At 66.9% G+C, this 57,671-nt stretch carries 49 protein-coding genes and 1 tRNA gene (2 of these 50 only partly in view); 24 read left to right on the top strand and 26 right to left on the bottom strand.

Going from position 1 to position 57,671, the window contains the following annotated elements; translation table 11 throughout:
* The 16 genes from AVHM3334_RS10795 to rpsB form a co-directional block, all read right to left on the bottom strand.
* Window positions 1-355 carry the 5' portion of a TrmH family RNA methyltransferase gene (locus AVHM3334_RS10795; RefSeq protein ID WP_284412151.1) on the bottom strand. Its footprint begins 437 nt before the window's first position, so the window shows 355 of its 792 coding nt (coding positions 1-355); its start codon is at window positions 353-355; the stop codon falls past the left edge of the window.
* Complete coding sequence (gene rnhB, locus AVHM3334_RS10790) at window positions 352-1,074, bottom strand: ribonuclease HII (RefSeq protein WP_284412149.1); 723 nt, start codon at window positions 1,072-1,074, stop codon at window positions 352-354. Before rnhB ends, AVHM3334_RS10795 begins: the two co-directional genes overlap by 4 nt.
* Complete coding sequence (gene lpxB, locus AVHM3334_RS10785) at window positions 1,046-2,215, bottom strand: lipid-A-disaccharide synthase (RefSeq protein ID WP_284412147.1); 1,170 nt, start codon at window positions 2,213-2,215, stop codon at window positions 1,046-1,048. The genes rnhB and lpxB overlap by 29 nt, the downstream gene beginning before the upstream one ends.
* 5 nt (window positions 2,216-2,220) lie before the next feature.
* Window positions 2,221-3,012 carry an acyl-ACP--UDP-N-acetylglucosamine O-acyltransferase gene (gene lpxA, locus AVHM3334_RS10780; protein ID WP_284412145.1) on the bottom strand — a complete coding sequence of 264 codons (792 nt, stop codon included), beginning with the start codon at window positions 3,010-3,012 and terminating at the stop codon, window positions 2,221-2,223.
* A 21-nt stretch (window positions 3,013-3,033) separates the two neighbouring features.
* Window positions 3,034-3,474, bottom strand: coding sequence for a 3-hydroxyacyl-ACP dehydratase FabZ (fabZ, locus tag AVHM3334_RS10775; protein WP_092744676.1), 441 nt, complete (start codon window positions 3,472-3,474; stop codon window positions 3,034-3,036).
* A 13-nt stretch (window positions 3,475-3,487) separates the two neighbouring features.
* On the bottom strand, window positions 3,488-4,468 hold the full coding sequence (lpxD, locus tag AVHM3334_RS10770) for a UDP-3-O-(3-hydroxymyristoyl)glucosamine N-acyltransferase (RefSeq protein ID WP_284412143.1): 981 nt from the start codon (window positions 4,466-4,468) through the stop codon (window positions 3,488-3,490).
* Window positions 4,469-4,495: 27 nt separating this feature from the next.
* Window positions 4,496-5,023, bottom strand: a complete 528-nt coding sequence (locus AVHM3334_RS10765; RefSeq protein WP_284412141.1) for an OmpH/Skp family outer membrane protein — start codon at window positions 5,021-5,023, stop codon at window positions 4,496-4,498.
* A complete protein-coding gene (bamA, locus tag AVHM3334_RS10760) occupies window positions 5,023-7,320 on the bottom strand; it encodes an outer membrane protein assembly factor BamA (protein ID WP_284412139.1) in 2,298 nt (765 codons plus the stop codon). The genes AVHM3334_RS10765 and bamA overlap by 1 nt, the downstream gene beginning before the upstream one ends.
* 42 nt (window positions 7,321-7,362) lie before the next feature.
* Complete coding sequence (gene rseP / locus AVHM3334_RS10755) at window positions 7,363-8,727, bottom strand: RIP metalloprotease RseP (protein ID WP_284412137.1); 1,365 nt, start codon at window positions 8,725-8,727, stop codon at window positions 7,363-7,365.
* A gap of 28 nt (window positions 8,728-8,755) precedes the next feature.
* Window positions 8,756-9,934: a 1-deoxy-D-xylulose-5-phosphate reductoisomerase gene (gene ispC, locus AVHM3334_RS10750; RefSeq protein ID WP_284412135.1), complete on the bottom strand. Its 1,179-nt coding sequence runs from the start codon at window positions 9,932-9,934 to the stop codon at window positions 8,756-8,758.
* Between the two features lie 4 nt (window positions 9,935-9,938).
* Window positions 9,939-10,787 (bottom strand): phosphatidate cytidylyltransferase, encoded by an 849-nt coding sequence (locus tag AVHM3334_RS10745; RefSeq protein WP_284412134.1) that lies wholly within the window; start codon window positions 10,785-10,787, stop codon window positions 9,939-9,941.
* 11 nt (window positions 10,788-10,798) lie between these two features.
* On the bottom strand, window positions 10,799-11,530 hold the full coding sequence (gene uppS / locus AVHM3334_RS10740) for a polyprenyl diphosphate synthase (protein ID WP_284412132.1): 732 nt from the start codon (window positions 11,528-11,530) through the stop codon (window positions 10,799-10,801).
* Between the two features lie 31 nt (window positions 11,531-11,561).
* A complete protein-coding gene (gene frr, locus AVHM3334_RS10735; protein ID WP_284412130.1) occupies window positions 11,562-12,122 on the bottom strand; it encodes a ribosome recycling factor in 561 nt (186 codons plus the stop codon).
* 48 nt (window positions 12,123-12,170) lie between these two features.
* A complete protein-coding gene (gene pyrH / locus AVHM3334_RS10730; protein WP_284412128.1) occupies window positions 12,171-12,893 on the bottom strand; it encodes a UMP kinase in 723 nt (240 codons plus the stop codon).
* A gap of 58 nt (window positions 12,894-12,951) precedes the next feature.
* Entirely contained in the window at window positions 12,952-13,872 is a 921-nt protein-coding gene (gene tsf, locus AVHM3334_RS10725) for a translation elongation factor Ts (RefSeq protein WP_284412126.1), read from the bottom strand.
* 108 nt (window positions 13,873-13,980) lie between these two features.
* Window positions 13,981-14,733: a 30S ribosomal protein S2 gene (gene rpsB, locus AVHM3334_RS10720; protein WP_284412124.1), complete on the bottom strand. Its 753-nt coding sequence runs from the start codon at window positions 14,731-14,733 to the stop codon at window positions 13,981-13,983.
* A 300-nt stretch (window positions 14,734-15,033) separates the two neighbouring features.
* On the opposite strand from rpsB, the gene AVHM3334_RS10715 reads away from it, so the two are divergent.
* From AVHM3334_RS10715 to AVHM3334_RS10705, 3 genes are all read left to right on the top strand, one after another.
* Window positions 15,034-16,281 (top strand): FAD-dependent oxidoreductase, encoded by a 1,248-nt coding sequence (locus AVHM3334_RS10715; protein ID WP_284412122.1) that lies wholly within the window; start codon window positions 15,034-15,036, stop codon window positions 16,279-16,281.
* An 18-nt stretch (window positions 16,282-16,299) separates the two neighbouring features.
* The gene (locus tag AVHM3334_RS10710) at window positions 16,300-17,853 is read left to right on the top strand and encodes an NAD(P)H-hydrate dehydratase (RefSeq protein ID WP_284412120.1); all 1,554 of its coding nucleotides are present in this window, start codon (window positions 16,300-16,302) and stop codon (window positions 17,851-17,853) included.
* A gap of 163 nt (window positions 17,854-18,016) precedes the next feature.
* The gene (locus AVHM3334_RS10705; RefSeq protein ID WP_284412118.1) at window positions 18,017-18,199 is read left to right on the top strand and encodes a hypothetical protein; all 183 of its coding nucleotides are present in this window, start codon (window positions 18,017-18,019) and stop codon (window positions 18,197-18,199) included.
* Between the two features lie 81 nt (window positions 18,200-18,280).
* Here the strand turns inward: AVHM3334_RS10705 and AVHM3334_RS10700 are convergent, their stop codons facing one another.
* The 5 genes from AVHM3334_RS10700 to AVHM3334_RS10680 all read right to left on the bottom strand — a co-directional run bounded on the left by AVHM3334_RS10700 (window position 18,281) and on the right by AVHM3334_RS10680 (window position 22,322).
* Entirely contained in the window at window positions 18,281-18,964 is a 684-nt protein-coding gene (locus tag AVHM3334_RS10700; RefSeq protein WP_284412117.1) for a hypothetical protein, read from the bottom strand.
* Between the two features lie 8 nt (window positions 18,965-18,972).
* Entirely contained in the window at window positions 18,973-19,983 is a 1,011-nt protein-coding gene (locus AVHM3334_RS10695) for an MlaD family protein (protein ID WP_284412115.1), read from the bottom strand.
* Window positions 19,984-20,028: 45 nt separating this feature from the next.
* Window positions 20,029-20,859 (bottom strand): DUF2314 domain-containing protein, encoded by an 831-nt coding sequence (locus AVHM3334_RS10690; RefSeq protein WP_284412113.1) that lies wholly within the window; start codon window positions 20,857-20,859, stop codon window positions 20,029-20,031.
* Window positions 20,860-20,942: 83 nt separating this feature from the next.
* Window positions 20,943-21,752, bottom strand: coding sequence for an MlaE family ABC transporter permease (locus tag AVHM3334_RS10685; protein WP_284412111.1), 810 nt, complete (start codon window positions 21,750-21,752; stop codon window positions 20,943-20,945).
* A gap of 108 nt (window positions 21,753-21,860) precedes the next feature.
* Window positions 21,861-22,322: a Cd(II)/Pb(II)-responsive transcriptional regulator gene (locus tag AVHM3334_RS10680; protein WP_284412109.1), complete on the bottom strand. Its 462-nt coding sequence runs from the start codon at window positions 22,320-22,322 to the stop codon at window positions 21,861-21,863.
* A 79-nt stretch (window positions 22,323-22,401) separates the two neighbouring features.
* On the opposite strand from AVHM3334_RS10680, the gene AVHM3334_RS10675 reads away from it, so the two are divergent.
* From AVHM3334_RS10675 to AVHM3334_RS10630, 10 genes are all read left to right on the top strand, one after another.
* A complete protein-coding gene (locus AVHM3334_RS10675) occupies window positions 22,402-24,570 on the top strand; it encodes a heavy metal translocating P-type ATPase (protein ID WP_502869890.1) in 2,169 nt (722 codons plus the stop codon).
* 335 nt (window positions 24,571-24,905) lie between these two features.
* Window positions 24,906-25,532 (top strand): YitT family protein, encoded by a 627-nt coding sequence (locus AVHM3334_RS10670; protein WP_284412107.1) that lies wholly within the window; start codon window positions 24,906-24,908, stop codon window positions 25,530-25,532.
* A 74-nt stretch (window positions 25,533-25,606) separates the two neighbouring features.
* Window positions 25,607-26,134 (top strand): hypothetical protein, encoded by a 528-nt coding sequence (locus AVHM3334_RS10665; protein ID WP_284412105.1) that lies wholly within the window; start codon window positions 25,607-25,609, stop codon window positions 26,132-26,134.
* Between the two features lie 95 nt (window positions 26,135-26,229).
* Entirely contained in the window at window positions 26,230-26,601 is a 372-nt protein-coding gene (locus tag AVHM3334_RS10660) for a hypothetical protein (RefSeq protein WP_284412103.1), read from the top strand.
* Window positions 26,598-28,052 carry a TolC family protein gene (locus AVHM3334_RS10655; RefSeq protein WP_284412101.1) on the top strand — a complete coding sequence of 485 codons (1,455 nt, stop codon included), beginning with the start codon at window positions 26,598-26,600 and terminating at the stop codon, window positions 28,050-28,052. The genes AVHM3334_RS10660 and AVHM3334_RS10655 overlap by 4 nt, the downstream gene beginning before the upstream one ends.
* A gap of 1 nt (window position 28,053) precedes the next feature.
* Complete coding sequence (locus tag AVHM3334_RS10650; protein WP_284412100.1) at window positions 28,054-29,469, top strand: multicopper oxidase domain-containing protein; 1,416 nt, start codon at window positions 28,054-28,056, stop codon at window positions 29,467-29,469.
* A gap of 266 nt (window positions 29,470-29,735) precedes the next feature.
* Window positions 29,736-30,284 carry a DUF411 domain-containing protein gene (locus AVHM3334_RS10645; protein ID WP_284412098.1) on the top strand — a complete coding sequence of 183 codons (549 nt, stop codon included), beginning with the start codon at window positions 29,736-29,738 and terminating at the stop codon, window positions 30,282-30,284.
* The gene (locus AVHM3334_RS10640) at window positions 30,281-30,775 is read left to right on the top strand and encodes a copper-binding protein (RefSeq protein WP_284412096.1); all 495 of its coding nucleotides are present in this window, start codon (window positions 30,281-30,283) and stop codon (window positions 30,773-30,775) included. The genes AVHM3334_RS10645 and AVHM3334_RS10640 overlap by 4 nt, the downstream gene beginning before the upstream one ends.
* Window positions 30,776-30,809: 34 nt before the next feature.
* A complete protein-coding gene (locus AVHM3334_RS10635) occupies window positions 30,810-31,820 on the top strand; it encodes a P1 family peptidase (RefSeq protein ID WP_284412095.1) in 1,011 nt (336 codons plus the stop codon).
* Window positions 31,817-33,301, top strand: a complete 1,485-nt coding sequence (locus AVHM3334_RS10630) for a TAXI family TRAP transporter solute-binding subunit (RefSeq protein ID WP_284412093.1) — start codon at window positions 31,817-31,819, stop codon at window positions 33,299-33,301. Before AVHM3334_RS10635 ends, AVHM3334_RS10630 begins: the two co-directional genes overlap by 4 nt.
* Window positions 33,302-33,346: 45 nt before the next feature.
* On the opposite strand, the gene AVHM3334_RS10625 is transcribed toward AVHM3334_RS10630, so the two are convergent.
* A complete protein-coding gene (locus AVHM3334_RS10625) occupies window positions 33,347-35,806 on the bottom strand; it encodes a DUF1631 family protein (RefSeq protein ID WP_284412091.1) in 2,460 nt (819 codons plus the stop codon).
* Window positions 35,807-35,857: 51 nt separating this feature from the next.
* Entirely contained in the window at window positions 35,858-37,519 is a 1,662-nt protein-coding gene (gene ettA / locus AVHM3334_RS10620; protein ID WP_284412089.1) for an energy-dependent translational throttle protein EttA, read from the bottom strand.
* 493 nt (window positions 37,520-38,012) lie between these two features.
* Between ettA and AVHM3334_RS10615 the strand changes: the two genes are divergently transcribed.
* From AVHM3334_RS10615 to AVHM3334_RS10605, 3 genes are all read left to right on the top strand, one after another.
* Window positions 38,013-39,875 carry a DEAD/DEAH box helicase gene (locus AVHM3334_RS10615; RefSeq protein WP_284412088.1) on the top strand — a complete coding sequence of 621 codons (1,863 nt, stop codon included), beginning with the start codon at window positions 38,013-38,015 and terminating at the stop codon, window positions 39,873-39,875.
* Between the two features lie 65 nt (window positions 39,876-39,940).
* Window positions 39,941-40,975 carry an endonuclease/exonuclease/phosphatase family protein gene (locus AVHM3334_RS10610; RefSeq protein WP_284412086.1) on the top strand — a complete coding sequence of 345 codons (1,035 nt, stop codon included), beginning with the start codon at window positions 39,941-39,943 and terminating at the stop codon, window positions 40,973-40,975.
* A gap of 167 nt (window positions 40,976-41,142) precedes the next feature.
* The gene (locus AVHM3334_RS10605) at window positions 41,143-43,035 is read left to right on the top strand and encodes a M14 family metallopeptidase (protein ID WP_284412084.1); all 1,893 of its coding nucleotides are present in this window, start codon (window positions 41,143-41,145) and stop codon (window positions 43,033-43,035) included.
* 252 nt (window positions 43,036-43,287) lie between these two features.
* Here AVHM3334_RS10605 and AVHM3334_RS10600 read toward each other — a convergent pair whose 3' ends face one another.
* Complete coding sequence (locus AVHM3334_RS10600; protein ID WP_284412082.1) at window positions 43,288-45,033, bottom strand: cation:proton antiporter domain-containing protein; 1,746 nt, start codon at window positions 45,031-45,033, stop codon at window positions 43,288-43,290.
* A 227-nt stretch (window positions 45,034-45,260) separates the two neighbouring features.
* On the opposite strand from AVHM3334_RS10600, the gene AVHM3334_RS10595 reads away from it, so the two are divergent.
* A tRNA-Arg gene (locus AVHM3334_RS10595) sits at window positions 45,261-45,337 on the top strand.
* A gap of 152 nt (window positions 45,338-45,489) precedes the next feature.
* Here the strand turns inward: AVHM3334_RS10595 and AVHM3334_RS10590 are convergent.
* A complete protein-coding gene (locus AVHM3334_RS10590) occupies window positions 45,490-45,696 on the bottom strand; it encodes a hypothetical protein (protein WP_284412080.1) in 207 nt (68 codons plus the stop codon).
* A 209-nt stretch (window positions 45,697-45,905) separates the two neighbouring features.
* Entirely contained in the window at window positions 45,906-49,289 is a 3,384-nt protein-coding gene (locus AVHM3334_RS10585; RefSeq protein WP_284412078.1) for a PAS domain S-box protein, read from the bottom strand.
* Between the two features lie 400 nt (window positions 49,290-49,689).
* On the opposite strand from AVHM3334_RS10585, the gene AVHM3334_RS10580 reads away from it, so the two are divergent.
* The 7 genes from AVHM3334_RS10580 to AVHM3334_RS10550 all read left to right on the top strand — a co-directional run.
* Complete coding sequence (locus AVHM3334_RS10580) at window positions 49,690-50,796, top strand: S-(hydroxymethyl)glutathione dehydrogenase/class III alcohol dehydrogenase (RefSeq protein ID WP_284412076.1); 1,107 nt, start codon at window positions 49,690-49,692, stop codon at window positions 50,794-50,796.
* Between the two features lie 31 nt (window positions 50,797-50,827).
* Window positions 50,828-51,754, top strand: coding sequence for an alpha/beta fold hydrolase (locus AVHM3334_RS10575; RefSeq protein WP_284412074.1), 927 nt, complete (start codon window positions 50,828-50,830; stop codon window positions 51,752-51,754).
* Window positions 51,751-52,632, top strand: coding sequence for an S-formylglutathione hydrolase (gene fghA, locus AVHM3334_RS10570; RefSeq protein WP_284412072.1), 882 nt, complete (start codon window positions 51,751-51,753; stop codon window positions 52,630-52,632). The genes AVHM3334_RS10575 and fghA overlap by 4 nt, the downstream gene beginning before the upstream one ends.
* A gap of 76 nt (window positions 52,633-52,708) precedes the next feature.
* Complete coding sequence (locus AVHM3334_RS10565; RefSeq protein ID WP_284412070.1) at window positions 52,709-54,433, top strand: phosphoethanolamine transferase; 1,725 nt, start codon at window positions 52,709-52,711, stop codon at window positions 54,431-54,433.
* A gap of 47 nt (window positions 54,434-54,480) precedes the next feature.
* Window positions 54,481-55,389 carry a LysR family transcriptional regulator gene (locus AVHM3334_RS10560; protein WP_284412068.1) on the top strand — a complete coding sequence of 303 codons (909 nt, stop codon included), beginning with the start codon at window positions 54,481-54,483 and terminating at the stop codon, window positions 55,387-55,389.
* A 201-nt stretch (window positions 55,390-55,590) separates the two neighbouring features.
* Complete coding sequence (locus AVHM3334_RS10555; protein ID WP_284412154.1) at window positions 55,591-56,421, top strand: putative hydro-lyase; 831 nt, start codon at window positions 55,591-55,593, stop codon at window positions 56,419-56,421.
* Between the two features lie 43 nt (window positions 56,422-56,464).
* A protein-coding gene (locus AVHM3334_RS10550) for an MFS transporter (RefSeq protein WP_284412067.1) crosses the window boundary here: on the top strand, window positions 56,465-57,671 show its 5' portion. 41 nt of this gene lie beyond the right edge of the window; only the first 1,207 of its 1,248 coding nucleotides appear in the window; it begins with the start codon at window positions 56,465-56,467; its stop codon lies beyond the right edge, outside the window.

Genomic DNA, 57,671 nt, shown 5'->3' with positions numbered 1-57,671 from the left:
CCACGGTGGTTTCGCCCGGCACGAGCACCGCGGAACCCGGCGGCATGTCCAGCACGAAGCCCATGCGGGCAGGCGACTCCAGACCGCTCACGTCCAACCACAAGGCATCTGCGATCACTATGTTTTTGATAGCAGCATGCCGGTATTCTTCTTGCGCCTGAGGCCAAAAAGACTCTGTAAATACCGCAACGGCTGGCCGAACGCCGCGGGCCAGCGCAGCGCGACAAAGGTGATCGCCTTCGAGCCAGACGCGGCCTTGCTTGCGGTAGGCCACGCTGTCCTGCGCCAAACGCCGAAGGTCCTTGACGAACGCGTTGTCGCGCGATTGCACGAAGGTGGTGTTGTCTGAACTCATGCAGACTGCCACTCGCCTTGCACCAGGGCCCGAGGCACAACGGCTTCGGCCGCCGGGACCGCGGTGGTGATTTGCACTGCGTGCGTTGCCAAGCCCTGCTCGCGGACAAGGGCTGCCGCCACTGGCGAAAACGACCGCCGGTGGTGCGGACACGCACCATGCTGCTGCAGCGCCGCCATGTGCTCGGCCGTGCCATACCCCTTGTGGCCGGCAAAGCCATATTGCGGGTACTCCAGATGCAACTGAGCGCACCAACGGTCGCGCGTCACCTTGGCGAGGATCGATGCAGCCGAGATGGCCTGCACCAATGCATCGCCCTTCACGATGGCATCGGCCGGCATTTCCAGCACGGGCAGGCGATTGCCATCCACCAGCACACGAGCCGGCTTCAGACGCAAACCTTGCACCGCGCGCTGCATGGCCAGCATCGTGGCCTGCAGGATATTGACGGTATCGATCTCCTCGACACTGGCTTCGGCGATGGCGCAGCACAGCGCCTTGGCGCGGATTTCGTCATAGAGCGCTTCGCGGCGCGCGGTCGTCAAGGTCTTGGAGTCGGCCAATCCAGCGATCGGGTTCAGGTCGTCGAGGATGACGGCCGCAGCCACCACGGGCCCGGCCAGCGGGCCCCGCCCGGCTTCGTCCACACCGGCCACGAGGCCCGGGGGATGCCACGGCAAGGTCACCTGTTCAGGTGGCAAGGATTTTTTGGATCGCATCGGCAGCCAGTCGGGGGGTATCGCGGCGCAAGGTTTCATGCAGCGCGGTGAAGCGTTGCTCGAGCGCTGCGAGCGTTGCAGGAGAACGTGTGCGGGCGTCCAGCCACTGCGCCACGGCGGCGGCAAGCGCTTCGGGCGTCGCAGCGTCCTGGATCAGTTCGGGCACGACGAACTCGCCGCAGAGAATGTTGGGCAGCCCTACCCAGGGCTGGAGTTGCTTGCGCCGCATGAGACGCCAGCTGATGGGATGCATGTGGTAGCCGATGACCATCGGGCGCTTGAACAACGCTGCCTCCAGCGTTGCCGTGCCACTGGCGATCAGCGTGCAGTCACAGGCCGCCAGCACCGTGTGCGACTGGCCATCGACGATCTGCACGGCATCGGCAATGCCGCATTCGCGCGCGATCTGCTCAATGCGCGTACGCAGCGCCGGCACAGCCGGAATCACCAGCCGCAGAGCAGGCCGCGCCTGCCGCAGCAGTGCGGCCGCGCGCAGGAAAGGCGTGGCGATGTACTCGACCTCCGCCGAACGGCTGCCGGGCAGGATCGCCAACACTTCATCGCCGTCGGCCAGGCCCAACCGCGCGCGCGCGGCTTGCCGATCGGGCTGCATCGGGATCACGTTGGCCAGTGGATGGCCGACGTATGTGGAGGCAATGCCGTGGCGCGCCAGGAGCTCGGGCTCGAACGGAAAAATGCACAGCACGTGGTCGGCGCTGCGCCGGATCTTTTCGATGCGATCGGCACGCCACGCCCAGATGGATGGGCAGACGAAATGCACGGTCTTGATGCCTGCTGCGCGGAGGTCCGCTTCGAGCCCCAAGTTGAAATCAGGCGCATCGACGCCGATGAACACTTGTGGAGGATCTGCCAGCAGGCGAGCGCGCAACTGTTTGCGGATCTGCACGATGCCCCAAAGTTTTCGCAGCAACTCGACGCTGTAGCCATGCACCGCCAGGCGCTCGCTCGGCCACCACGCCGTGAAGCCGGGCCGCTGCATCTGCACGCCGCCGATGCCGTGCCCGGCAATGCCGGGCCACTGCGCCTGAAGGCCATCGAGCAGCAACCCGGCCAGCAGGTCACCGGAGGTTTCGCCCGCCACCATCGCGACGCGGGGTGCGGAATCGGAAGTAGACGCCATCACGGTCATCGCGCGATACCGCGCGAAGAGTGGGTGATGAAATCCAGCAGCAGTGCGATGTCTGGCGCCGCCTCGCCATGAATGGCCGGCAGCTCGGCGATGGCCTGCCGAGCGGCCTCCAGCGTGAGGCCTTGACGATAGAGCAGCCGGTGCGCCTGCTTGATCGCGGCGAGCCTGTCGGGAGAAAAGCCCCGGCGGCGCAGGCCTTCGAGATTCAGTCCGCGCACGGACAACGGGTTGCCGTCCACCATCATGAACGGCGGCACGTCCTGAGAAATATGGCTGGCGAATCCGGCCATGACATGCGCACCCACCTTGGTGAACTGGTGCACGCCGGTCAAGCCACCGATGATGGCGTAATCGCCCACGTGCACATGGCCTGCCAGCGTGGCATTGTTGGCCAGTACCGTCTGGTGGCCGACCACGCAGTCATGTGCGATGTGCACATACGCCATGATCCAGTTGTCGTTACCGATCGACGTCACGCCACGGTCCTGCGCCGTACCCGTGTTGAAGGTACAGAACTCGCGGATGGTGTTTCGGTCGCCGATGCGAAGCTCGGTGGGCTCGCCCGCGTATTTCTTGTCCTGTGGCGCAGCGCCCAGGGATGCGAACTGGAAGATCCGGTTGTCTTCGCCGATGGTGGTGCGTCCTTCGATGACGCAATGCGCCCCCACCGACGTGCGCGCACCGATCGAAACATGCGGCCCGATGACTGCATAAGGGCCGATGGACGCAGACGAATCGATCCGTGCTGCCGGATCGACGATGGCTGTGGAGTGGATGCTGCTGGTCACGTGCGCCCTGCCCTCGCGGCGTCAGCCCACGGTGCGCATGGTGCACATGATTTCAGCCTCGCAGGCCACGCTGTCGCCGACGCGTGCCAGGCCCTTGAACTTGTAGATGCCGCCCTTGATGCGGTCCAGATCCACTTCCAGAATGAGCTGATCGCCCGGCTCCACGGGGCGCTTGAAACGCGCGCCATCGATGCCGACGAAATAGAACACCTTGTCGTCGCCAGGTGCCTCGCCCATCATGTCGAACGACAGCAGACCAGCGGCCTGGGCCAGCGCCTCCAGCATGAGCACGCCCGGCATCACCGGCCGGCTCGGGAAATGCCCCGTGAAGAAAGGCTCGTTGATGGTGACGTTCTTGAGCGCCTGGATGCGCTTGCCCCTTTCGAGTTCGACCACGCGGTCCACCAGCAGAAACGGATAGCGGTGCGGCAAGAGCTTGAGAATTTGGTGGATGTCCATCATTGGAAGATGCGGTCTAACCGTCTATTCGAGTTTGTTCGAGGGCCTTGATCCGTTCGCGCAGGCTGTGAAGCTGCTTGAGCGTGGCCGCGTTTTTTTCCCACTTCGCATTTTCATCGATGGGAAACATGCCGGTGTATTGACCCGGCCGGGTCAGCGATCGCGTGACCACGGTCGCCGCAGAAACGTGAACATGGTCGGCAAGTTCCAGATGTCCCAGCACGATGCCCCCCCCGCCTACCGTGCAATGGGCTCCGATGGTCGCGCTGCCTGCAACGCCTACGCAACCCGCCATCGCGGAGTGGCGGCCGATGCGGACGTTGTGGCCGATCTGAATGAGATTGTCGAGTTTCACGCCATCTTCGATGACGGTGTCTTCCAAGGCGCCGCGGTCGATGCAGGTATTGGCGCCGATCTCGACATCGTTGCCGATGCGCACGGCACCCAACTGCTCGATCTTCACCCACTCGCCGTTTTGCGGCGCGAAGCCGAAGCCGTCGGCCCCGATCACCACGCCGGCGTGCACGATGCAGCGGTCGCCGATGCGACAGTGCTCACCCACGGTGACCCGTGACTTGAGCACGGTACCCGCCCCCACCTGCGCGCCCCGCTCGACCACGCACAGCGGGCCGATGAAGGCCGTTGGATGAATGGTGGCATCGGGATCGACCACCGCGCTGGGATGCACGCCTTGCGGCACTGCACCGGAATGCGATCGCTTCCACAGTTGCGTGGCCCGGGCGAAGTACACGTAGGGCTCGTCCGCGACGATGCATGCGCCGCGGGCCAAGCCGGCTTCGCGCATCGAAGGCGCCACAATGACACAGGCCGCCCGGGAGGCGGCCAGTTGCTGCTGGTAGCGCGGATGGCTTAAAAAAGCCAGGTCACCCGGACCTGCAGACTCGAGGGGTGCAATGCGGAGAATCTCCGCATTCCTTTCGCCCCCCTCCAGCATGCCGCCCAGCGCATCGACGATCTGTCCCAAAGACAGGCTCACGCCACGCGCCCCATCAGCCAGCGGCCATTACTTGGCAGGCGTGGCAGCAGCGGCATTCAGTGCCTTGATCACCTTGTCGGTGATGTCGTGCTTGGGATTGATGTAGACGGCTTCTTGCAAGATCACGTCGTACTTTTCAGCCTCGGCCACTTGCTTGACGACCTTGTTGGCGCGCTCGAGCACCTGACCCAGCTCTTCGTTCTTGCGGGCACCCAGGTCTTCCTGGAACTCGCGGCGCTTGCGCTGGAAGTCACGGTCCTGGTCGACCAGTTGCCGTTGGCGAGTCGTACGCTGGCTTTCTGCCATGGTGGGCGCTTCACGCTCGAACTTCTCGGTCGCGGACTTGAGGCTGTTGCCCTGTTCGACGAGTTCTTTCTCGCGGCGGGAGAACTCCTGCTCCAGCTTGGCCTGCGCTGCCTTGGCGGTGCTGGCCTCGCGGAAGATGCGGTCGGTGTTGACGAAGCCGGCCTTGAACTCCTGCGCCTGTGCGGGCACAGCTGCACCGAGCGTGCCAAGCAAGAGAACGAGGGGAATATGGCGGGAGAGAGATTTCATTAGAAAGACGTTCCAATCTGGAATTGCAGTTTCTGGATTCTATCGCCGGCGAACTTGCGCACCGGTTGCGCAAAAGCGAGGCGAAGCGGACCGAGCGGAGAAATCCAGCTCAAACCCAGGCCCGCAGAGACACGCATGTCGCTGAGGGTGACCTTTTCATCTTCGCCATACACATTGCCCGCGTCCACGAAAGTGAACACGCGCAGCGTGCGGTCGTTGCCCGCACCTGGGAACGGTGCGATCAACTCGGCATTGAGCGTGACCTTCTTCGGTCCACCCAGAGATGCACCCGTCACGTCGCGCGGACCCAGCGTGCCCTGGTCGAAACCACGCACGGAACCCAGGCCGCCCGAGTAGTAATTCTTGAACACCGGGAATGGCCGACCGTTCATGCCCTTGCCCCAGCCTAACTCGCTGTTGAAGGCCATGGTGAACTTCTTGTTCAGCGGCACGTACTGCTGGAATTGGTAACTGCCCCGGACATAGCGCGCATCGCCAGCCACCGACCATTCGGTATTCAGGCGCTGATAGCGGCCCGAATTGGGCGCCAGGGCGCTGTCGCGGTCATCGCGCGACCAACCGATCGTGAGCGGGATCGCCGTGCTGCTGGACCCATAGGTCGTGGCATAGGACAGATACGCCGCGGGAATGTTGGTACCCAGCTTGATGCGGGTCTGTTCCAGGCCACCACCGAAGAACACGGTGTCGGTTTCGCTGAAGGGAATACCGAACCGCACGCTGGTGCCGGCAGTGATCAACTCGTAGTTGCCGCCCTGGTCTTCGTACGGCTTGTCGGTGCGGTAGTACAGATCGAGCGTGCGCGAAATACCGTCCCGCGTGAAGTACGGGTTCGTCGTGCTGAAGACCAGCGTCCGGCGATACTTGCTGGTGTTGACATCCACCCCGAGGTAGTTGCCCGAGCCGAAGACGTTTTCCTGCTTGATGCTGAAGGACAGCGAGACCTTTTCCGCACTCGAAAAACCCGCGCCCAGCTGCAGCGAACCCGTGGGCTTTTCTGCCACGTTCACCACCAGATCCACCTGATCGGCAGAACCCGGCACTTCCTGCGTTTCCACGTTGACTTCGGTGAAGAAGCCCAGGCGGTCCACGCGGTCGCGGGACAACTTGATCTTGTCGCCGTCGTACCAGGACGCCTCGTACTGGCGGAATTCGCGGCGGATGACTTCATCGCGCGTGCGATTGTTGCCGCTCACGTTGATGCGTCGCACATAGGCCCGCCGGGCGGGTTCGGCACGCAGCACCAAAGCCACGCGGTTGTTCTCGCGGTCCACCTCGGGGACAGCTTCTACACGCGCAAAGGCAAAGCCGAAGTTACCGAAATAATCGGTGAATGCCTTGGTGGTTTCAGCGACCTTGTCGGCGTTGTATGGCTCGCCGGGCTGGATGGTGATCAGCGACTTGAACTCGTCGTCGCGGTCGAGGTAGTTGCCTTCGATCTTGACGCCCGACACCACATAACGCTGGCCTTCGGTCACGTTGACGGTGATCGTGATGTCCTGCTTGTCCGGAGAAATGGCCACTTGCGTGGAGTCGATGCGGAACTCGAGGTAGCCACGCGCCAGGTAGTACGAGCGCAGGGTTTCCAGGTCGGCATTCAGCTTGGTGCGCGAGTACCGGTCCGACTTGGTGTACCAGCTGAGCCAGCCGCCCGTGTCCTGATCGAACAGCCCTTTCAGGGTCGATTCGCTGAAGGCCTTGTTGCCCACCAAGTGGATTTCCTTGATGCGCGCCGGTTCGCCTTCGGTCACCGTGAACGTGAGGTTCACGCGGTTGCGCTCGATAGGGGTGACCGTGGTCACGACCTCGGCGCCGTAGAGGCTCTTGTTGATGTACTGGCGCTTGAGTTCTTGCTCCGCGCGATCGGCCAGTGCCTTGTCGAAAGGCCGGCCTTCGGTCAAGCCGACGTCACGCATGGCCTTCTTGAGCGTGTCTTTGTCGAATTCGCGGGCACCGGCGAAATCCACGTCGGCAATGGTGGGGCGCTCTTCCACGACCACCACCAGCACGTTGCCGCTGGCTTCCAGCCGAACGTCCTTGAACAGGCCGAGCGCAAACAGTGCGCGGATCGCAGCGGCACCCTTTTCGTCGTTGTAATCGTCACCCACACGCAGCGGCATCGATGCGAAGATGGTGCCTGGCTCGACACGCTGCAATCCTTCCACCCGGATATCCTGCACCTTGAACGGCTCCAAGGCCCATGCCGCATTGGCAGCAAAAACCATGGCGGCCACGGCACAGGCCTTGCGCACGCCCAAGCGATTGAATTGTTTTTTCATGAGTGAACTGGTACTGCACGGTGAACGCGTGCAGCAAAAAGGTTAGCCAAAAAGCCGGGTGATATCGTTGAAAAGGGCGATGGACATCATCAGGAGGAGCACCGCCACGCCGCCGCGCTGCAATCGCTCCATCCAGGCATCGGACACGCCCTTGCCGGTCACGCCTTCCCAAAGATAATACATCAGGTGCCCACCGTCCAAAACCGGCAGGGGGAGCAGGTTCAGGACTCCCAAGCTCACGCTGATGAGGGCCAGGAACACCAGATATTGTGTCAATCCCATGCTGGCGGACCGCCCCGCGTAATCAGCGATGGTGAGGGGGCCGCTGAGATTCTTCAGCGACGCTTCACCGATGACCATGCGCCCCATCATGCGGAGGGTCAGCGCCGAAACTTCCCAGGTGCGAACGACGCCATTCCAAAGGCCTTCGACCGGGCCATGGCGCACCGTCACGAACTCTGGTTGCGCCCCCACGAACGCACCGACCCGACCGACGGGTCCGGTGGGTTCACTGTGCAGTTCGGGTAACACGTCGATGGTCAAAGTCTGCCCACCGCGCTCGATGCGCCAGGGCTGGGAGATGGCAGTACCACCGCGGACCGAGGCACGGATGAGTTCCCGAAGCTGCTGGCCATCCACCACATTGGTTGCGCCGAGTTTGACGACCAGGTCTCCCTGGCGAAGTCCCGCACGTTGCGCAGGGCCGCCGTTGACGACCTCGCCCAATACAGGCCGCGTCCACGGGCCGATGATGCCGATCTTGCGGAAAAGCTGAGCGTCGGCCTCTTTGGCATCGAACTGCGCCAGCTCCAGCACCATCTGACGCTGCGGTGCGCCAGGCGACGGCTCCACCTGCAGGCGTACATCGGTGCCATCAAGGGCGCCCCGTGTGATCAGCCAGCGGAGGTCTTCAAACGAACGGACAGGCTCCGACTCTTCGGTCCCCAGCGCAGCCTCGAGCACCAATTCGCCCCCCTGCAGACCCGATTTTTGAGCGACAGAACCCGGGACAGGGCTGGCGAGAATCGCCTTGGGCTCTTCCACCCCAATCCAGTTCACCACCGCATACAGCAGCACCGCGAGCAGCAGATTGGCGGCCGGGCCCGCAGCAACGATGGCCGCGCGCGATCGCAAGGGCTTTGCGTTGAACGACAAATGGCGCTCGTGGGCTTCTACAGGCGCTTCGCGTTCGTCCAGCATCCGCACATAGCCACCCAGGGGAAAAGCGCCGATGACGAATTCCGTGGGAGAACCTTTGGGCTGCCAACGCAACAGCGGCTTGCCGAAGCCGACCGAGAAACGAAGAACCTTGACGCCGCAAGCGACCGCCACGCGATAGTGGCCGTATTCATGCACGGCGATGAGCACGCCGAGCGCGACGATGAAGGCGATGACGGTCAGCAACATGGTGTCTTTCTGCCCAGAAAAGGACGGCTCAGGCCGCCAGCCGCTGCGCACTGCGCAGTGCAACGGATCGCGCTTCGGCATCCAGAGCCAGCAAGGCTCCCAGCGATTCGGGGTTGGAGGGAGTGACCGCCTCCAGAGTTGCAAGATTCAGTCGGTGAATCTGATCGAAGCGGATGCGGCGCTCGAGAAACGAAGCCACAGCGACCTCGTTGGCAGCATTCAGAACGGCCGTGGTGCCGCTCTGTGCGCGCAATGCCTGCCAGGAAAGATGCAGGCCCGGAAAGCGGGTTGCATCCGCCTCTTCGAAGGTGAGCGCAGAAAGGGTCGAAAAATCCAGCCGCGGCGTACCGCTCTCGATGCGCTCGGGCCATGCAAGACCACAGGCAATCGGAACCCGCATATCAGGCGTCCCCAGTTGGGCGAGCACCGAGGCATCCACGAACTGGACCATCGAATGGATGATCTGCTGCGGATGGATCACCACCTTGATCTGCTCCGGCGCCAGATCGAAGAGCCATCGCGCCTCGATAACCTCCAGCGCCTTGTTCATCATCGTGGCGGAATCGACGGAAATCTTGCGACCCATCGAAAAATTCGGGTGGGCGCAGGCTTGCTCGGGCGTGACATCGCGCAAGGTCGCTGGCTCCCGGGTGCGAAACGGCCCTCCGGAGGCGGTCAGCAAAATATGGTCCACGCGTCGCGACCATGTCTGCGGGTCTTCCGGCAGGCACTGAAAGATCGCCGAATGCTCGCTGTCGATCGGAAGCAGCGTCGCTCCCCCATCGCGAACGGCGGACATGAAAACCTCTCCTCCGACCACCAGTGCTTCTTTGTTGGCCAGCAACAGGCGTTTGCCCGCACGGGCGGCAGCCAGGCACGGACCAAGACCCGCAGCGCCGACGATGGCGGCCATCACCACGTCCACTTCTTCATGGGAAGCAATGGTTTCGAGTGCATCAGGAGCATCCAACACCCTCGTCGCCAAGCCATGGGCAGTCAGCCGCTCTTGCAGCAGCCGCGCATGCGGTTCACTGGCCATGACAGCGAAGCGAGGCTGAAAACGAACACATTGCGCCAGCATGGACTCGACTTGCGTCGCGGCGCTCAAGGCGAATACGTCATACCGCTGGGGATGGCGGGCCACCACATCCAGGGTGTTGGTGCCAATGGAGCCAGTAGATCCAAGGACCGTGATGCGTTGTTTCATGCGGCTATGCGAAGTGGGTCAACATCATGGCCAGCGGCAGCGTGGGCAACAGCGCGTCCACGCGATCCAGCACTCCGCCATGGCCAGGGAGCAAACCACTGCTGTCCTTGGCACCGATGCTGCGCTTGACGAGAGATTCGGTCAGATCGCCCACCACGCTCATGGCCGCCATGAACACGGCACCCAAGAGCAATAGCCACCAGCCCCGCACAAACAGATGGTTATAGAAACTGGGTACCGCTCCACTCGCCGAGGCATCCGCCACAACCCAGCCGATCGCCAGAAGGACCACGCCGGCCATGCCGCCCCATACACCCTCCCAGCTCTTGCCAGGACTGATCGAAGGGGCCAGCTTGTTGCGCGTGAACCGCAGGCCGAATGTGCGCCCGGCAAAGTAGGCAAAGATGTCCGCCACCCAGACAAGCACCAGAATCGACATCAGGAAGTTGATACCGGCCATGCGGGCTTGCACCGCGGCAAGCCATGCCAGCCACAGTACGAGCACGCCACCGACGAGGCGGATGGCCTTGGGGACTTGGGGCCAGCCCTGCACGCCGGCACGCAACATCCAGGCGCCGCCAAGTACCCATGCCGCACCGCCCACCGTCCACAGCCATGGCAGCGGTTGCTGCAACCAACCCAGGGCCCAGCTTGCAGCGCACAGTGCCACACAGGCCGCCCCGATCGATACAGCCGCGCCCGAACCCAAACCTTGGAGCCGCCCCCATTCCCAGGCACCCGCGGCCATCAGGATGAGAATGACCGCAGCGAAGGGCCACGGAGATGGATAGAAAAGCGCCGGCAACAGGATGGCCAGTAGAACGATGGCAGTGATGATGCGCTGTCGAAGCATGGGAAAGCCTTTCAGGCCTGCGCCGGGGCAGGCGACAACGCCGATATCTGCTCGGAGGTCTTGCCGAAACGGCGCTCGCGAGCGCTGAACGCGGCAATCGCTTCATCCAGGGCCTTGCCATCGAAATCAGGCCAGAGCCGGTCGCTGAAGTAGAACTCGGAATAAGCGGATTGCCACAGCAGGAAATTGCTGATGCGCATTTCCCCACCGGGGCGTATCACCAAGTCTGGATCGGGCACATGGGCCAGACCCATCGCAGCATGCAGACTGGCTTCGGTAATGGGTTCACCCCGCGCGGCAACCGCTGCCGCGGCCTGGGCGATGTCCCAGCGCCCGCCGTAGTTGAAACAGACGTTGAGCACCAGCCGGGTATTTTCGGCAGTGTCCGATTCGGCTTGATCGAGGCCGGCCCGCACCTTGTCTGACAGCCCTGTCTTCTCGCCGACGAAATGCAGGCGCACCCCGTCCTTTTTCAGTTGGGGGACCTCACGGGACAAGGCCTTGGCGAGCAAGTCCATCAGACCGGAAACCTCATCGGCAGGCCGGTTCCAGTTTTCCGAAGAGAACGCGAACACCGTGAGGACCGCCACGCCTCTTTCGACACAGGCTTGCGCGCACCGTTTCAGCGAGTCAACGCCCTGCTTGTGCCCAGCCAGCCGAGGCAGAAACCGGCGCGTGGCCCAGCGGCCATTGCCGTCCATGACGATGGCAATGTGATGCGGAACAGCCGAATAGGCGGGCATGCAAGGCAGACGATCGATTCCCGAAGGGAAGTCAGACCGCCATGATTTCCTGTTCCTTGCCCGCCACCAGTGCATCGACCTCGGCAATGTGCTTGTCGGTGACTTTCTGGATCTCGGTTTCCGAGCGCTTTTGGTCGTCTTCGGAGGCCAACTTGTCTTTGACCAGCTTCTTGACCGCTTCGTTGGCGTCACGGCGAAGATTGCGCACCGCAATCTTGGCGCTTTCGCCTTCATTGCGAGCGAGCTTGGTCATTTCCTTGCGCCGCTCCTCGCTCATGGGAGGCATGGGCACACGAATCAAGTCGCCCATAGACGCAGGATTCAGGCCCAGATCGCTCTCACGAATGGCTTTCTCGATCTTGGCGCCCATGCCTTTTTCCCAAGGCTGAACGCTGATGGTGCGTGAATCGATCAATGCCACGTTCGCCACTTGCGAGAGGGGCACGAACGATCCGTAGTATTCGACCTGCACCGCGTCCAGCAGCGAAGGGTTGGCGCGGCCGGTACGGATCTTGGACAGATTGTTTTTGAAAGCCACGATGGATTGGTCCATCTTGCTTTCCGCATTCTTCTTGATATCGGCAATGGTCATGTTTTTCTCCTCAGCATGAAGCCGGTGCGCCATGGGCGCACCAAGCCGTCAAGCGTACACCAGCGTGCCTTCGTCTTCACCCATCACCACGCGCTTGAGCGCGCCGTGCTTGATGATGGAAAACACGCGGATCGGCAACTTCTGATCACGGCACAAGGCAAAGGCGGTCGCATCCAGAATTCCCAGATTGCGAGTCATTGCCTCATCGAACGTGAGTTTGGTGTAACGGGTGGCCGTCGGGTCTTTCTTCGGATCGGCCGTGTAAACGCCGTCTACCTTGGTCGCCTTCAACACCACTTCGGCACCGATTTCGGCACCCCGCAAGGCAGCAGCGGTGTCTGTCGTGAAGAAAGGATTGCCGGTGCCGGCGGCAAACACCACCACCTTGCCTTCTTCCAGATACTGCAGGGCCTTGGGACGCACGTAGGGTTCGACCACCTGTTCGATGGCGATGGCCGACATGACGCGGGCCGTCAGCCCTTGCTTGTCCATGGCGTCAGCCAGCGCCAGCGCATTCATCACCGTGGCCAGCATGCCCATGTAATCGGCGGTGGCGCGGTCCATGCCGACCGAGCCTCCCGCCACACCGCGAAAGATGTTTCCGCCACCGATCACCACCGCCACTTCCACGCCCATGCGAGTGACCTCAGCGATCTCCTCCACCATCCGGACGATGGTGGCGCGATTGATGCCGAAGGAGTCGTCCCCCATGAGCGACTCGCCAGACAACTTGAGCAGAATGCGCTTGTAGGCTGGGACAGCGATGGACATGGGGGTTTCTCCGTGGGGCAATGCGAGGGCGCGAGGGGCGGCGGCGATGGATTTCAGATCAAGCGGCAGACTTGGCTGCAGCCACCTGGGCAGCGACTTCAGCGGCGAAGTCGTCCACCTTCTTTTCGATGCCTTCGCCGACGACGTAGAGCGTGAAGCCCTTCACCGTCGTACCGGCAGTCTTCAGCATCTGCTCGACCGTCTGCTTGTCGTTCTTCACGAAAGCCTGGTTGAACAAGGACACTTCCTTCAGGTACTTCTGCACGCCGCCTTCGATCCGCTTGGCCACGATTTCGTCGGACTGCACCGGCTTGCCTTCGGCTTCGGCCTTGGACTTGTCTTCAGCCGCCTTGGCAGCAGCCACCGAGCGCTCTTTTTCGATCAGTTCGGCGGGCACTTCAGCGCTGGTCAAAGCGACGGGCTTCATGGCAGCGATGTGCATGGCCACGTCCTTGGCAGCCGTTTCGTCGCCTTCGAACTCGACCACCACGCCGATGCGCGTGCCGTGCAGGTAAGACGCCAGCTTGTTGCCGGAGAAATGCTTGAAGCGGCGGAACGACATGTTCTCGCCGATCTTGCCGATCAGGCCCTTGCGGACTTCTTCCAGGGTGGGGCCGAAGCCGTCCTGGCTGTAAGGCAGCGCGCCCAGGGCTTCGACATTGGCGGGGTTGTGCTTTGCCACCAGTTCAGCCGCGGCCTTGGCCAGGGCGAGGAAGCTGTCGTTCTTGCTGACGAAATCGGTTTCGCTGTTGACTTCGATCAGCCCGCCGGTCGTACCGTCGATGTAGCTGGCGACGACGCCTTCAGCAGTGATGCGGGCGGCAGCCTTGCCAGCCTTCGTTCCCAGCTTTACGCGCAGCAGCTCTTCCGCCTTCGCCAGATCGCCTTGCGCTTCCGTCAATGCCTTCTTGCATTCCATCATGGGAGCATCGGTCTTAGCGCGCAGTTCAGCGACCATACTTGCGGTAATTGCAGCCATTGTTTTTCTCCAGTCTCAGTTCAGTTCGTTACAGAATTCGGGCTAAAAAAAAGGGGGCTAACCAGGAGCCCCGCTTTCATTCGCGACAACGTCGCGCGGCCGGGGCCCTCAGGCAGCGGTTTCTTCCACTTCCACGAACTCGTCGGAGCCTTCGTTCGCCACAGCCTTGACCACTTCGTTCACCGCATTGGCGCGGCCTTCGATGATGGCGTCTGCGATACCACGGGCATACAGCGCCACGGCCTTGGCCGAGTCGTCGTTACCGGGGATCACGTAGTCGATGCCTTCAGGAGAGTGATTGGAGTCCACCACGCCGATCAGCGGAATGCCCAGCTTCTTGGCTTCGGCGACAGCGATCTTGTGGAAGCCGACGTCGATGATGAAGATGGCGTCCGGCAGAGCGTTCATATCCTGAATGCCGCCGATGTCCTTCTCCAGCTTTTCCATTTCGCGGGTGAACGTGAGTTGCTCTTTCTTGCTCATGGCATCGAGGCCGCCTTCGAGCTGAGCCTTCATATCCTTCAAGCGCTTGATGGAGGTCTTGACCGTCTTGAAGTTGGTCAGCATGCCGCCCAGCCAGCGCTGATCCACGTAAGGCACGCCAGCGCGCTGCGCTTCGGTGGAGAGGATTTCACGGGCCTGGCGCTTCGTGCCCACCATCAGGATGGTGCCGCGGTTGGCGGTGAGTTGCTTGACGAACTTTTGAGCGTCCTGGAAGAGCGGCAGCGACTTTTCCAGGTTGATGATGTGAATCTTGTTGCGATGGCCGAAGATGTACGGGGCCATCTTGGGGTGCCAGAAGCGGGTTTGGTGACCGAAGTGGGCGCCGGCTTCCAGCATTTCGCGCATGGTGATAGACATGAGAATTTCTCCGAAGGTTGGGTCTAAAATCCAGCCCCAATAACTGCCGGCTTGCAAGAAGAAGGCAGCACCTTGAAAGGGCTGGTTTGCGATTTGTCTTGCCGATTTGTCGGCCACGCACTGCGCAGCCACCAGCAAAACCCAAGGATTCTAGCATGGTAGTTTGGCCGCTCCGAGCCCTCATGGCGCGCGAGTCCTGCAGAACCCGGCCCCAACCGCCCTTCCCTTCGGGAACCAGCAAAAAACTAGCAAACAGCGCAATATCGATCAGCGCTGCCGCCTCAAAGACCTCATAAATCCATGCACATCGCCATCGTGGGCGCCGGTATCGTCGGCGTCACCACTGCTTACGAACTGGCCTGCGACGGCCATGAGGCTTCGGTTTTCGAGCAGCGCAGTGCTGCAGCAGAAGAGTCCAGTTTCGCCAACGCGGGGCTGGTGTCGCCGGCGCTGCTGATTCCGCTGGCTGCGCCCGGAATCGGCGGGCCGCAGAGCACGCGGATTTTTGGTCGCCATGCAGCCATACGGCTGGCCAGCGGTATTACCGCCGCTGAACTGGGGTGGCTTTGGCGCTGGCGAAAGGCGGGGCGGACCCCAGCCATGGGACTGGCGCTTGCCGCCCTGGAGCAATTGGGCCGTTACAGCCAGGCGCGCATGCGGCTGGTGTCCGAGCAATTGCAGATGGACGCGGAGACCAGCCGGGGCGCCCTGGTGTTGCTGCGCACGGTGGACGATCTGGCGCACGTGCAACCGGCCCTCAAAGTTTTGCGCGATGCGGGCATGCCGATCCATGACGTGGACGCGGACACCGCGCGGCAGATCGAGCCTGGCCTGTCTCCTGACGTGCCTCTGATCGGGGCGCTGCATGCGCCCGATGGCGAATCCGGCAATTGCCGCCTGTTCGCCCAGATGCTGCGGTATGCCGCGCAAGAACGCGGTGCGCAGTTTCACTTCAACACCAAGGTCATCGGCGTGGATGCAGCCCCGTCGGGCCTGCGGATCGCGGGAGAAACGACGCCGCGCTGTTTCGACGCCATCGTGATTTGCGCCGGCGCGGCTGCTGCTGCGCTGCTGCGGCCGCTGGGGGTGGATCTGCCGATGGCCTCGGTCTATGGGTATTCGATCAGCGCACCGCTGCGTGAGGATTCCCATGCGCCGCAGGGATCGGTCGTGGACCCGCTCCACCGGGTGACGATCACGCGCCAGGGCCAACGGGTGCGCATCGCAGGCGGCGCCGAACTGGGACGCGGCGACGGAAAGCACCACGCACTCACCCTGCAGACGCTCTACCAAGCCATTTCGGGATGGTTTCCCGGCGGCGTGCAGCTGTCATCCGCCCAAGTACAGGTCTGGCGCGGCGCACGCCCTGCCCTGCCCGACGGCGCCCCGGCGGTAGGGCCGACCGGATTCCCGGGCGTCTGGATCAACGCGGGCCACGGTGGAAGCGGCTTCGCTCTGGCCTGTGGCAGCGCGCGGGCCATGGCCGACCTGCTGGCCCAAAAAGCCCCTGAGGTGGACATGCAGCCATTCGGACTGCGCCGGTTCTGACGCACCGCCAGACGAGCCATGAGCGACTCCCCAACGCCCTTCCCTCGCCGAATCACCGTCGATGCGGTTCACGCGATCTTCGACGCCCACGCAACGCGCCGCATCGAACAGGCGATGGCGGCGCAACTGCCGCCGCACACCTTGATGCAACGCGCGGGACAGGCTGTGGCACGGCTGGCCTTGGCCATCGCGCCGCATGCGCGCAATGCCTGGGTGGTGTGCGGTGCAGGCAACAACGGTGGCGACGGGCTGGAAGCGGCCTGCCATCTGCATCGGGCGGGTTGCGCCGTTACCGTGACCTGGCTGGGCCATCACGATACGGTCCCGCCGGATGCCCGCGCGTCTTACCAGCGCGCCCTGGCCGCAGGCGTCGGTTTTGCCGATGGCCCCCCGCCCAGCATAGGACCCGACGACGTTTGCGTGGATGCGTTGCTGGGCATCGGCTTGGCCAGCAGCAGCAGCAGCAGCAAGTCCCGTGAACCGAACACAGCCTTGCAACGCCTGATCGTCCAGATGCATGCCACGCCGGCTACCGTGGTCTGCGTGGACACGCCTTCGGGCCTGTCGGCAGATACCGGCCAGTTTGCCCCCGGCCTCGAACCGCCCGAAGGCCCGGCGGCATCACCGCGCCATACCCTGGCGTTGCTCACGCTGAAGCCGGGCCTTTTCACTGCGGCAGGAAGGGACGCCGCCGGCCAAATCTGGCTTCACGACCTCGGCGCCGACCTTTCCCGTGCCGAGCCCTGCGCCTGGCTTTCCGCGCCGCCCCGCGCAGTGCGACGCGCCCACACCAGCCACAAGGGCAGCTATGGCGATGTCGCAGTCATCGGTGGCGAAGGACTGCGCGCTCGCGGCATGGGAATGACCGGCGCCGCCTTGCTGGCGGCCTCGGCAGCGCTGCATGGTGGCGCCGGCAGAGTGATGGTGTCGCTTCTGGACGGCGCCGAGCTGTCTGTCGATGCGCTGCAGCCGGAATGCATGCTGCGCCGCTTCGATGTGCTGCCGCTGGACCACGGAGCGGTGGTGTGCGGATGCGGCGGCGGCGAGGCCGTGCGTTCCGTGCTGGAGCCAGTGCTGACCCAGGCGCACCGTTTGGTGCTGGACGCAGACGCGCTCAATGCCGTCGCGGGCGACCCTTCGCTGGCAGCGGCGCTGAAGGCCCGCGCGGGACGCGGCTGGCACACGGTGCTCACCCCCCATCCGCTGGAAGCGGCGAGGCTCGCCGGGTTGAAAACCAATGACATCCAGGCGGATCGGCTGGCCGCGGCCAACGGGCTGGCCCGGCAGTTCGAGTGCACGGTGGTGCTGAAAGGCTCGGGCACCATCATTGCGGCGCCGGACTGCACCCCGCGGATCAACCCGACCGGCAATGCACGCCTGGCCACAGGAGGCACCGGCGATGTGCTGGCCGGATTGCTGGGCGCCCGCCTTGCCGCCGCGGCGGACACCCCGCAAGCCGCCTTCGACGCAGCCGTTTCGGCCTGCTGGTTGCACGGCCGGGTTGCCGACCAGTGGCCGCCGGACACCGCGCTGACTGCCTCCGCTCTGGCCCGGCGGCTTCATTCGGGGTAGCGCAATCTCGGTGTTGGAACATGCCAACAGCGCGAAACCATCTGTAAATAGCGTCGCAAGGGCCTTCCGAGGCGTGTTGTCTGACAGACCGCGGCCGGCGGCGAGCGGTTTAATCCGTCCAACCCATCCCGGTACGCACACCACTTCTTGAAGGACTTCTGCCATGAAACGCAAAATCCATCCTGGAACCCGCGCTTTCGCAGCCTTTACCGTGACGGTGCTTCTTGCGGTCGCGGCGACCGCGATGACCTTGGTACCGGAGCAGGCCGTGCAGGCAGCAGATTCCCTGGTCAACTTGCCCGGCAATCTGGAGCAGATGCTGCCCCCGGAGACGTTCAGCTACTGAACGCGGAGGCAGGCGGTGCGGCATGGACTGTGCCGCACCTTGCTTGCGACTTTTTTCCTTCAGCACACTGAAAAGCGCTTTTCAGCGCCCCTTGCCCTGCTCCATCGCCGCCAGCCTGCGGCGGATCATTGCCCCCACCTCGACTTCGCCGCGCTGCTCGGCGCGCTGCGCCGACAGGGTCAACCATGCGAGCAATGGCCTTCGCCACCCCTGCGCGGATGCGGCGTCCGCCGCCACCGCCAGCATCGGCGCCGTATCGCGGCCTGTCTTCACCCATACCCCAGCCGCCACCAGGCGTGACAGCGGATCGGCCACGCTCTCCAGCGACGCCGGGCCGCCCGACCACGCGCTGCGCTGAGGCTCAGGCAACCGGCTGGCGCCCGCACTGTCCAGCCGGCCCGCCAGGTAGTCGGCATAGGCTTGGTCTTCTGGCGTGGCATCGGTTCGCAGCGCTTCGAAACCCGTGCATGCCTCGACCACCAAACTGGCCACCTGGGCGGCGCAGCGCATGAGTTCCACCCGTGCCAGCAGATCGGGCCGCCCGGTGCGCGCGACTTCGGCGCGGGCACGGTCCCACTCCAGCTGCGCCACGCGCGAATCGCCGGACAGGTAAGCCTCGGTGGCCTTGCGGGCTGCGCCGTGGGCATTCATCTGCCATTCGGGGGTGGGCGGCTTGGCGGCGCAGGCCCAGAGCGCCAGGCAAGCCACCAGCACGGCAGCACCGCGCAGGAGGGAATGGCAGACGGCAGACGAAGGGTGCTTCATCGGGTGCTTCATGGCAGCTTGAGTTCGGTATCGCGGGCAAAGGGCCATTTGCGCTGAATGTCGTTGACCAGGCTTTCGACCTTGCGCAGGTTGCTTTCCACCTCGGCGCGCAGCGTGCCCAGGTCGGTCGTGGCCTCCCGGGCGTTGGCGCCGATGGCCTGGGCCTCGGCCAGCACGGCATCCACCTTTTTCAGACTCTGGCGCGTGTCGGCCAGCAGGCCGTTGAGTTGCACCACCGTCGCGCGCACTTCGGGCACCAGCCCCGGGTCGCCAGCCGCGCCGAACACCTGGCGATCGGCCTTGGCGGCCATGCCGTCGATGCGCGCCAGCAGTTGATTGGTGCGGTCGAGCGTGGTGGTGAGCTTTTTCGCATCCGCTTCGCTGCCCATCAGCACGTTGAGGGCGCCGCCGGGTGCATTGAGCCGGTCGGTCAGCGTGCGCACGTTCGCCAGCGTGCCGCCCAACGCGGCGTCTTGCTCCGTCATGGCCTGCAGGTTGGACAGCAATTCACGCGCGGAGGCCATGAGCTGCGGGATCTCGGCCGTGGCGTCGCCGCGCAGCACGGGGCGCTCGGCGCCGTCGGCCAGCAGCGGGTCGGTCAGGATGCCGCTGTAGGCCTTGATGGTGGTGCCGCCCACGATGCCGCGCACCAGGGTGAACACACTGGATTCGCGCAGCCAGTGCGCGTCCTTTTGCGGCACTTCGATCAGGATGCGCACGTTGCCATCGGCCGAGAGTTCGATGCGCCGCACGCGCCCGATCGGAAAGCCGGAGAAGGTCATGTCCATGCCGACGACCACGCCTTCGGAATCGTCGGCGGTGAGCACCAGGCGTTGGGTGGGCTCGAAGACGCCGCGGGCGTACAGCAGGTACAGGGCCGATCCGATGATCAGCGCCAGCGTGAACAGCAGCAGCGCCGCCGCCTTGCGTTCCAGGTGCGCCACCGGGCGCTGCGCCTCCAGCGGCACCGTGCCTGCGGGGGCATCGGCCGGCCCGGACGGATCGGGCCGCTCAACCATGGCGCGCTCCGTGCGGCCAGGGCTGGCCCCCAGTGATCCGCCAGCTCATACCGCGCCTGCGCCCTGCAGCAGCTTCACCACGTTGGGCCACTGCATCTGCTGCGCCAGGTCCAGGGCGGAGCGGCCGTGCGGGTTGCGCAAGGCGGGGTCCGCGCCATGGCGCAACAGAAGCGACACGGGCGTGGCATTGCCCGCCAGTGCGTCGCGCTGCAGCAGCGACCAGCCGTCGTCGTCCAGCGCATGGACGACTGCGGGGTGGTTGCGCAGGTCTTCGTCCATGCGTTCACCCATGTTTTCGCTCATGGGGTGCTCCTGCTGCGCGACGTCTTCGGTGGAGGCGGCCGTGCTGCTGCCCCAACTGCCGAGCAGGCCGCCCAGCAACCCCGCCTTGGCGCGCGGCAGCGGCACCACCTGAACCTGGCCCGGCGGGCCGAAATCCATGCCCCAGGCGGTGTCGTGCTCCTGCCGCTCGGATTTCGACATGCCCCGGCGAAGCACATCGACCGTGTAGCCCCCGTACACCTTGCCGCCGATCACGTACATCCAGTCTTCCAGCTCGGCCAGCGGTGCCGAGACGCGGTCGCCCGACTGCATCGATGCGATCCAGTCCGGGTCGTTGAGCAGCGTGCCCGAAACCGTTTCGCCGTCGAACTGCACGTCGCCCACCCACATGTGCTCGACAGGCGGCGCGTCGGCATCCGTCTGCTCCGTGGCAAAGCCCAGCTTGATGCCGGCGAAATCCAGCCCCGGCACGACGCGGCGGTATTCCCAGGACAGCTCGCGCCACAGGAATTTGAAGGTCCGGCGCGCCTCGGCGAACGCCGCCTGCATGGCGGCGTCTTCGGAGTCGGCGGGAAAGATGTCTTGATCGACCATGAAAGCAGTCCCTCGGTGGTGAAAAATGGCCCGCTTCGCGCGCCGTCGATGAGAAAGAAGAAAGCGTCCGTCTTGGACCGTCGTCAGTAATAGTTGCCCAGCAGCGATGCGACCTCGATCAGCAGCAGCACGGCGAACATGCGCGCGAGCCCGCCCAGTTCGGACCCCTGCCTGCCACGGCCGTCGCCGTCGCCGTTGTCGTACAGCCCAGCCGCCATCGGAATGAGCGCCACGGCCAGGCTGAAAAACAGCGTCTTGAGCACGAACAACAGGGTGACCGCGGGGGTGAACACCTGGCCGAACATGCGCGTGTAGCTCGGCAGCCCGGCCGTGTTGAGCCCATAGACCCCGAAATACGCCATGGACAGCGCGACCACGCAGGACAGTGCCGCCAGCGTGATGCTGGCGTAGATGCCCGCCACCACCCGCGGCAGCAGCTCGACGCGAACAGGGTCGGCGCCCAGATGGCGCAGGCGGTCAAAGTGGCCCGCCTGGCGCATGAGGGCGAGCTGGGTGCCGCTGGGGATGGTGGTGCGCATGGCGACGAAGAGCGCCGCGGTGAGCGGAATCAGCTCCAGCACCAGCACGCGGATGACCATTTCGAGCGCGTAGCGCGACAGCCCGTAGCTCAGCGCCGTGACGACCACGATGCGCGTGATGACCAGGCTGACCAGCGCGGCCAGCACCGTGAAGCCCAGCAGGATGGGCGCCGTGTCCTGGTACATGTGCCGTGCGAGCCGCCACCGCATGGCACGCCCGTAGCTGGATGGCGAGAGCATGAGCACCAGCGCCACCGAACCCAGATGCACGATGCGCCACCACGCCACCGACCAGCCCCGCGCGGTGCGCCAGACACGGTCGATCAGCGAGGGAGGATTCAAGCCGGCGATCATGCGGCGATCATAGTGGACGGGGCCGTGGCGGCTCGTAACAAAAATGGCCTCCAGCGCATGTACCACTAGGGCAGTTAGCTATCAATTTCATTGCAAGCCGGGCCGGCGTCATACATGCCGCTTGGCTGCGGGGCCGAGCGGCGGCAGCGACTCGGCATCGGCGCGCGCATGCAGCGCCTCGATGACGTGGCAGCGGCCGGCGTCGGTGCCGTCGCAGCGCCCGCGCAGAGACAGCAGTTCCTGCTCCAGCGTGCGCAGCTCCTGCAGACGGGTGCGCACATGCTGCAAATGTTCGTCCAGCGTGTCGCAGGCGGCGTGGTCGTCGGCCGCACCGCCATGGTCCAGCGCCAGCAGGGTGCGGACCTCGTCCAGCGACATGTCCATGGCGCGGCACAGGCGGATGAAGCGCAGGCGATGCACCTCGTCCGCGCTGTACAGGCGGTAGCGGTTGTCCGCGCGGGCCTGCTCGGGCAGCAGGCCTTCCTTCTCGTAATAGCGGATGTTGGCCGCGGGAACGCCCGACAGGCGGGCAGCATCTCCGATGCGGTGGCAGGGGCTTTGGGCAGACATGGCTTGACCTTCGAGCGGCTTCAAGGTTTTCAATGATGGCACGGCGGCACTGCGCCACCCCGAATCTCAAAGGAAAACCATGACAAAACACAGCCACGATTCTCACCCCGGCAGTCACCCCGACCACCCCAGCCACGAGGCGAACCACGGGCACGGCCCGGCGCCCGAACCGGCGCCAATGTCTGCACAGGCGACCCCAGGGGCCGCCTCCCGTCCCGCCGGCGCCCCCCGCCTGGACGTGTCCTGCTGCGGCGGCGGATGTTCTTCGCCGCCGCCGCCGGCCAGCGAAAAATCTTCCACCCTCAAAGGCGAATCGCACGAGGGCCACGACCATGACAATGCCTCCGGCGGCGATCACGACGGCCACGACCACGGCGCCCTGCCCGGCTGGGGCCGTCTGGCGGCGGCGCTGGTGGCGGCCACCGGCGCCGAGTTGATGGACCTGCTGGGGCCGGACACCACGCCGTGGCGCGTGGCGGGCATGGCGATCGCCGCGGCTGCCATCCTGCTGGCGGGGCTGGGCATCTACCGCAGCGGCCTGCGGTCGCTGATGCGGGGCAAACTCGGCATCAGCGCCCTGATGGCCGTGGCCGTGACCGGCGCCTTCCTGATCGGCCAGTGGCCCGAGGCCGCCATGGTGATGGCGCTGTATGCCCTGGCCGAGCGCATCGAGGACCGCGCCGTGGGCCGCGCCCGCGACGCCATCGGCGCCCTGCTGGCCCTGAGCCCCGACCAGGCCGATGTGCGCGGCGCGGACGGACAGTGGCGCACCGTGCCGGCGGCCGAAGTGGCGGTGGACGACACCGTGCGGATCCGCCCCGGTGGCCGTGTGCCGCTGGACGGCGTCATCACCTCCGGCCGCAGCGCGGTCGATGAATCCAGCGTCACCGGCGAAAGCCTGGCCGTGGACAAGGTGCCCGGCGACCCGGTGTATGCCGGCACGCTCAATGCCCAGTCGGAGCTGGAGTTCCGCGTGACGGCCGCTGCCGGGCAGACCACGCTGGACCGCATCATCCGCGCCGTGGAGCAGGCCCAGAGCGCCCGCGCGCCCACCCAGCGCTTCGTGGACCGCTTCGCCGCCGTGTACACGCCCGCCGTGTTCGTGATGGCCATCGCCGTGGCGGTCGGCGCCCCGCTGCTGCTCGACTGGACCTGGCTGGACGCCATCTACCGCGCCCTGGTGCTGCTGGTGATCGCCTGCCCGTGCGCGCTGGTGCTGGCCACGCCGGTCACCGTGGTGAGCGGGCTGGCGGCCGGCGCCCGCCGAGGCATCTTGATCAAAGGCGGCAACTGGCTGGAGCTGGCGCGCGGCGTGCGCGCCGTGGCCTTCGACAAGACCGGCACCGTGACGGCCGGGCGCCCCGCGCTGGTGGGCCGTGAAACGTTTGGCAGCGATGGCGCGGCCGACGTGGCAGCGGCCTTGGCCGGGCGCTCCGACCACCCGGTATCGAAAGCCATCGCGGCCGGGCTCGATGCGCCCGCCGGAATGCCCGAGGTGGAAGATTTCACCGCCCTGCCCGGCCGCGGCGTGCAGGGGCGCATCGCCGGCACCACCTGGCTCCTGGGCAACCGACGGCTCGCGCAGGAAAAGGGCCTGTGGACCGATGCAGTGGAAGCAGCTGCCGCCGCGCACGAGGCCCAGGGCCGCAGCGTCACGCTGCTGGCCGACGGCCAGGCCGTTCGGGCACTGTTCGCCGTGGCCGACACGCTGCGCCCGCAAGCGGCCCAGGCCGTGGCCGACCTGCGCGCGCTGGGCATCGTGCCCGTCATGCTCACCGGCGACCACGCGGCCGCGGCGCAGGCGGCGGCGCGGGAGGCCGGCATCGACGAGGTGCAGGCCAGCCTGCTGCCCGAGCACAAGCTGGCGGCCATCGCCGCGCTGCAGCAAAAGCACGGCATGACGGCCATGGCCGGCGACGGCATCAACGACGCGCCGGCCCTGGCCAAGGCCGACATCGGCTTCGCGATGGGCGGCGCCGGCACCGACGTGGCGATGGAGACGGCCGACGTGGTCATCATGAACGACGACCTGCGCCGCGTGGCCGAAACCGTGCGCCTGTCGCGCCGCACGCACGCCGTGCTGATGCAGAACATCGCCCTGGCGCTGGGCATCAAGGCGGTGTTCTTCGGCCTGGCGCTGGCCGGGCACGCCACCATGTGGATGGCCGTGTTCGCCGACATGGGCGCCAGCCTGCTGGTGGTGGCGAACGGCCTGCGCATGCTGCGCAGCGAATCGCTATCAAAATAATAGCTTCCAGCGCAATCAATACGGCGGCGCGGGCCGTTTTCACCTTGTTTTTTTGACGAAACGCCGGCCGGGTGCCCATCGCCCGGCCGGCCCTGCGTGGCACTGCAGCGCCCCGCAGGCCGCGCGGTGCGGCGCACCGTTGGCACTCGGTTTCGTGTTCGTTTTCGCGGTAGGCATGGGGCGCTTCGCACATTCGCTGCCGGGCGGGGCAGCGCGTGGAGTAATCCACGGGTTGACGCCCCTCTAGAATTCGCCAACCTTTCTGTCTGGCGCCGGACCGCGATCTCTCGACTTCGCAGGGTTTCCGGTCCACGCTGCCTTCCCCCCTTTCGCGCATGAGCAACACTTCCCCGACCTCCCTGCCGCCCATGGTTCCCCATTCCGCCACCGAAGACACCGCGGCCCTGTTCACGGGCGTGCTGCTGATCTCGGTGGGCGTGGGCTTTTTCGGCAGTGCCGGGCTGCTCACGGGCGGCACCGCAGGGCTGGCGTTCCTGCTGAACTACGCCACCGACATGGGTTTCGGCAAGCTCTTCTTCCTGCTCAATCTGCCGTTTTACTGGCTGGCCTGGCGAAAGATGGGGCGCAGCTTCACGCTGAAGACTTTCGTGGCCGTGGTGCTGCTGTCGGCGCTGACCGAGGCCCAGGCGGGGCTGATGCATTTCGTCGCGCTGCAGCCGCTGTATGCCGCGGTGGCGGGCGGGCTGATCACCGGCACGGGCTTTCTGGTGCTCTTTCGCCACCGGTGCAGCCTGGGCGGCATGGGCATCCTGGCGCTGTACCTGCAGGACCGCTACGGCTGGCGCGCGGGCAAGGTGCAGATGGCGGTGGACTGCTGCATCGTGCTGCTGGCCCTGTTCACGGTCGATCCCACGCGCGTGCTCTGGTCCATCGCGGGCGCGGTGGCGCTCAACCTGGTGGTGGCGATGAACCACCGGCCGGGGCGCTACATGGCCATGTAACCCTGTCGCGGGCCTGGGCCGCAGCTCGGAACTCTCGGGGCCCGGGGCTATCATTCCTCCCCATGCGCCGCGGCATGTTCCTCTTTCTCATCGTGCTCATGGCCCTGCGGGGCCTGGCGGGCAATGCGATGGCGGCCGGCATCGTGATGCCGGCGGGCGCGGCGATGCACACGGCGCGTGCGCCAGCGCAGCCCCTCGCGGTTGCAGCCATCGATCGACAGGCAGACGCCCTGCCGGGGCCTTCATACCCTGCGCCAGGCACGGAGCACGGCGCCCCTGTCGCCGACACCCCAGGTGCTTTCGCAGGCCATGCACTGCACACCGCGCCAGCCGAGCCTTCGGCGCCCTCATGGCAACCACCCTGCCATGGAACCGACACCGCAGCGCCCGCCCATGGCAGCGATCAAGACACCACCACGCACACCGGTGCCCCTGGACACGAAGGCGGATGCTCTGCCTGCGGCATCTGCCACTCGGCCATGCTGACACCCCCGCTGGGGGACCTCTCCCGCCCTGCGCTCCCGCGCGCGCCGCTGCCGATGGCGGAGCGCCGCTTCGCCAGCGCCCTGGCCGCACAGGCCATCAAGCCGCCCATTTCCTGAGCCCCGACGCCCGAAGTGCGTCCGCGATCCGCGCCAGCCCCCGGCTGCGCGCGGGCCTGCGGCCGTTGGTTCCGCCCTTGGCTCAGGAGATCGCCGTGCGCGCCCCCTCGTCCCGTTCCCTCTTCTCTTTTCGTTCGCTGCTGCGCGGTGCGCTGATCGGCTGCACCGCCTTGGCGCCGGCCTGGAGCGCCCTGGCGCAGGCGCCCTTGCCCGCGTCCGATCCGCAGGCGCCCGCTGCGCCGCTGGCTTATCGCGGCGTGCCCGCCGCTCCCCCACCGCCAATGGAGACCTCCCCCATCGCCTGGCGTGAAGCAAACGACGCCGTCGCCGCCACGCCGCGCGGCCATGCCGACATCGTGGCCTGGGAGGCCCGCAACGGCCAGGCCACCGCACCTGCCGTACCGGGCCATGGTGCGCACCACCATCCGCCACCGCCACCGCCACCGCCAGCCCGGGGGGCGCCATGACCGCGCCCCGCGTTCCCTGCCTGTGCGCGCTGGCAGCGGCGCTGCTGCTGGCCGGCTGCGCGAGCGTGTCGCCCGACGGCCTGCGCAGCAACGTGCAGGCACTGGCCGATGGCCGCACGGCCGGCGTGGCCGCGCCTGCGCTGCCCTCGCTCGACCCTGCGGCGCGCGCGCAGGCCGATGCCGCCGTGGCGCAATGGCTGGCCGCGCCGCTGTCGGTGGATGCCGCCGTCCGCATCGCGCTGCTGCGCAACCCCGGCCTGCAGGCACGGCTGGCCGCGCTGGGCGTGGCCGATGCGCAGCGGGTGCAGGCGCTCACCCTGCCCAACCCCACGCTCGCGATCGGGCGCTTTCGCAGCGGGCACGAGCGCGAGACAGAGCGCACGCTGGGCATGGGGCTGATCGACCTCGTCACCCTGCCCTGGCGCACGCGCTGGCAGGGGCAGCAGATGGAGCAGGCCACGCTGGACGCCGCCCAGGACGTGGTGCGCCTGGCCTTCGACACGCGGCGGGCCTGGCTGCGCGCCGTCACGGCCGAGCAAGTGGCCGCCACGCAGGAGCGCACGCACGAGGCCGCCGAAGCCGGAGCCGAGCTGGCGCACCGCATGGTCCGCGTCGGCAATTGGAGCCGCCTGCAGCAGGCGCGCGAGCAGGCCCTGCTGGCCGACAGCGCCGCCCAGTTGGCCCGCGCGCGGCTCGCCGCCGCCGCCGAGCGCGAGCACCTCATGCGGCGGATGGGCCTGTGGGGCGCGGACGCGCGCTACACGCTGCCCGACCGGTTGCCCGACCTGCCGACAGCGCCCGAGGCCAGCGAAGGCATCGAGGCCCGGGCGCTGCGCGAGCGCCTGGATGTGCGCGCCGCGCGGCTCGACCTGGACCGCGTGGCCGACACCGAAGGCTTCGCCGGCGTGGCGCTGTGGGCCGGCGAGATCGGCCTGGCATACACCCGCAACACCACGACCGAGCGCGATACCGGCCATGCCGACGTCAAGCGCGGCTGGGAGGTCGAGCTGGCCGTGCCCCTGTTCGACTGGGGCGGTGCCGCACGCTTCCAGGCGCGGGGGTGCACGCTGCAGAGCGCCGCGCAGTTGCAGGACACGGCCTTGCGCGCCCGCGCCGAGGCCCGCACCGCCTGGCTGGGCTACCGCGCCGCGTATGACCTGGCGCGCCAGCAACGCGACGAGGTCGTGCCGCTGCGCCGCTTCATCGCCGAGGAAACCACCCTGCGCTACAACGGCATGCTCGCCAGCGTCTGGCAGCTGCTGGCCGAGGCGCGGGCCAGCAGCCAGGCCGTGGCCGAGGCGCTGCAGGCCCAGCGCGACTTCTGGCTGGCCGAGGCCGACCTGCAACTGGCGCTGGCCGGCACCGCCGAAGGCACCACGCCCCAGGAAACCGCTGGCGCCGCCGCATTCCCCCGGACCGGCGCCGCCACCCTCCCATCGCAAGGCCATTGACATGCAACGCCGCCAATTCTTCTCCGGCGCAGCCACGGCCGTGGCTGCTGCCTCCGTGGGCCGCGCTGCGCTCGCCGCACTGCCCGAAATCCCCCAGCACGGATCGGCCGACACCGCCGTGCCGCAGCCGCCTCCCACCGGCCGGCCGTTTCGCCCCGTGGTCACCCTGAACGGCTGGAGCCTGCCCTGGCGCATGAACGCGGGCGTGAAAGAGTTCCACCTCGTCGCCGAGCCCGTGGTGCGGGAGTTCGCGCCCGGCTTCCTGGTCAACCTGTGGGGCTACAACGGTCAGAGCCCGGGGCCGACGATCGAAGTGGTCGAGGGCGACCGCGTGCGCATCTTCGTCACCAACCGCCTGCCCGAGCACACCAGCGTTCACTGGCATGGCCAGCGCCTGCCCAACGGCATGGACGGCGTCTCGGGCCTGAACCAGCCGGCCATTGCGGCGGGCAAGACCTTCGTTTACGAGTTCACCGCGCGGCGGCCCGGCACCTTCATGTACCACCCGCACGCCGACGAGATGACGCAGATGGCCATGGGCCTGATGGGGCTGTGGATCACCCACCCGCGCCTGGATGCGCGCGGGCGGCACCCGCTCATCGAAACGGCCGACCGCGACTACGCCTTCCTGCTCAATGCGTTCGCGGTCGAGGCCGGCACGCGCACGCCGCGCGTGAACGAGATGACCGACTTCAACATCTGGGCCTGGAACAGCCGCGTGTTCCCCGCCATCAGCCCGCTGGTGGCGCGGCGCGGCGACCGCGTGCGGGTGCGCGTGGGCAACCTCACCATGACCAACCACCCCATCCACATCCACGGGCACGAGTTCGAGGTGACCGGCACCGACGGCGGCGCCGTGCCGCGCACCGCGCGCTGGCCCGAGGTGACCACCGACGTCGCCGTGGGCCAGATGCGGCAGATCGAGTTCATCGCCGACGAGCCCGGCGACTGGGCCATGCACTGCCACAAGAGCCACCACACCATGGGCGCCATGGGCCACGACGTGCCCACCATGATCGGCGTGGACCACCGCGGGCTGGTCGCCAGGATCCAGAAGATCGTTCCCGACTACATGGTGATGGGCGAACGCGGCATGGCCGACATGGGCGCCATGGAAATGCCCCTGCCCGAGAACACCCTGCCCATGATGACCGGCACCGGCCCCTACGGACCGCTGGAGATGGGCGGCATGTTCAGCGTGCTCAAGGTGCGCGACCACCTGGCGGCCGGCGACTGGCGCGACCCGGGCGACTACGTGCAGCCGCCCGGCACCCGCGCCTTCGAATGGCAGGGCGCCCCGGCCGACCTGCCGCCGGCACCGGCCGCGCCGTCCGCGCCCCCATCGGGCGCCGCGCCGCAAGACGGCGCCGCCAACGTCCGCAAGCCGGGCCCGGCCGGCCACGGCCATGCGCACTGACCGCGCCACGAATCGCCCATGCATCGCCCATGCATCGCCCATGCATCGAAATGCCCATGCATCGCTATTATTTTGATAGCTACACCCCCTAGATATATATGCGCTGGAGGCATTTTTCATCCAAACCCACGCCAGCGTGTTCCGAACCGACGCGGCATACCGATGCCAGCCACGGCGCCGCGCGGGCCGCCATGGCCGCGCGCGCTCTGCCGCCGCAGCCCCTTCCCTGTGCTTTGCCGAGTGATCGACCCGAAAGGAAATCCACCATGACCCCCACTTGCACCGACACCCACGCCGCCACGGGCGGCCACCGCCCTCGGCTCGACGCGCGTCGGCGTGCGCTGAAGGGCCTCGCGGCCCTGGGCGCCGCCGCCATCGCTCCCTGGCCAGCGTTGGCCGCCGACGCACCGCCGACCGCGATCGAGGTCTGGAAAGACCCGAACTGCGGCTGCTGCCAGGATTGGGTGGACCACATGAACGCCCACGGCTTTCGCGCCACGGTGCACGACACCGGCAACGCCGCGGTGCGCAGCCGGCTGGGGCTGCCGCAGAAGCTGGGCTCGTGCCACACGGCGCTGGTGGGCGGCTACCTGGTGGAAGGCCATGTGCCGGCGGCGGACGTGCAGCGCCTGCTGCGCGAAAAACCCAAGGCCCTGGGCCTGGCCGTGCCCGGCATGCCCGTGGGTTCGCCGGGCATGGACGGCGCGATCTACCAAGGCCGGCAGGACCCGTACGAGGTGCTGCTGGTGGCGCATGGCGCAGCCAGCACGCGGGTCTTCAGCCGCTACCCAAGCCCCCGGAAGGAGCCCGCATGACCCACCGGCTTTCCGCCCTCCGCGCCGCCGCGCTCTTCCTGGCGCTGGCAGGCATCGCCACCGTACAGGCGTCTTCCCACGGGCCATCGGGACACGGTGCGCACGGCGAACCCAGCGGGCCTGCCAGCCACACGGACTCAGGCACGAGCACCGACACCGACACCGACACCGACACCGACACCGACAAGGACACGGCCGAAGCAGCCGCTGCCCCTGCCGCGCGGGCGGCGCCGGCAGGGTCTGAAGCGGGCACGGCCGCGCCGGACACCGAACTCGCACGGGGCGAAGTCGTGCGCTGGGAGCCGTCGGCGGGCAAGCTCACGCTGCGCCACGGTGCATTCAAGAACCTCGCCATGCCACCCATGACGATGGTGTTCCGCCTGCAGGCGCCGACCCCGGCCGTGCCCCTCACGCCCGGCACCGCGGTGCGCTTTCGCGCGGAGGACCAGCGGGGCGCGCTCGTCATCACCCGCATCGAGGCCGATCGCTGAGGGCCGGCGGCGCGGCGCCATAATCGCCGCCCATATGACCCCAGCATCCCGTTTGGCCGGCGACGCCGGCAGCATCACCCGCGTGGCGGGCATCGAGGTCGGCCACCACACCGACGCCCGCCGCCCGACGGGCTGCACCGTCATCCTGGCGCGCGAGGGCGCCGTGGGCGGCGTCGATGTGCGGGGCGCCGCGCCCGGCACGCGAGAGACCGACCTGCTCGCGCCCTCCAACCTGGTCGAGAAAGTGCATGCCATCGTGCTCGCGGGCGGCAGCGCCTGGGGGCTGGAAGCCGCCACCGGCGCCGTGCGCTGGCTGGAGGAGCGCGGCGTCGGGCTGGATGTTTCGGTCGGCCGCCTGCCCATCGTGCCGGCCGCCGTGCTGTTCGACTTGCTCGTGGGCGACATGCACATCCGCCCCGACGCGGCGGCCGGTTACGCAGCCTGCGCGGCCGCGTCGCGGGACGATCCCGCCGAAGGCAACGTGGGCGCGGGCACGGGGGCGGCAGTGGGCAAGCTCTTCGGCATCGGGCGCGCGATGAAAGGCGGCGTCGGCACGGCCTCGGTGTCGCTGGACGGCATCACCGTGGGCGCGCTCATCGCCTGCAACGCCGTGGGCGACGTGATCGATCCCCACACCGCCCGACCCGTGGCGGGCGCGCGGACCGAAGACGGGCAGCGCCTGATGGACACGCGCCGCGCACTGCTGGAAGGCGTTCCGCCCATCACCGTGCTGCCCGGCACCAACACCACCATCGGCGTGATCGCCACCGATGCCGTCTTGACCAAGGCCCAGGCGCAGCGCCTGGCGCTGTCGGGGCACGACGGGCTGGCGCGCAGCATCAACCCGGTGCACACGCAACTGGACGGCGACACGCTGTTCGCCCTGGCCACCGGCGCCTCGGGCCGCCACGCCGGCATGCTGGTGCTGGCCACCATGGCGGCCGAAGCCGTGGCCCGCGCCACGCTGCGCGCCGTGCTGGCGGCCCGGTCACTCACCACCGACGAAGGCCTGTACCTGCCGTGCGCGGCGGACCTCGGCCGATGAACGCACTCGCCGCCCGCTCCCGAACCGTCACGCGCCGGGTTCACACCGCGCTGCTGAACGTGCGCGACCTGATCCTCTCCGCCGGACCGCTCGCCTTTCTGGCCGTGGGCCTGCTGGTGCTGGCGTACTGGTGGCTGCAGCCTGCCCCCCCGAAGCGCGTCACCCTCGCCACCGGCCCCGCGCAAAGCGCTTACGCGGACTTTGGCCAACGCTACCAGAAGGCGCTGGCGGCCGATGGCATCGAGGTCGTGCTGCGCGAGACGGAAGGCTCTTCCACCAATCTGCAACTGCTGCGCAGCGGCGAAGCCGACCTGGCATTCGTGCAGGGCGGCACGGGCGAGCTGAGGCCCGAAGACACGGGCGCGCTGGAATCGCTGGGCAGCCTGTTCGTCGAGCCGGTGTGGATCTTCTACCGCACCGACGCGGCCCGGCACGTCGTCAAAAGCGGCCGGCTCGACAGCCTGGCGCAACTGCGTGGCCTGCGCGTGAACGTGGGCACCGCCGGCAGCGGCGTGCCTACATTGATGGAAAAGCTGCTGGAGGCCAACCGCATGGAACCCAAGGCGCTGCGGCTGTCCGAACTGGGGCAGACGCCGGCCACGGTGGAATTTCTGGCGGGCCGCATCGACGCGCTGGTGTTCGCCTCGGCCCCGCAATCGCTCATGGTGCAGATGCTGCTGCAGACGCCCGGCGTGCGGCTGATGGACTTTCCGCAGCACGAGGCATATGGAAGGCGCTTTCCGTTCCTCACGCCGGTGACGCTGCCGCGCGGCGTGGTGGACCTGGCCGCCAACGTGCCGCCCAGCGATGTGCGGCTGGTGGCCTCCACCACGTCGCTGCTGGCGCGCGAGGGCACGCACCCGGCGCTGCTGCAGCTGTTCGCGCAGAACGCCCAGACGCTGCACGGCAGCGCCGGCTGGTTCAACCGGGCGCGGGAGTTTCCGAGCACGCGCCACAGCGAGCTGCCGATCGCCGCCGAGGGCGAGCGCGCCATCAACGAGCCTGCGCCGCTGCTGCAGCGCTACCTGCCCTTCTGGCTGGCGAACCTGATCGAGCGCATGTGGCTGGTGCTGGGCATCTTGCTGGCGGCCATGCTGCCGCTGTCGCGCGTGGTGCCGCCGCTGTACCAGTTCCGCGTGCGCTCGCGCGTGTTCCGCTGGTATGGCCGCCTGCGCGAGATCGAGGACGAGATGGACGCCGGGCAGACCGCCCCCGAGGCGCTGCGCGAGGCCCTCGACCGGCTGGAAGCGCAGGTCGAAAAAGTGAGCGTGCCGCTGTCGTATGCGGATGAGCTGTACGCACTGCGCAACCACATCCACCTGGTGCGCAAGAAGCTGCGAGCGGGGACGGGAACTGGGACTGGAGCCGTCGGGTCCGGGTCCGGAGCCGCCACTGAAACCGGGTCAATGGCCTCGCCTGCCGTGCCGCATGCGTCTGCTGCACCTGCGGCCGTCGCACCGCCGGTAGAGGCGCCCGTCTGAGGGCCGCACACGCGAAGCGGGGCGAGAGCCGGCCCGCCAAGCCGCCTAGCGCGGCCTGACCGGCTTGGCGCCCTTGCTGCCGCGCTGGGCACGGCCCTGGGCCACCACCGAGGGCGGCGGGCCGGGCAGCACGCGCAGCGCGCCTTCGGCCGTGAGCTTGTCGCGCATGCGCCGCGTCATCGATTGCGTGCTGCCATCGGCCGCGGTGAACAGGAACAGCGTGTTGTGCGGGCTGGACCAGGTGAGCTGTGTGTGCACCGCGCGCTGGTTGCTGATGAGCTCGACCCAGATGCCCAGTGGAAACTCGGCCGCCGCGGCATCGGCGCCTGCCGGCGCCGTCTCGCTTTCGCCGGCCACGCCGGACTCGTGCAGCGAGCCGTAGAGGGATTCGGGCGGCACGATGGTTTCCATGCTGTCCGCATCTTCAGCCAGGGCGCTGGCTGGGTTCAGCGCCAGGCTGGCGGCGCGCTCCATTGCCGTCTGGTGCAGCCCCGCGATGCGCTCCAGCACGGCGCTGGCCATGGCTTCGGCATGGCCCACGCTGTCGAGCCCCTGGCGCACCGTGCCCAGCATGCGGGTGACGATGCCGCCCAGGCGGTCGGGCTCGGCCGCCGCCAGCTCGGGCTGGGCGACCCAGAACAGTTCGGGCACCAGCGCCAGGTAGCCACCGGGGTCGCCGTCCTCGCTGCCAGGGTGGTCCATTTGCGCCAGTGCCACCACGTCGGCCCAGGGGCCGGCCGCGAAATCGAGAATGTCCTGCGGCACCTGCGCCGCCCCCGCCAGTGCGCGAATGTCGGCGGCGATGCGCTTGGACAGGGCCTCGCGCCGCTGCACGCGCAGCGCGGCCTGACGTTCGGCCTCCTGCGCTTCGCGCATCTGGCGCTCTTGCGAGGCCCAGGCCGATTCCAGCGCGGTGAGCACGGTGGCGAAGGTGTCGGCGTCCTGGCTCTCGCTGGTGGCCAGGTGGCTCACCGCCTCGTCCACGAGCCGCATGAAGCGGTCGAAGCCAGGGTCGGATTCGGATTCGAAACCCAGCGCGCGCTGCGTCAGCTCGTCCAGCAGGCGGCGTGCGGGGTGCTTTTCATCGGTGAAGAACCGGCGGTCGTGCCGCACCAGTTGCTTGATGGCGGGACGCAGGTTCTGCACGGCCCGCTGAATGGGCGGGGGCAGCCGGTTGTCCTGCGCGATGTTGTCCATCATGCGGCTCACCACTTCGGTAGCCGTACGGGAAGGCGATGGCGACGGCGCAGGTACCGCAACCACGGGCACGCCGCCTTGCACCGCCATCGGGGCGCCGCCGCCTGCAGCGCTCCAGGGCGCGAGCGCTGCCGGCTGGCTGCCGGCAAGCCGGCCGACCAGCCGCTCCAGCTGGGCGATGTCTTCCATCGCCTCGGCCGCTGCCGCGCTGCTGGGCGGGAAATAGTCCGATCCGCCCGGCCCCATCTGCGAACTGGCCGGCCCACCGCTGCGCGCTTCGACCCACGCGCCCTGCTGCGACGAGGGCACCGCGCCGAACGCGGCCGCGGGCGCCATGCCATAGGCCAGCGCATCGCCCGAACTGGCGAGCATCTGGCGCAGCATGCCCACGGTCAGCAGGGCCTCCTCGGCCTCGGGGGCGAGTGGCATTCCCATCGACACGGGGCCGCCACCGCCGCCACCCATGCCTGCGTACTGGCTGGCATATTGGCTGGCGTACGGGCCTCCGTACTGGCTGGCGTTCGGGTTGCCATACCCGCTCATGGGATTGCCATGCAGCGAGGATTGCGGCCCGTAGCCGCCCCCGTGGCTGCTCGGATGCCCGGCGGCGCCGCCGTAGCCGGTCGAACGGCCCATGCCCTGGCCCGCGTGCCCGGCCACGGCATAGCCGACGGGCGCGATGCCGTTGTCGCGAAGGGTCTGGGCGGCGGCCTTGTAGACCGCGACCAGCTCATCGCCCAGCACCTTGCGCATGTGGGCCATCCACACCTGCCGGATATCGGCGGAAACGCCTGTCTCGCCCACCACCTGCTGGAGGGCGCGAATGTAGTTTTCAGGGCGCAGCGGGTTGCGCTCGGGCTGCACGCGCTGCAGGCCCTGCGCCGAACTCACCAGGGTGTTGAGCTCGGCCAGCGTGGCCTCGGTGGCATGCACCGCGATCTGCTGTGCGCGTGAGAGTTCGACCTGGGCCAGGACCTCGGACTCGTCCATGAGCGACAGTTCGCCGAAGTCGATACCGGTCTCGTCGGCCGGCCGGGCCCGTGCGCTGGAGGGAGCCGGCCCTTCCGCGAACACTTCGAGCAGTGCCATCGGGTATGCCTTGGCCAGGGTGTCCTCGTGCTGCTTGATCAGCCGCAGCGCATCGGCCAGCACCGTGCGCTGCTGGATGTTGCGCTCGCTCGATTCATCGCTGGCCAGCGCGCCCTGGGTCACGCTGGTCAGCCGGCCCATCAATGCCTCGCCCTGCCGCACCGCGTTGACGACGCAGGCACGAAAGACCGTTCTGGACCGGGACGCGGACAGGGACATGTTGGGCGGGCGAAAAAAACAGCTGCAGCGGCAATCCTAACGGGTTGTTGCTTACTTGAGTGCCTTGTAACGCATGCGCTTGGGTTTCGCGCCTTCTTCGCCCAGCCGTTTTTTCTTGTCGGCTTCGTACTCTTGATAGTTTCCGTCAAAGAAGACCCACTGGCTGTCGCCTTCGGCGGCCAGGATGTGGGTGGCGATGCGGTCCAGGAACCAGCGGTCATGGCTGATCACCAGCACGGTGCCGGCGTATTCCAGCAGCGCGTCTTCCAGCGCCCGCAGGGTTTCCACGTCCAGATCGTTCGAGGGTTCATCGAGCAGCAGCACGTTGCCGCCGGCAATCAGCGTCTTGGCCAGGTGCAGACGCCCGCGCTCGCCACCCGAGAGGCTGCCCACCTTCTTTTGCTGGTCGGAGCCGTTGAAGTTGAAACGGCCCGCATAAGCACGGCTGGCCATCTGGAATTTGCCGACGTTCAGGATGTCGAGGCCGCCGGAAATGTCTTCCCACACGGTCTTTTCGTTTTCCAGCACGTCGCGGTGCTGGTCCACGAACGCCATCTTGACGGTCTGGCCCACCACCACTTCGCCGCTGTCCGGCTTCTCACGGCCCGCCAACAGCTTGAACAGCGTGGACTTGCCGGCGCCGTTCGGGCCGATGATGCCGACGATGGCGCCCGGTGGGATGTTGAAGCTCAGGTTGTCGATCAGCACGCGGTCGCCAAAGGACTTGCTGACGTTGTGGAATTCAAACACCTGCTGGCCCAGGCGCTCGGCCACGGGGATGAAGATCTCCTGCGTTTCGTTGCGGCGCTGGTATTCGAAATCGCTCAGCTCTTCGAAGCGCGCCAGGCGCGACTTGCTCTTGGCCTGGCGGGCCTTGGGGTTCTGGCGCGACCATTCCAGTTCCTTCTTCAGGGCCTTGGCGTGGGCTTCTTCGCTCTTTTGCTCCTGCGCCAGGCGGTCGCCCTTTTGTTCCAGCCAGGTGCTGTAGTTGCCCTTCCATGGAATGCCGCGGCCGCGGTCCAGTTCCAGAATCCATTCGGCGGCGTTGTCGAGGAAGTAGCGATCATGGGTGATGGCCACCACGGTGCCCGAGAAGCGCTTGAGGAACACTTCCAGCCACTCGACCGATTCAGCGTCCAAGTGGTTGGTGGGCTCGTCCAGCAGCAGCATGTCGGGCTTGGACAGCAGCAGGCGGCACAGCGCCACGCGGCGCTTTTCACCACCGGACAGCAGGCCGATCTTGGCGTCCCAGGCCGGCAGGCGCAGCGCGTCGGCGGCGATTTCCAGCTGGTGCTCAGAATCGGTGCCGGCCGTGGCGATGATCGCCTCCAGCTCGGCCTGCTCGGCCGCCAGCGCGTCGAAGTCGGCGTCTTCGGCGCCGTAGGCCACATAGACCTCTTCCAGGCGGGCCTTGGCCGCGAAGACCGCGCCCATCGACTCTTCCACGCTCTCGCGCACGGTGTGCTCGGGGTTGAGCTTGGGTTCCTGCTCCAGGTAGCCGATCGTCAGGCCCGGCATGGGAATGGCTTCGCCTTCGATTTCCTTGTCCACGCCCGCCATGATCTTCAGCAGCGTTGATTTGCCCGAACCGTTCAGGCCGAGCACGCCGATCTTGGCGCCGGGAAAGAACGAGAGAGAGATGTCCTTCAAGATCTGCCGCTTCGGCGGCACGGTCTTGCTGACGCGGTTCATCGAATACACGTATTGGGCCATTGGCTTTCTTTCCTTAGATGGGGGCTGCGCTGCCGGAGATGCAAAAGCGGCCGGGGAGGCCAGCCGGACAGGCGCGTTCGGAGAGATTATCGGATGCTTTGGTCCCGCAGCCTGCGGCAACCCCGCAACGCGGTGCCCGTAAGACAGTTCTGCCGGCATTCTGCACGCCCTGGCCGCAGGCACCCGGCGAGGACGAACGCGCCTTTCGGGCCTTTGCGGGCTCTTACTAAGTCTCTGGGCCGGGCCGGCGCATGGCCGGCCATGCGCGCGCCGTGTAAAGCCATGGACCGCCCGCGGGCTTCTCGTGCCACAATAGCGCCCAGCCACCGGCTCCAGTGATCGGTGGCCTCAGCAACCTGCTGGGGACGAGGAAGCCGCCAAGCGGTGTTCTGGCTCCCATTCGTGAATCCCATCTGCCTTGACTGGCCGCAACCCCGACATGGGTCTTGCGACAGGCCGATGCCCCCAGCGCCCGGACAGGGCGTTTCCTTGAATGAACTTTGACGAACTGAATCTGGCCCCAGCCATTCTGAAGGCCGTGCACGAACAGGGTTACGAAACCCCGACACCCATCCAGGCACAGGCCATCCCCGCCGTGCTCGAGGGCCACGATCTGCTCGCCGGCGCACAGACCGGCACCGGCAAGACTGCCGCTTTCACCCTGCCCATGCTGCACCGCCTGTCGCAGGGCACCGCTCCCAAGAGCAAATTCGGTGGCAAGGGCGTGCGCGCCCTGGTGCTCACCCCCACGCGCGAATTGGCCGCCCAGGTCGAAGAGTCGGTGCGCGAATACGGCAAATACGTGGACATCTCCTCCACCGTCGTCTTCGGCGGCGTGGGCATGAACCCGCAGATCGACCGCATCAAGCGCGGCGTGGACGTGCTGGTCGCCACGCCAGGCCGTTTGCTGGATCTGCAGCAACAGGGCTTCCTGGACCTGTCCACGGTCGAAATCCTCGTGCTCGATGAAGCCGACCGCATGCTGGACATGGGCTTCATCCACGATGTGAAGAAGATCCTCGCCCTGGTCCCCAAGGACAAGCAGAGCCTGCTGTTCTCGGCCACGTTCAGCGACGAAATCCGCGAACTGGCCAACACGCTGCTCAAGAACCCGCAGAGCATCCAGGTCACGCCGCGCAACACCACGGTGCAGCGCATCACCCAGGTGATCCACCCCGTGGGCCGCGGCAAGAAAAAGCAAGTGCTGCTGCACATCATCCAGGAGCACGACTGGAGTCAGGTGCTGGTGTTCACCCGCACCAAGTTCGGCGCCAACAACGTGGCCGAATTCCTGACCAAGAACGGCGTGAACGCGATGGCGCTGCACGGCAACAAGAGCCAGAGCGCCCGCACGCAGGCCCTGGCCGGCTTCAAGAGCGGCGACATCCGCGCGCTGGTGGCCACCGACATCGCGGCCCGCGGCATCGACATCGACGAACTGCCGCACGTCGTCAACTATGAAATCCCGAACGTGTCGGAAGACTACGTTCACCGCATCGGCCGCACCGGCCGCGCGGGCGCCAGCGGCCAGGCCGTGAGCCTGGTCTGCATGGACGAAGAAGGCTTCATGATGGACATCGAGCGCTTCACGAAGCAGGAGATTCCGGTCCAGATCCTGGAAGGCTTCGGCCCCGAACCCGGCGAAAAGGCCGAGCCCATCGCCATGGGCCGCCAGACGATCTGGGGCGGCGCAGGCAAGCCCCCGAGCCGTGAAGTCATGCAGGCGGCCGCCAAGGCTGCCCGCAGCGAAATGATGGACCGCATCCGCACGAACAAGGCCACCCAGGGTGGCGGCGAGCGCGGCGCCAAGCCTGCGGGCGGTGGTGGCGGTGCCCGTGGTGCGGCAGGCGGCGGAGCCCGCTCTGCGGCCAGCGAAGGCGGCGGCAACGGCGGCCCGCGCGGACGCGGCGGCAACGGCCCGCGTGCAGGCGGCCCAGGCGGCAATCCCCGTGGTCCCGGCGCGCAGGCGGCCGGCCGTGGCGGACGCGGCCCCGGCGGCGGCAATGCCGGTGGAGGCTACGGCGGTGGCAATGGCGGCGGTGGTGGTGGCGGTGGCGGTGGAAACCGCTTCGACGACGGTCAGCCACGCCGCGAAAACGCGCACCTGGGCACACAGACGGGCGGCCATCTGGGCGCGCCTCGCCATGCCGGTGCGGGCGGCGGACAGCCAGACCCGATGCGCACCAGCGTGGACAGCATGGCAGGCTCCGGCCGCCGTGGCGGTGGCGGCTATCGCAGCGGTGGCGGCGGTGGTGGTGGCGGCTACGGTGGTGGTGGTGGCAACCGCGGCAACTCCGGCGGCGGCTCGCGCGGCGGCCCCCGCAGCGGTGGTGGCGGTGGCGGCTACGGCCGCTGAGCCCATCAGCACCTGACGATGCAGCACGGCGGCACCGCGGCGGCCCTCTCCTGAACGAGGAACGCATGCGCCCAGCCGATCCCGTGCGGCCGATGGACACCTTGCAGGTGTCCACCTGCAACACCCTGAACCTCGCCCTGCCCGGGCGGGTGTTCTATCCCAACCAGGACGCCTACACCCAGGCCGAGTTCGAGCGCAAGATCGACTGGCTGGGCAGCCGCATCCGCACCCTGAACGCCGACGTCCTGGCCGTTCAGGAAGTGTGGGACGAACAGGCCCTCCAGTCGGCCATCGGCCGCAGCGGCTTGCGGTACGACTTCGTGAGCGTGCCGGGCGCCGAGAACGGCGGGGCGTCGCACGGCGCCCAAGGCACGCCCCGGGTGGGCCTGGCGACGCGGCTGCGCGTCGAATCGCTGCAATCGATCGCAGAGTTTCCACCCGCGCTGGCGGTGGAGGTGCCGGGCCTTGGCATGCACCACCGTTTCGAGCGCCCGCCCCTGCTGGCGACCTTGCGCATGAAGCACGGCCAGATCGTCAACGTGGTCACCGCGCACCTGAAATCCAAGCGTCCCAAGTTTCTTCTCGATGCCCTCGGGCAGCCCCTCGAAGACCGCGATGACCGCAAGGTGGCGGCCCTGGCGTCGCTGCGCTCTCTCATCATGCGCGGCGTGGAGGCGACGGCCCTGCGCTGCCTCGTGGTCGATCTGCTGCAGCGCACCGATGTGCCGCTGGTCGTGATGGGCGACTTCAACGACACGCCCGACAGCGTGACCACGCAGCTCATCTGCGCCACCACCGAAGTCGCCTACGACCGCAAGGCCCGCGATGTGGCGCTGTACAACGCCTACGACGTGCAGGGCGATGCCGCCCTGAAGAAGGATGTGGCCTATTCCCACATCCATCAGGGCACGCCGGCGGTGCTCGACCAGATCCTCGTCAGCGAAGAGTTCGTGCCGAACGCCCGGTCCGGCGCCCACACCGGCGACGTGCGGCGCGTCGATTACTTCAACGACCACCTGCACGAGGGGCGCGACCGGTCCCGGTCCGACCACGGCTTCGTGCGCGCCTTGCTGCGCCTGCCGACGCCCTCCGCTCCTTGAGCCGGCGGCCGCCGCGCTGAAGCCGGCCGGTTCGCGACAGCGCGCCCGCTGCGAAAAAACCGCGCAACCCCGTCACGGGAGCGCTTTTGACCGACACGCAAGGCTTGCAACGCCGGGTAACATCGCGCGGCCAGTCACTGAAGGCCCTCAGCCGGATCCCCCAGACCATGAAACAGCCCCTTATCCAACGCCGCGCCCTTTCTTCGCCCCCCACGGCCGGCATCGCCGGCGCAGAGCCTCCGAAGACGCGCTTTCTGGGGACCTGCAGCGCGGTGCTGGCGTCGGCCCTGCTGGCGGCCTGCGGCAGCACTCCGCTGCCGCCATGGCCTTCCTCGGCGCCGCCCAAGGCCACGGTGCCGGCAGCGCCCCGCCCCCAGGCGGCTCGCGTGGTGCCGCCGCCGCTGGGCACGCAGCGCGCCGAAGTCGTCACCTCGCCCGTCACGTCCACCCCCATCATCCCCAGCGCGGAACCCACCGCGCCCCCACCCGCGCCCACTGGCGCCGCAGCCCCGCTGGCGGACCTGCCCTACAGCGCCGCCGTGGCGGCCCGCTTTCCGGCGCCGTCCGTGCACTACGAAACCCCCGGCCTGGCTGAAGGCCGCCGCGCCTTCACCACCAACGCCGAAGCCTCCCAATGGCTGCAGCAGCTGGCCTCGGCGGCCCAAGGCGCGACGAAGGCCGCGGTGCTCGACCTCGGCATGTCACAGCGCGGCACGCCGCTGCAGGCGCTGGTGCTCACGCATGCGCCCGGCACCGACATCGCCAGCCTGGACGCGAGCGGCAAGCCCACGGTGCTGCTGATCGGCCAGCAGCACGGCGATGAACCCGCCGGCGGCGAGGCGCTGCTGGTAATGGCCCGCGAACTGTCGCAAGGCCTGCTGGAGCCGCTGCTGGACCGCATCAACGTCGTCGTCGTGCCGCGTGCCAATCCGGACGGCGCCGAAGCCGGCACCCGCGCCACCGCCAACGGCGTGGACATGAACCGCGACCACCTGCTGCTCAACACCCCGGAAGCGCAGGCCCTGGCGCGGCTCACGCGGGACTACCGCCCCATCGCGGTGCTCGACGCCCATGAATACACCGTGGCGGGCCGGTTCCTGGAGAAGTTCGGCGCCATCCAGAAGTACGACGCCCTGCTGCAGTACGCCACCACCGCCAACGTGCCCGAGTTCCTCACCAAGGCCGCGCGCGAGTGGTATCACCCACCCATGGTGACCGCGCTGCAAAGCCAGGGGCTCACCAGCGAGTGGTACTACACGACATCGACCGATCCGCAGGACCGCCGCGTGTCGATGGGCGGCACGCAGCCTGACACCGGCCGCAACGTGAACGGGCTCAAGAACGCGGTCAGCATGCTGATCGAGACGCGGGGCGTGGGCATCGGGCGGCTGGACATCCAGCGCCGCGTGCACGCCCAGGTCACCGCGCTGTCCAGCGCGCTGCGCAGCACGGCCGAGCGTGCCAGCAACCTCGAGCAGGTGCGGTCTTTCGTGGTGCGCGACACCGCGGCGCAGGCCTGCCGCGGCCAGATCGCCATCGAAGCCGGCCCCACGGCCGGCCAGCGCGATCTGGTCATGCTGGACCCCGCCACCGGTGCCGACCGCACGGTGCGCGTGGACTGGAACTCATCGCTGGAACTGCGCACCGTGTCGTCGCGCACCCGGCCCTGCGGCTACTGGCTCTCGCCCACCGCGGGCGAGGCGGTGGAGCGCCTGAAATTGCTCGGCCTCCAGGTCATGCGGGTGGCGGAGCCCGGTTCGCTGCTGAGCGACAGCTACCAGGAAACCAGCCGCGAGGAAGGCGCCCGCCAGGACGTGCGCGGCGCCATCGCAGGCCAGCAGGACATCACCCGCGTTCGCGTGACCACCGTGCGCACGGCCATCGATGTGCCTGCCGGCAGCTACTACGTGCCGATGAACCAGCCCCTGGCGAACCTCGCCGTCGCGGCACTGGAGCCCGACACGCAGAACAGCTACTTCGCCAACCACCTCATCACGGGGCTGGGCGATACGGCGCGGGTCATGACCACGCCATCGCTGGTGTTCGAAGAGACGGACTGACGGGCTGACGGACGACGGGACGCGCTCTCTCGCAGGTCGTCGAGGGTGCGCGCTCAGCGCGCTTCAGAAGGACAAGGCGCGATGCCAGCCAGCGCCGATCCATCGCTGCCTGCTTAGCCCCCCGCAAGCAGGCGACAAGACAAGCAAGGGCAATCCGCCAGAAGCGGTAGCAGTCGGGCAGCCGCCCATTCGATTGCTATAAATTTTATAGCTATATGCCTTAGTGGAATATGCGGCGGGGCCGTATTTGACTCACACCGAGGCGGGCCGCTCATCCAGCGCAGCCGGGGCGCTCGCCTCTGCCTCACGGTCCCCGGCGCGGCCCAGTACATGCGAGGTCATCGCGGCGGCCAGCGCCTCTTCGCCCAGGAACACTTTGGCCACGCCCTCTTCCTGCTCCAGCAGCCGCGCCTCGGCCTCGTTGTGGCTGCGCACCACGGTCTCGATGTCGGGGTTGAGCGTGCGCGCCGTGGCGATGATCTGGCGCACATCCAGGGTATTGGGCGTGGCGATCACCAGCATGTGCGCCCGTGCGATATGCGCCTGGATCAGCACTGCGGGCTCCACCGCATCGCCGTACACGGCGGCCATGCCGCCGTTGCGCAGCGTTTCGACGAGGTCGCGGTTCTGCTCGGCCACCACGAAGGGAATGTCGTTTTCCGACAGGGCCGCAGCAATGCGCCGGCCCACGCGGCCGTAGCCCACCAGCACGACCTGGCGCGCCAGGTAGCGCCGATGGGTGGTCAAGGGCAGTTCCGCCAGCGGATCGTCGCGCTGCTCCAGCCGGCGCGCGAAGGCCGAACGGGCGCGCAGCCACGCCTGCAGCGGCGCGATGGCATGAAAGAGCAGCGGGTTGACGGCGATGGAAATGAGCGCGCCCGCCAGCACCAGGCTGGCGCCTTCCGGCGGCAGCAGACCCAGCGAAGCGCCCAGCCCCACGAGGATGAAAGAGAACTCGCCGATCTGCGCCAGGCTGGCGGACACCGTGAGCGCCGTGTTCAGCGGGTAGCGGAAGGTCAGCACCAGCGCCGCAGCGGCCAGCGTCTTGCCCAGGATGATGATCGCCACCACCGCCAGCACCTGAAAGGGCCGCTCCACCAGCACCCAGGGGTTGAACAGCATGCCCACGGACACGAAGAACAGCACCGCGAACGCATCGCGCAGCGGCAGCGATTCCTGCGCGGCGCGGTGGCTGAACTCGGACTCGCGCATCACCATGCCGGCAAAAAAGGCGCCCAGTGCGAACGACACGCCAAAGAGCGCGGCGGAGCCGAAGGCGATGCCGACCGCCGCGGCGACCACGCACAGCGTGAACAGCTCGCGCGAGCCGGTACGCGCCACCTGCCAGAGAATCCACGGGAACACCCGCCGCCCGACCACCAGCATGAGCGCCACGAAGCCGCCCACTTGCGCGATGGTCCAGCCCAGCGTTTTCCAGAGTTCGGCGGTGCTGCCGGCGCCCGCCGTGCCGTTCAGCCATTGCGCCAGCGGGGGCAGCAGGACCAGGACCAGGACCATGGCGAGGTCTTCCACCACCAGCCAACCGACCGCGATGCGCCCGGTGTAGGAATCGAGAATGCCCAGCGTCTCCAGCGCCCGCAGCAGCACCACCGTGCTGGCCACCGACAACGCCAGCCCGAACACCAGCGCGCCACCCAGCCCCCACCCCCACCAGAGGGCCAGGCCCATGCCCAGCAGCGTTGCCACCGCCATCTGCACCAGGGCGCCGGGCACCGCGATCTTGCGCACCGCCAACAGATCACCGAGCGAAAAATGCAGGCCCACCCCGAACATCAGCAGCATCACGCCGATCTCCGCCAGCTGGCTGGCCATCTCGCCATCGGCCACGAACCCGGGGGTGAACGGCCCGATCACCACACCCGCCAGCAAATACCCCACCAGTGCCGGCAGGCGGATGCGGGTGGCGATGAAGCCCAGCACGAGTGCCAGACCCAGCGCCGCGGCGATGGTGTTGATGAGTGAAAGGCTGTGCGGCATGGAGTGGAGAGGAACGACCGGCGCGTCGGGCAGGCGCCTGCCATTGCGTTATACCCGCAAGGGCTCGCTCCACGCAAAATCCGCCGTGCAGGAATCCAAGGCGGAACGCCCTCGGCGGGCAGGTATCATTCACGCCTCGCACGGACCGCTGGCCACCGCCCTTTGGGGTGTGACGCACAGCATGCTGCCGTGCTGCGGTCATTCTTTGCCGCACCTCTTTTTTCAGTCTGCCCGTAGCTCAACCGGATAGAGCAATTGCCTTCTAAGCAATAGGTCGGGGGTTCGAGTCCCTCCGGGCAGGCCATTCAATCCACCTCGCAAAACCAGCGCACGGAATCAATCCTGGGAAGAACCAACGGTGCCAAAAGCCTATCGGGCTTTCCCATCCGCGCTGCGATGGCGATGGCGATGACAAGGCACTTGGCTCACCGGCTTTGAAAAGCCGAAATACGGGCTTCAGCCCTGGGCCTGGGTTTCGAAGCGGCAGCTGTCACCGTATTGAAAATCGCGGGCTGAGGAGCGAAAGACTTCCTGTCCGTCCGCGTCCATGGCGCCGTCGCCCTGCTGCCATTGGCGGCCGAAGGCGCCGAACTCCCCCATCTGCGCCGCAGGGGTGCCTTCGCCAAAATACAGCGGCGACGGAACATCTGGGTTTGAAAACATGGGGGCCCTCCTGAACACAGACCGGTCGTCTGGGCTGCCATTGGGCGCTTGCAACACCGAGTGGCACGTCGGAAGTGCGGGCTGAATGGGGTAGGCGCTGTCCGACGCGCCGCCTTCGAGCAGCGCATCCACACCCCATGGCCACCGTTTTTCCCGCTGAATCGGCCCAAACCGATGGCTCGCAGCGCAGATGGCCGTGGGGGGTGCTCCTACTTCTGCACAGCGGGGTTTGCCGCGTCGATCAGGCTGGCCCGGCGGGCTTCGAGGCGCTCCACCAACTGGGCCGCCAGGAACTGGAGCACTTCCACTTGCCGGGTTTCCAGCTCACGCGGAACGCGGTCGATCACGCAAAGGGTGCCCAGTGCCTGCCCGGTCGAGGTGATGAGCGGAGCCCCCGCATAGAACTTGATCCTGGGCTCGCCGGTGACCAGCGCATTGTTGGCGAAGCGCTCGTCCTGCGACGTGTCGCACACCATCATGACGCTCTCCGGTTCCAGGATGGCGTGGGCGCAGAACGAATGCTCGCGCGGCGTTTCGCGCACCGGCAGCCCCACCTTGGCCTTGAACCACTGCCGATCGCTGTCCACCAGCGACACCAGCGCGATCGGGGTCTGGCAGAAGCTCGCGGCCAGCCTGGCGAATTCGTCGAAGGCGGCCTCTTCTTCGGTGTCCAGGATGCGCATGGATTCGAGCTCGGCCTGCCTCAGCATTTCCGTCTGCGCGGCATCGGCCGCCGCCGATGGGGGCAGCGAGGTGCGCACCTTGCGGCGGCGCGGGCGTGGGGTGTCGCCTCCGTGGATGCTGTCATGCAGCACCTGGGCCAGCTCGTCCAGCGAATAGGGTTTTGGCAGCAGGGTGAAGCCATGGTCGGGGCTCTGCGCCAGCACGTAGCTGTAGCCGCTGGACAGCACGATGGGCAGTGCAGTGCCATAGCGCCGGCGGATCTCCCGGCCCAGTTCGATACCGCTCATGCCCGCCATGACCACGTCCGAGAACACGGCCACGAATCGGCCCGTGCCGGCCTTCAACGTTTCCAGCGCCTTTTCGGCGCTGGACATCACCACGGTGGTGTAGCCCAGTTCGTGCAGGGTCTGCTCGACGGAGGCGGAGACCTCTGCGTTGTCCTCCACGACCAGCACGCAGCCGCCGTTGCCCAGCGCCAGGCGGTCATCGGTCTCGGCCGACGGGTGATCGTAGCCAGGGCGCGCCGCACGCGGCAGGTACAGCGTGAAGCGGCTGCCCTGCCCCACCGTGCTTTCCACGCGAATGTCGCCGCCCGACTGCTTGGCGAAACCGAACACCTGCGACAGCCCCAGCCCCGTGCCATGCCCCACGCCCTTGGTGGTGAAGAAAGGCTCGAAGATCTGCGTGAGGTGTTCGGGCGCGATGCCCGTGCCGCTGTCGATGATCGACACCGCCACGAATCGGCCTTGCACTGCGGGCTGCGACTGCTGCGCCGGAATCTCGGACACGGCCCGCACCTCGATGGTGAGTTTGCCGCTGCCCTTCATGGCGTCGCGTGCATTGACGGCCAGATTCACCAGCGCCGTGTCGAACTGGCTCGGGTCGGCATGCACGAAACAGGCGGTCTCGGCCAGTTTCAGCTCGATCTCGATGCGGGCACCCGCCAGGCTGCTGATCATTTCGCTGACCGCACGGGTGTTGTGCCCCGCGTCGAACACGGTGGGCTGCAAGGCCTGCCGCCGCGCGAACGCCAGCAATTGGCCCGTGAGCTTGGTGGCCCGGGTCACCGCGTTGGAGATCGACTCCATGAAGCGGTAGCGCCGCTCGTCGGTCAGCTGCACGCGCCGAAGCAGATCGATCGAGGTACGGATCACCGCCAGCACGTTGTTGAAATCGTGCGCGACCCCGCCGGTGAGCTGGCCGATGGCTTCCAGCTTCTGCGATTGGCGCAAGGCTTCCTCGGCCGTGCGCTCGCGGGTCACGTCGCGCGCTACCGCATGCACGAAACCGTCTTCGGGCACCGCCGTCCAGCTCAAAAGGCAATAGGTGCCGTCGTGCTTGCGCCAGCGGTTTTCGAACACCAGCGTGGTGGCCGCGCCGGCCAGTTCCGCCAGCTCGGCCACCATGTTGTCGGCATCCTCCGGGTGAATGAACTCGCCCACGGTATGTCCGGCCATCTGGGTCTTTTCCCAGCCCAGGAGCCGGGTGGCGGCCGGGTTCACCGCGACGATCACGCCGCGAAGGTCGAACACCAGCATGATCTCGCGCGAAAGCTCCCACAGCCGATTGCGATCGCGAACGCTCTCCGCCTGCACCAGCTTCTGCTCGTGGATGTCGGTGCTGGTGCCGATCCACCGTTTGATGGTGCCGCTTTCCGTGCGCAAGGGCAGCGCCCGCACCAGATGCCACCGCATCGCGCCGTCGGCGCGCCGGATGCGGAACTCGGTCTCGTACTGTTCGCCGGACGCCACGCTGGCGCGCCAGAGCGCCGTGACCGCGGCCAGATCTTCGGGGTGAACGAGCCGGGTCCACCCGTCGCCGTCCAATGAGCCTGGTTCGGCTTCGCTGTATTCATAGACCCGGTCGTTGAACCAGTCCAGATAGCCATCATTGCGGGCCGTCCAGACGTGGCTGGGCAGGGATTGGGCAAAGGTACGAAACTCCGCGGCGCTGTCTTTCACGGCCTGGAGCGCCGCCTTGCGTTCGGTGATGTCCTGCGCCACCCCGACCATGCGAACGATGGTTCCGTCCGGCCCGCGCACGAAATCGGCCTTGCGGGCCACCCACCGCAGCGCGCCGTCGTTGGCGCGGCGAATGCGGTATTCCACGTCCAGCGGGGCCGATTCGGTGCTGCGCGTGTCGCGGGCGGAGCGCACGTGCGCGTCCTCGGGCAGCACCAGGGCCTCCAGTGCCTTGGCGGGAATGCTCTCGGCTTCCGGCACCCCGAAGATCCGGTAGAACTCCCGCGTGCCGTACAGCAGGTCGGTGGCCAGTTCCAGGGAGAACGTGCCCACGCCCCCCGCCTTCTGGGCGCGGTGCAGGCGCTCTTCGGACAGGCGCAGCGCCTCGGCCGCGCGATGCTGTTCGGTGCGGTCGCGCAGCACCTTCACGAAACCGATGGGCGTACCCTCGGCATCGCGGATGGGCGTCATCTCGCCGTTTGCCCAGAACCGCTCGCCGGACTTGCGCACATGCCAGCGTTCATCGGTGCCCACGCCCCGCGTGAGCGCGGCCTGCATCTCCATCTCCATCCGGCGAGCGGCGCGGTCTTCGGGCGTGAAGATCCGGGCAGCGTCGTGGCCCAGCATTTCCAGCTCCGTCCAGCCGAGCACGCGGCGGGCGCCTTCGTTCCAGCGGGTGACCTTTCCGTCCAAGTCGAACGCAACGATGGCGTAGTCGATGGCGCTGTCCAGGATCTGGCGGTTGCGGATGTCGCCGTCCGGCAGGGGCGACACCGCTGCATCGCTGGTCCATTGGGCCAGCGCCGCCCGAACGGACTGGGGCCAGTGCTCGATGTTGCCCAGGGGGGTCTGAGACCAGTCGAAATCGGTGATTGCTAGTGCGTCGGGGCGGGTGCCCGGAGAGTCGTCGATGGGGCCTGCGGCCGCTGGGCCGGGGACGGTATGCATTGGAAAAACCTTTGAATCGCTCGCTGGGGCTGGCCTCGTCGTGGGAAAAACAGGCGCGGCATCCATGGCTCGCGCGCCCTGCTCAACCTTGCATCATGCCTTTTTTCGACAGGCCCCATGGCTGCGTGCCGAAGCGCGTGCCGACGAACCGATTCCCAAAACGGCCCTTCGCTCGCCCACGCAGTCCCGCAGCCAGGGAGAAGCGGAACCTTCACATCGGCTGGCTCGGCCCGAAAACCCACACACGCTGCCAAGGTTTCGGCGAGTGCATCGCAGACAAGTGCGCACCCACGGCCCGCCGTTGCCCGTTACCCCGGTGCAGATCCGGCTTTCCGGCATCTGATAGAAACCCTGCTGCGAACAAGACCCCAGAACCGAACACTGACAGGAGCCCTCCCCCATGAAAACCCAAGCCGCCGTCGCCTGGAAAGCCGGTGAACCCCTCACCATCGAAACCGTTGATCTGCAGGGCCCCAAGTTCGGCGAAGTGCTCGTCGAGATCAAGGCCACGGGCATCTGCCACACCGATTACTACACCCTGTCGGGCGCTGATCCGGAAGGGATCTTCCCGGCCATCCTGGGCCACGAAGGCGCAGGCATCGTGGTGGACGTGGGCCCGGGCGTGACCACGCTCAAGAAGGGCGATCACGTCATTCCGCTGTACACGCCCGAGTGCCGCCAGTGCAAGTTCTGCCTCTCGCGCAAGACCAACCTGTGCCAGCTGATCCGCGGCACGCAGGGCAAGGGCCTGATGCCCGACGCCACCAGCCGCTTCAGCATCGACGGCCAGCCGATCTTCCATTACATGGGCACCAGCACGTTCAGCAACTACACCGTGGCGCCCGAGATTTCGCTGGCGAAGATCCGTGAGGACGCGCCGTTCGACAAGGTCTGCTACATCGGCTGCGGCGTGACCACCGGCATCGGCGCCGTGCTGTTCACCGCCAAGGTGGAGGCCGGTGCCAACGTCGTGGTGTTCGGCCTGGGCGGCATCGGCCTGAACGTGATCCAGGGCGCCAAGATGGTGGGCGCCGACAAGATCATCGGCGTGGACATCAACCCCGCCCGCCAGGAAATGGCACGCCAGTTCGGCATGACGCACTTCATCAACCCGAACGAGGTGGAGAACGTGGTGGACGCCATCGTGCAACTGACCGACGGCGGCGCGGACTATTCCTTCGAGTGCATCGGCAACACCAAGGTGATGCGCCAGGCGCTGGAATGCACGCACAAGGGCTGGGGCCGCAGCATCATCATCGGGGTGGCCGAGGCCGGCGCCGAGATCAGCACGCGCCCGTTCCAGCTCGTCACGGGGCGCAAATGGGAGGGCTCGGCCTTCGGCGGCGCCCGGGGGCGCACGGACGTGCCCAAGATCGTGGACTGGTACATGGAGGGCAAGATCGACATCGACAGCCTGATCACCCACACCATGCCCCTGGCCGACATCAACAAGGGCTTCGATCTGATGAAGAGCGGCGAATCGATTCGCGGCGTCGTCATCTACTGACCTCGGCCCAGCCGCGCGAAAGGTGCCCGCCATGAACCGCATGGAACCCCTGCGCCGGATCGAGGCCGGCGTGCTCGAAGTCGCCTATTTCGAGACCGGCCCCGCCGACGGGCCACCCGTGCTGCTGATGCATGGTTTTCCCTACGACATCCATGCGTATGCCGAAGTGGCGCCGATGCTGGCCGCGCAGGGCTGCCGAGTGGTGGTGCCTTTCCTGCGGGGCTACGGGCCGACGCGTTTCCTGAGCGATGCCACGCCCCGCTCCGGCGAGCAGGCGGCGCTGGGCGCCGATCTGCTCGCGCTGCTCGATGCGCTGGCGATCGAACGCGCGGTGCTGGCGGGCTACGACTGGGGTGGGCGCGCGGCGTGCGTGGTCGCGGCACTGTGGCCGCAGCGGTGCGCGGGGCTCGTCTCGCTCAACAGCTACAACATCCAGGACATCGCCCGGGCCATGGAACCCGACACGCCGGCCAACGAGCACAGCCTCTGGTACCAGTACTACTTTCACAGCGCGCGGGGCCGGGCCGGGCTGGCGAACGACCGGCGTGCGCTCACCCGGCTGCTGTGGCAGCTGTGGTCGCCGACCTGGAAGTTCGACGACGCCACCTTCGAGCGCAGCGCGGCCGCCTTCGACAACCCCGACTTCGTGGACGTGGTGATCCACTCCTACCGCCACCGGTTCGGCCTGGTCACGGGCGACCCGGCCTGCGCCGAGATCGAGAACCGCCTTGCGGTGCAGCCCGCCATTCGCGTACCGGCCATCACGTTCGATGGCCTGGACGACGGGGTACGCCCGCCAGCCGATGCCTCGGCGCACGCCGCGAAGTTCACCGGACCGCGCTCGCACCATTGGGTGCCCGGCGCCGGGCACAACCTGCCGCAAGAGGCGCCCCAGGTGTTTGCCGACGCGGTGCTCGAACTGGTCAACGCCCAACTTCCTACCCGTTCATCCCCATGACCAACTCTTTCAAAACCCTGTCGGAACACCGCAGCTTCGGCGGCGTGCAGCGCTTTTACCAACACGATTCCACCGAGATCGGCCTGCCGATGAAGTTCTCGGTCTATCTGCCCCCTCAGGCTGCGCAAGGGCCGGTGCCCGCACTGTTGTATCTGGCGGGGCTCACTTGCAATGAAGAAACCTTCATGGTGAAGGCGGGTGCCCAGCGCCGGGCGGCAGAGCTGGGCCTGGCGCTCATCGCGCCCGACACCAGCCCGCGTGGCGCCGCCGTGGAAGCCTTGCCGGGCGCCACGGCCAGCTGGGATTTCGGCGTCGGCGCGGGCTTCTACCTCGACGCCACAAGGGCGCCCTGGAACACCCACTGGCGCATGGAGAGCTATCTGGTGCAGGAACTGCTGCCGCTGATCGGGCAGCATCTGCCGATCGACCGGGAGCGGCTGGGCATCTTCGGCCACTCGATGGGCGGGCACGGTGCGCTGACGCTCGCGCTTCGCCATCCGGGCCTGTTCCAGTCCCTATCGGCCTTTGCCCCCATCTGTGCGCCCACGCAGTGCCCCTGGGGCGAAAAGGCGTTCACGGGGTACCTGGGCGCGGACCGCACGGCCTGGGGCGAGCACGACGCCACGGTGCTCATGGAAAACCAGCCGCTGGCGCCCTACCCTGCGGGCATCCTGATCGACCAGGGCCTGGGCGACAAGTTTCTGGCCGAGCAATTGCATCCCCAGCATTTCGAAGCCGCCTGCCAGGCCATCGGCCAGCCGCTCACCCTGCGCCGGCACGAGGGCTACGACCATGGCTACTACTTCATCCAGAGCTTCATGGATGACCATCTGGCCCACCACGCCAGCGGCTTGAGCGGCGCGCGCAGCGACCGTTGACCCGCCCGCGCCAAGGGGCGGCGCGCTAAAAAAGCCCTTAATCTTGACTTAAGGCACGCGGAAAAGAATCCGCGCCATGCCTGACATCTTGCAGCCACCGTTGCGGGTTCTTACCCGTGAACGCGTTCCAACCCCCCTGCCCTTCGCCGTCGCAAGGCGGCCATGGCATCCCGCTGCCGTCATCGCACTGGTCAGCCTGTGGTTGGCGACCGTGTGCAACGTGCACCTTTGGCAGGCGGTCACGGGGCTGCAGGAATCACGCGGGTTGCATACCTGGGTGTTCCTGCTGATGTTCATGTCGGCGGTGGCGGCCGCCAACGCCGCCGTGCTCGGCCTGCTGGCCTGGGGCCGCCTGACCAAGCCGGTGCTGTCCATTGCCGTGCTGGCCGCGGCCTTCGGCACGTACTTCATGACGGCATATGGCATCGTGATCGACACCGGCATGGTGACCAACGTGCTGCAGACCGATCCCCGCGAGGCCGCCGACCTGCTCGACTGGCGCCTGCCGCTCACCGTCGCAGCGCTGGCAGGTCCCGCCCTCTGGTGGCTGGCGCGCACGCCCATCAAGACGCTGCAGTGGACGCGCCATCTCGCTTTCCACGCCCTGCTGCTGGCAGGGTCGCTGATTCTTGCTGCCGGATCGGTGTTCGTGGTCTTCCAGGACTTTTCATCCGCCATGCGCAACCACACGCAATTGCGCTATCTGATCAACCCGCTCAACAGCCTCTATGCCGTGGGCAATGCCGCAGCGCGCCCCTTGCGCCAGGATGCCGGCCCGCTGATGCCGCTGGGCCGCGATGCCAAGCTCGGCGCCACCTATGCCGGCCAGGCCAAGCCACCGCTGCTGGTGCTCGTGCTGGGTGAGACGGGCCGCAGCGGCAACTTCGGCCTCAACGGGTATGCGCGCCCGACCACCCCCGAGCTGTCGGCCCGCACCGACCTCGTCAGTGCGCGCAACGCGTGGTCTTGCGGCACCAGCACGGCGGCTTCGGTGCCATGCATGTTCTCCAACCTGGGCCGCACGGCGTACGAATCGCGCCATGTGCGCTCGGAAGGGCTGCTCGACGTGCTGCAGCACGCAGGGCTTGCCGTGCTGTGGGTGGACAACCAGTCCGGCTGCAAAGGCGTGTGCGACCGCGTGGCCGAGGCCAGCACCTCCGCCAAGCCGAACGATCCCGAATGGTGCGCCGATGGCAAGGAATGCCTGGACGACATCATGCTCAAGGGCCTGGATGCCCGCATTGCCGCCCTGCCCGCCGAGCAGCGCGCGCGCGGCACGGTGGTGGTCCTGCACCAGATGGGCAGCCACGGACCGGCGTATTTCAAGCGCTCGCTGCCGTCGCAAAAGCCTTTCCAGCCCGAGTGCCGCACCTCGGCCCTGCAGGAATGCCAGCGCCAGGAGGTCGTGAACGCGTATGACAACAGCATCGTCTCGACCGACCACTTCCTGAACGCCACCCTGCAATGGCTCGCGGCCCGTTCGGACACCGAACAGACCGCGATGATGTACGTGGCGGACCACGGCGAATCGCTGGGCGAGAACAACCTCTATCTGCACGGCATGCCCTACAGCATCGCGCCGGACGTGCAAAAGCACGTGCCCTGGATCACCTGGCTGTCGCCCGCCATGCAGTCGCGCACCGGCACGGCGACCGCATGCCTGCAAAAAGACCTGACCGATCGGCGCCTGTCGCACGACAACTATTTCCATTCCATCCTGGGGTTGATGGACGTGAAGACCAGCGTGTACGAAAAGTCGAACGACATGTTCGCGCATTGCCGCGCGGTGCCGATGGGCTGATCGACCCAGTCCAGCCGGCCTTGCCGGCCGGAGGCGACAATCCGCGCATGAATCTGCGGTTCGTCGAAGCATTCCATTGGGCAGCGTCTCTCAAGAGCATCACGCGGGCCGCCGAAAAGCTGCACATCACGCAATCGGCCTTGTCCAGCCGCATCGCTGCGCTGGAAGACGAGCTGGGCGTGATCCTGCTGGATCGCCGGGAGCGCATTTTTCGCCTGACCGCTGCGGGCCAGCGCTTCCAGTTGCTCGCCGTGCGACTGCTGGAGCTGCAGCGCCAGGTCAAGGAAGAGCTTGGCACCAGCCCGCACGCACCGGTCGCGCTGCGCATAGGGGCCATCGAATCGGTCGTGCACAGCTGGCTCACGGGCTGGCTGCAAGAGGTGCGCAAGACCCGCCCGGACTTCGAGCTGGAGCTCACGGTGGAAACCTCGCCCGTGCTGGTGGACCAGGTACGGCGCGGGGCGCAGGACCTGGTGTTCACCTCGATCCCCGCCACCGACACTGCGGTGCGCACCCGGCTCATGCCCTCGCTGGAACTGGTGTTCGTCGGGCACAAGAGCCTGCATGCGGCCGGTCGCTACGACCTGCAGCGGCTCGCGCAGCACGATCTGATCACCTTCCAAAGAGGCTCCCATCCGCACCAGGCGCTGCTGCAGCTGTTTCAGGAATCCGAAGTGGCCGTGCCGCGAATCCATGCCATTTCGTCGATTTCGGCCATGTTGCAGCTCATCGAAGCAGGGTTCGGCATCGCCGTTTTGCCGCGAGCGGTGACGCAACGGCTCTCGCACCGCATGCCGCTGCACATTTTGCGGGCCTCCTGCACGCTGGCTGACCTGCCCATTCACGCCAGCTACCGCGAAGACCCGGGCTCCGGAATCACCGAATCGGTGCTCGAATCCGCCCAGGCCTATGTGGCCAACGCCAAACCCGCCCGAAAAAAGCGCACGCAGGGCTGAGCGCACCCACCCGGTGCACGGCACCCTCGGGAAAGCCCGGATGGCCTGGGCATGGATTTCACCTTATTGAAAATTCACGGGTCACCATCGATTTTTTCGATGAGCTTGCGTCAAAATTTTGCGTTGGATTCACAAGCCTCCGGCTTCCAGAATTCGCGGCATTGCAACCACAGGAAAGCCCGCCAAACGGGCCTCACCACGATGCCCTCCCACGCGTTCTCCCCCTCCCCCGACGCCGCCTGCGGACTGACCACCCGCTCCTACGCCCGCGAAGTGCGTGCCGCCACCCGCACCGGGCAGTTCGTGGACCACACGAGCGGCCTGGCCAGCGATTACGTGCAGGTCAACCTGGCGATTCTTTCGCAGGCGCTGGCCACCGACTTTCAGCGCTATTGCGACCTCAATCCCCGCGCCTGCCCAGTGCTGGGCGTGAGTGAGCCTGGATCGCCCTCCCTGCCCGCGCTCGGGCCGGACATCGACATACGAACGGATGCTCCCCGCTACGTCGTATGGCGCGACGGAGTGAAGGTGGCCGAGCCCACCGATTTGGGCGCCTACTGGCAAGATGACCTCGTGACCTTCGCCATCGGCTGCTCGTTCTCGTTCGAGCATGCGCTACTCGCCGACGGTATTCGCCTGCGCCATATGGACGAAGGCCGCAATGTCGCTATGTACCGCACCAATCGACTCACCGAGCCCAGCGGTAATTTCCGCGGACCCATGGTCGTTTCCATGCGTCCGATGAAAGCGGCAGACGCCATTCGCGCGATCCAGATCACTTCGCGCTTGCCACAAGTGCACGGCGCCCCCGTGCATTTGGGCGACCCTGCCATCATCGGCATACAAGATCTGGCCAAACCCGACTACGGCGACGCCGTAGAAGTGCGACCAGATGAGATACCGGTGTTCTGGGCCTGCGGCGTCACACCGCAGGCGGCCATTGCGGCGGCGCGCCCCGCGTTCTGCATTACCCATGCACCGGGGCACATGCTGGTGACTGATCTGCTCAACCGCGATCTTGTCACAGCCTGAAGCTGCCATCCCCCATCCAACAGCAAAGAAAGTACGTTCCACCATGTGGATCCGAGAAACTTCCCCTTCCCAGCGGCGCACCCTAGGCGCTACCTTCGCAGGCTATGGCGTCGATGGCTTCGACTACATGATCTACACATTTCTCATTCCCACGTTGCTGGTCGCGTGGAACATGTCCAAGGCAGAGGCCGGCTACATAGCCACCGGAGCACTTCTCACCTCTGCCATTGGGGGCTGGGCTGCGGGGGTGCTGGCTGACCGATACGGCCGTGTGCGCGTGCTGCAGTGGACGGTGTTGTGGTTCACGCTGTTCACCTTTCTAAGCGGCTTTACTCAATCATTCGAACAATTGCTCTTCACGCGGGCCATGCAGGGCTTCGGCTTTGGCGGCGAGTGGGCCGTAGGCTCGGTGCTGATCGCGGAAACCATGTCGGCCAAGCACCGCGGCAAAGCGGCAGGGCTGGTGCAAAGCAGTTGGGCCGTAGGCTGGGCAGCCTCGGCGCTGGCGTTCTGGGGCATGTATTCCGTGCTTCCACCCGAAATTGCCTGGAAAGTTCTGTTCTGGATCGGCCTCTTGCCTGCTGCGCTCATCATCTACATCCGTCGCAAAGTGACAGAGCCGGAGGTGTACTTGGCAACCCAGGCGCGCGCCAAAGCCACTGGCAAGAAAAGCAGTTTTCTGCGCATCTTCCATCCCTCGCTGCTGCGCACCACGGTCCTTGCCAGTCTTTTGGCTACGGGCATGCAAGGAGCTTACTATTCGGTCACCACTTGGTTGCCGACATTCCTTAAAACTGAGCGCCACCTGTCAGTGCTGGGCACCAGCACCTACCTGCTGGTGCTCATCGTCGGCTCGTTCGTGGGCTACCTCGCCAGCGCGTGGCTGTCGGACGTGATCGGGCGGCGGCGCTGCTTCATTCTGTTCGCCGCCGCGGGCATGGCGCTGGTGCTGGCCTACACGCAGATCCCGATCACCGACGCCTGGATGCTGGTGCTGGGCTTTCCGCTCGGGTTCTTCCTTTCGGGCATCTTCTCGGGCATGGGCGCGTTCCTGTCCGAGTTATTCCCCAGCGATGTGCGGGGGTCGGGCCAGGGGTTTTGCTACAACTTCGGCCGCGCTATTGGCGCTATCTGCCCCGCCCTGGTTGGTACGCTCAGCAACACCATGCCGCTGGGCCAGACCATCGGGTGGATTAGCGCCATCTGCTATGGGCTGGTGATCATCGCAGCGCTGGCCCTGCCAGAAACAG

Origin of the sequence: Acidovorax sp. SUPP3334, from assembly GCF_030159055.1 — a bacterium.
Lineage (GTDB): Bacteria > Pseudomonadota > Gammaproteobacteria > Burkholderiales > Burkholderiaceae_C > Paracidovorax.
The sequence above is the reverse complement of the archived record's forward strand: the minus strand, read 5'-3'. Positions and strand labels throughout refer to the sequence as shown.

Coding starts and splice junctions, on each gene's coding strand:
- AVHM3334_RS10590 (WP_284412080.1), bottom strand. CDS start 45,696: ATGTTTTCAAACCCAGATGTTCCGTCGCCGCTGTATTTTGGCGAAGGC.
- AVHM3334_RS10665 (WP_284412105.1), top strand. CDS start 25,607: ATGTTCCTCTTTCTCATCGTGCTCATGGCCCTGCGGGGCCTGGCGGGC.
- ispC (WP_284412135.1), bottom strand. CDS start 9,934: ATGAAACAACGCATCACGGTCCTTGGATCTACTGGCTCCATTGGCACC.
- AVHM3334_RS10715 (WP_284412122.1), top strand. CDS start 15,034: ATGCACATCGCCATCGTGGGCGCCGGTATCGTCGGCGTCACCACTGCT.
- AVHM3334_RS10640 (WP_284412096.1), top strand. CDS start 30,281: ATGACCCACCGGCTTTCCGCCCTCCGCGCCGCCGCGCTCTTCCTGGCG.
- AVHM3334_RS10630 (WP_284412093.1), top strand. CDS start 31,817: ATGAACGCACTCGCCGCCCGCTCCCGAACCGTCACGCGCCGGGTTCAC.
- AVHM3334_RS10670 (WP_284412107.1), top strand. CDS start 24,906: ATGAGCAACACTTCCCCGACCTCCCTGCCGCCCATGGTTCCCCATTCC.
- AVHM3334_RS10745 (WP_284412134.1), bottom strand. CDS start 10,787: ATGCTTCGACAGCGCATCATCACTGCCATCGTTCTACTGGCCATCCTG.
- fghA (WP_284412072.1), top strand. CDS start 51,751: ATGACCAACTCTTTCAAAACCCTGTCGGAACACCGCAGCTTCGGCGGC.
- AVHM3334_RS10710 (WP_284412120.1), top strand. CDS start 16,300: ATGAGCGACTCCCCAACGCCCTTCCCTCGCCGAATCACCGTCGATGCG.
- lpxB (WP_284412147.1), bottom strand. CDS start 2,215: ATGGCGTCTACTTCCGATTCCGCACCCCGCGTCGCGATGGTGGCGGGC.
- AVHM3334_RS10605 (WP_284412084.1), top strand. CDS start 41,143: ATGAAACAGCCCCTTATCCAACGCCGCGCCCTTTCTTCGCCCCCCACG.
- AVHM3334_RS10650 (WP_284412100.1), top strand. CDS start 28,054: ATGCAACGCCGCCAATTCTTCTCCGGCGCAGCCACGGCCGTGGCTGCT.
- AVHM3334_RS10585 (WP_284412078.1), bottom strand. CDS start 49,289: ATGCATACCGTCCCCGGCCCAGCGGCCGCAGGCCCCATCGACGACTCT.
- AVHM3334_RS10685 (WP_284412111.1), bottom strand. CDS start 21,752: ATGATCGCCGGCTTGAATCCTCCCTCGCTGATCGACCGTGTCTGGCGC.
- AVHM3334_RS10675 (WP_502869890.1), top strand. CDS start 22,402: ATGACAAAACACAGCCACGATTCTCACCCCGGCAGTCACCCCGACCAC.
- frr (WP_284412130.1), bottom strand. CDS start 12,122: ATGACCATTGCCGATATCAAGAAGAATGCGGAAAGCAAGATGGACCAA.
- AVHM3334_RS10625 (WP_284412091.1), bottom strand. CDS start 35,806: ATGTCCCTGTCCGCGTCCCGGTCCAGAACGGTCTTTCGTGCCTGCGTC.
- rseP (WP_284412137.1), bottom strand. CDS start 8,727: ATGTTGCTGACCGTCATCGCCTTCATCGTCGCGCTCGGCGTGCTCATC.
- rnhB (WP_284412149.1), bottom strand. CDS start 1,074: ATGCGATCCAAAAAATCCTTGCCACCTGAACAGGTGACCTTGCCGTGG.
- AVHM3334_RS10560 (WP_284412068.1), top strand. CDS start 54,481: ATGAATCTGCGGTTCGTCGAAGCATTCCATTGGGCAGCGTCTCTCAAG.
- pyrH (WP_284412128.1), bottom strand. CDS start 12,893: ATGTCCATCGCTGTCCCAGCCTACAAGCGCATTCTGCTCAAGTTGTCT.
- AVHM3334_RS10645 (WP_284412098.1), top strand. CDS start 29,736: ATGACCCCCACTTGCACCGACACCCACGCCGCCACGGGCGGCCACCGC.
- AVHM3334_RS10565 (WP_284412070.1), top strand. CDS start 52,709: ATGCCTGACATCTTGCAGCCACCGTTGCGGGTTCTTACCCGTGAACGC.
- rpsB (WP_284412124.1), bottom strand. CDS start 14,733: ATGTCTATCACCATGCGCGAAATGCTGGAAGCCGGCGCCCACTTCGGT.
- ettA (WP_284412089.1), bottom strand. CDS start 37,519: ATGGCCCAATACGTGTATTCGATGAACCGCGTCAGCAAGACCGTGCCG.
- AVHM3334_RS10600 (WP_284412082.1), bottom strand. CDS start 45,033: ATGCCGCACAGCCTTTCACTCATCAACACCATCGCCGCGGCGCTGGGT.
- AVHM3334_RS10615 (WP_284412088.1), top strand. CDS start 38,013: ATGAACTTTGACGAACTGAATCTGGCCCCAGCCATTCTGAAGGCCGTG.
- bamA (WP_284412139.1), bottom strand. CDS start 7,320: ATGAAAAAACAATTCAATCGCTTGGGCGTGCGCAAGGCCTGTGCCGTG.
- fabZ (WP_092744676.1), bottom strand. CDS start 3,474: ATGATGGACATCCACCAAATTCTCAAGCTCTTGCCGCACCGCTATCCG.
- AVHM3334_RS10635 (WP_284412095.1), top strand. CDS start 30,810: ATGACCCCAGCATCCCGTTTGGCCGGCGACGCCGGCAGCATCACCCGC.
- AVHM3334_RS10690 (WP_284412113.1), bottom strand. CDS start 20,859: ATGGTCGATCAAGACATCTTTCCCGCCGACTCCGAAGACGCCGCCATG.
- AVHM3334_RS10555 (WP_284412154.1), top strand. CDS start 55,591: ATGCCCTCCCACGCGTTCTCCCCCTCCCCCGACGCCGCCTGCGGACTG.
- AVHM3334_RS10705 (WP_284412118.1), top strand. CDS start 18,017: ATGAAACGCAAAATCCATCCTGGAACCCGCGCTTTCGCAGCCTTTACC.
- AVHM3334_RS10580 (WP_284412076.1), top strand. CDS start 49,690: ATGAAAACCCAAGCCGCCGTCGCCTGGAAAGCCGGTGAACCCCTCACC.
- AVHM3334_RS10655 (WP_284412101.1), top strand. CDS start 26,598: ATGACCGCGCCCCGCGTTCCCTGCCTGTGCGCGCTGGCAGCGGCGCTG.
- AVHM3334_RS10765 (WP_284412141.1), bottom strand. CDS start 5,023: ATGAAATCTCTCTCCCGCCATATTCCCCTCGTTCTCTTGCTTGGCACG.
- AVHM3334_RS10700 (WP_284412117.1), bottom strand. CDS start 18,964: ATGAAGCACCCTTCGTCTGCCGTCTGCCATTCCCTCCTGCGCGGTGCT.
- tsf (WP_284412126.1), bottom strand. CDS start 13,872: ATGGCTGCAATTACCGCAAGTATGGTCGCTGAACTGCGCGCTAAGACC.
- uppS (WP_284412132.1), bottom strand. CDS start 11,530: ATGCCCGCCTATTCGGCTGTTCCGCATCACATTGCCATCGTCATGGAC.
- AVHM3334_RS10575 (WP_284412074.1), top strand. CDS start 50,828: ATGAACCGCATGGAACCCCTGCGCCGGATCGAGGCCGGCGTGCTCGAA.
- AVHM3334_RS10680 (WP_284412109.1), bottom strand. CDS start 22,322: ATGTCTGCCCAAAGCCCCTGCCACCGCATCGGAGATGCTGCCCGCCTG.
- AVHM3334_RS10695 (WP_284412115.1), bottom strand. CDS start 19,983: ATGGTTGAGCGGCCCGATCCGTCCGGGCCGGCCGATGCCCCCGCAGGC.
- AVHM3334_RS10610 (WP_284412086.1), top strand. CDS start 39,941: ATGCGCCCAGCCGATCCCGTGCGGCCGATGGACACCTTGCAGGTGTCC.